The sequence below is a fragment of the Bradyrhizobium sp. CCBAU 11430 genome, assembly GCF_028128855.1.
In the GTDB taxonomy this organism is placed as follows: domain Bacteria; phylum Pseudomonadota; class Alphaproteobacteria; order Rhizobiales; family Xanthobacteraceae; genus Bradyrhizobium; species Bradyrhizobium ottawaense.
This window is the reverse complement of record NZ_LBJV01000068.1, coordinates 173,015-230,685: the sequence shown is the minus strand read 5'-3', so window position 1 is coordinate 230,685 and position 57,671 is coordinate 173,015. Positions and strand designations below refer to the sequence as shown.

The 57,671-nt window shown below is 60.7% G+C and carries 46 protein-coding genes and 2 pseudogenes (2 of these 48 running past the window's edge); 10 read left to right on the top strand and 38 right to left on the bottom strand.

The annotated features are described in order from the left end of the window. Window positions 1–5,584: the 3' portion of a non-ribosomal peptide synthetase gene (locus tag XI04_RS28175; RefSeq protein ID WP_271595981.1), read on the top strand. 854 nt of this gene lie to the left of the window's left edge; 5,584 of the gene's 6,438 nt are visible here — the last part of the coding sequence; its start codon lies off the left edge, out of view; its stop codon occupies window positions 5,582–5,584. 1,020 nt (window positions 5,585–6,604) lie between these two features. On the opposite strand, the pseudogene XI04_RS28165 reads toward XI04_RS28175, so the two are convergent. From XI04_RS28165 to XI04_RS28120, 10 genes and pseudogenes are all read right to left on the bottom strand, one after another. After that, window positions 6,605–6,838 (bottom strand): annotated as a pseudogene (locus tag XI04_RS28165) (4-hydroxybenzoyl-CoA thioesterase); the annotation flags it as partial. Window positions 6,839–7,280: 442 nt separating this feature from the next. Then, window positions 7,281–8,168, bottom strand: coding sequence for a terpene synthase family protein (locus XI04_RS28160; RefSeq protein ID WP_271595675.1), 888 nt, complete (start codon window positions 8,166–8,168; stop codon window positions 7,281–7,283). After that, complete coding sequence (locus tag XI04_RS28155) at window positions 8,165–9,712, bottom strand: hypothetical protein (RefSeq protein ID WP_271595676.1); 1,548 nt, start codon at window positions 9,710–9,712, stop codon at window positions 8,165–8,167. The genes XI04_RS28160 and XI04_RS28155 overlap by 4 nt, the downstream gene beginning before the upstream one ends. Window positions 9,713–9,904: 192 nt before the next feature. Beyond that, window positions 9,905–10,903 (bottom strand): polyprenyl synthetase family protein, encoded by a 999-nt coding sequence (locus XI04_RS28150; RefSeq protein ID WP_271595982.1) that lies wholly within the window; start codon window positions 10,901–10,903, stop codon window positions 9,905–9,907. Window positions 10,904–11,057: 154 nt separating this feature from the next. Then, window positions 11,058–12,401, bottom strand: a complete 1,344-nt coding sequence (locus XI04_RS28145; protein ID WP_271595677.1) for a cytochrome P450 — start codon at window positions 12,399–12,401, stop codon at window positions 11,058–11,060. Further along, entirely contained in the window at window positions 12,401–13,246 is an 846-nt protein-coding gene (locus XI04_RS28140; RefSeq protein ID WP_271595983.1) for an SDR family oxidoreductase, read from the bottom strand. Before XI04_RS28140 ends, XI04_RS28145 begins: the two co-directional genes overlap by 1 nt. A gap of 4 nt (window positions 13,247–13,250) precedes the next feature. Further along, on the bottom strand, window positions 13,251–13,541 hold the full coding sequence (locus tag XI04_RS28135; protein ID WP_271595678.1) for a ferredoxin: 291 nt from the start codon (window positions 13,539–13,541) through the stop codon (window positions 13,251–13,253). 10 nt (window positions 13,542–13,551) lie between these two features. Next, on the bottom strand, window positions 13,552–14,832 hold the full coding sequence (locus tag XI04_RS28130) for a cytochrome P450 (protein WP_271595984.1): 1,281 nt from the start codon (window positions 14,830–14,832) through the stop codon (window positions 13,552–13,554). Between the two features lie 81 nt (window positions 14,833–14,913). Continuing rightward, entirely contained in the window at window positions 14,914–16,116 is a 1,203-nt protein-coding gene (locus XI04_RS28125) for a cytochrome P450 (protein WP_271595679.1), read from the bottom strand. Between the two features lie 1,091 nt (window positions 16,117–17,207). Further along, a pseudogene (locus tag XI04_RS28120) lies at window positions 17,208–17,569 on the bottom strand (transposase); the annotation flags it as partial. Window positions 17,570–18,392: 823 nt separating this feature from the next. Here XI04_RS28120 and XI04_RS28115 point away from each other — a divergent pair. From XI04_RS28115 to XI04_RS28100, 4 genes are all read left to right on the top strand, one after another. Next, on the top strand, window positions 18,393–19,280 hold the full coding sequence (locus tag XI04_RS28115; protein ID WP_271595680.1) for an NAD-dependent epimerase/dehydratase family protein: 888 nt from the start codon (window positions 18,393–18,395) through the stop codon (window positions 19,278–19,280). A gap of 299 nt (window positions 19,281–19,579) precedes the next feature. Beyond that, entirely contained in the window at window positions 19,580–20,800 is a 1,221-nt protein-coding gene (locus tag XI04_RS28110; protein WP_271595681.1) for an MFS transporter, read from the top strand. A 39-nt stretch (window positions 20,801–20,839) separates the two neighbouring features. After that, window positions 20,840–21,694, top strand: a complete 855-nt coding sequence (locus XI04_RS28105) for an SDR family NAD(P)-dependent oxidoreductase (protein ID WP_271595682.1) — start codon at window positions 20,840–20,842, stop codon at window positions 21,692–21,694. Beyond that, window positions 21,691–22,407, top strand: coding sequence for a dihydrofolate reductase family protein (locus tag XI04_RS28100; protein ID WP_271595683.1), 717 nt, complete (start codon window positions 21,691–21,693; stop codon window positions 22,405–22,407). The genes XI04_RS28105 and XI04_RS28100 overlap by 4 nt, the downstream gene beginning before the upstream one ends. A gap of 11 nt (window positions 22,408–22,418) precedes the next feature. Here the strand turns inward: XI04_RS28100 and XI04_RS28095 are convergent, their stop codons facing one another. The 10 genes from XI04_RS28095 to XI04_RS28050 all read right to left on the bottom strand — a co-directional run bounded on the left by XI04_RS28095 (window position 22,419) and on the right by XI04_RS28050 (window position 34,320). Next, window positions 22,419–23,363: a LysR family transcriptional regulator gene (locus XI04_RS28095; protein WP_271595684.1), complete on the bottom strand. Its 945-nt coding sequence runs from the start codon at window positions 23,361–23,363 to the stop codon at window positions 22,419–22,421. A gap of 506 nt (window positions 23,364–23,869) precedes the next feature. Beyond that, complete coding sequence (locus tag XI04_RS28090; protein WP_271595685.1) at window positions 23,870–24,373, bottom strand: hypothetical protein; 504 nt, start codon at window positions 24,371–24,373, stop codon at window positions 23,870–23,872. 82 nt (window positions 24,374–24,455) lie between these two features. Continuing rightward, entirely contained in the window at window positions 24,456–25,151 is a 696-nt protein-coding gene (otnC, locus tag XI04_RS28085) for a 3-oxo-tetronate 4-phosphate decarboxylase (protein WP_271595686.1), read from the bottom strand. Between the two features lie 103 nt (window positions 25,152–25,254). Further along, window positions 25,255–26,667, bottom strand: coding sequence for a pyruvate kinase (gene pyk / locus XI04_RS28080; protein ID WP_271595687.1), 1,413 nt, complete (start codon window positions 26,665–26,667; stop codon window positions 25,255–25,257). Between the two features lie 45 nt (window positions 26,668–26,712). Next, window positions 26,713–27,498: an SDR family NAD(P)-dependent oxidoreductase gene (locus XI04_RS28075; RefSeq protein WP_271595688.1), complete on the bottom strand. Its 786-nt coding sequence runs from the start codon at window positions 27,496–27,498 to the stop codon at window positions 26,713–26,715. 28 nt (window positions 27,499–27,526) lie between these two features. Beyond that, window positions 27,527–28,549 carry a TRAP transporter substrate-binding protein gene (locus XI04_RS28070; protein ID WP_271595689.1) on the bottom strand — a complete coding sequence of 341 codons (1,023 nt, stop codon included), beginning with the start codon at window positions 28,547–28,549 and terminating at the stop codon, window positions 27,527–27,529. 57 nt (window positions 28,550–28,606) lie between these two features. Continuing rightward, window positions 28,607–30,544, bottom strand: a complete 1,938-nt coding sequence (locus XI04_RS28065) for a TRAP transporter large permease (RefSeq protein WP_271595690.1) — start codon at window positions 30,542–30,544, stop codon at window positions 28,607–28,609. Between the two features lie 25 nt (window positions 30,545–30,569). After that, the gene (locus tag XI04_RS28060; protein ID WP_271595691.1) at window positions 30,570–31,955 is read right to left on the bottom strand and encodes a four-carbon acid sugar kinase family protein; all 1,386 of its coding nucleotides are present in this window, start codon (window positions 31,953–31,955) and stop codon (window positions 30,570–30,572) included. Then, window positions 31,952–33,229 carry a ribulose-bisphosphate carboxylase large subunit family protein gene (locus tag XI04_RS28055; protein WP_271595692.1) on the bottom strand — a complete coding sequence of 426 codons (1,278 nt, stop codon included), beginning with the start codon at window positions 33,227–33,229 and terminating at the stop codon, window positions 31,952–31,954. The genes XI04_RS28060 and XI04_RS28055 overlap by 4 nt, the downstream gene beginning before the upstream one ends. Before the next feature lie 182 nt (window positions 33,230–33,411). Beyond that, a complete protein-coding gene (locus tag XI04_RS28050; RefSeq protein ID WP_271595693.1) occupies window positions 33,412–34,320 on the bottom strand; it encodes a LysR substrate-binding domain-containing protein in 909 nt (302 codons plus the stop codon). A 187-nt stretch (window positions 34,321–34,507) separates the two neighbouring features. On the opposite strand from XI04_RS28050, the gene XI04_RS28045 reads away from it, so the two are divergent. Then, complete coding sequence (locus XI04_RS28045) at window positions 34,508–35,389, top strand: 3-keto-5-aminohexanoate cleavage protein (RefSeq protein ID WP_271595694.1); 882 nt, start codon at window positions 34,508–34,510, stop codon at window positions 35,387–35,389. A gap of 190 nt (window positions 35,390–35,579) precedes the next feature. On the opposite strand, the gene XI04_RS28040 is transcribed toward XI04_RS28045, so the two are convergent. The 8 genes from XI04_RS28040 to XI04_RS28005 form a co-directional block, all read right to left on the bottom strand. Beyond that, window positions 35,580–36,560: an aldo/keto reductase gene (locus XI04_RS28040; RefSeq protein ID WP_271595695.1), complete on the bottom strand. Its 981-nt coding sequence runs from the start codon at window positions 36,558–36,560 to the stop codon at window positions 35,580–35,582. Window positions 36,561–36,599: 39 nt separating this feature from the next. Further along, window positions 36,600–37,448, bottom strand: a complete 849-nt coding sequence (locus tag XI04_RS28035; protein ID WP_271595696.1) for an N-acyl homoserine lactonase family protein — start codon at window positions 37,446–37,448, stop codon at window positions 36,600–36,602. Beyond that, a complete protein-coding gene (locus XI04_RS28030; RefSeq protein WP_271595697.1) occupies window positions 37,445–37,927 on the bottom strand; it encodes a hypothetical protein in 483 nt (160 codons plus the stop codon). The genes XI04_RS28035 and XI04_RS28030 overlap by 4 nt, the downstream gene beginning before the upstream one ends. Continuing rightward, window positions 37,924–38,973 (bottom strand): aldo/keto reductase, encoded by a 1,050-nt coding sequence (locus XI04_RS28025; RefSeq protein WP_271595698.1) that lies wholly within the window; start codon window positions 38,971–38,973, stop codon window positions 37,924–37,926. Before XI04_RS28025 ends, XI04_RS28030 begins: the two co-directional genes overlap by 4 nt. Before the next feature lie 28 nt (window positions 38,974–39,001). Further along, entirely contained in the window at window positions 39,002–40,066 is a 1,065-nt protein-coding gene (locus tag XI04_RS28020; RefSeq protein WP_271595699.1) for an aldo/keto reductase, read from the bottom strand. 65 nt (window positions 40,067–40,131) lie between these two features. Next, window positions 40,132–41,118: a substrate-binding domain-containing protein gene (locus XI04_RS28015; protein ID WP_271595700.1), complete on the bottom strand. Its 987-nt coding sequence runs from the start codon at window positions 41,116–41,118 to the stop codon at window positions 40,132–40,134. Between the two features lie 90 nt (window positions 41,119–41,208). Further along, window positions 41,209–42,141, bottom strand: coding sequence for an ABC transporter permease (locus XI04_RS28010; protein ID WP_271595985.1), 933 nt, complete (start codon window positions 42,139–42,141; stop codon window positions 41,209–41,211). A 109-nt stretch (window positions 42,142–42,250) separates the two neighbouring features. Further along, window positions 42,251–43,789 (bottom strand): sugar ABC transporter ATP-binding protein, encoded by a 1,539-nt coding sequence (locus XI04_RS28005; protein ID WP_271595701.1) that lies wholly within the window; start codon window positions 43,787–43,789, stop codon window positions 42,251–42,253. 191 nt (window positions 43,790–43,980) lie between these two features. Here XI04_RS28005 and XI04_RS28000 point away from each other — a divergent pair, with 191 nt between their 5' ends. From XI04_RS28000 to XI04_RS27990, 3 genes are all read left to right on the top strand, one after another. After that, window positions 43,981–44,682, top strand: coding sequence for a FadR/GntR family transcriptional regulator (locus XI04_RS28000; RefSeq protein WP_265575518.1), 702 nt, complete (start codon window positions 43,981–43,983; stop codon window positions 44,680–44,682). A 157-nt stretch (window positions 44,683–44,839) separates the two neighbouring features. Continuing rightward, window positions 44,840–45,226: a CidA/LrgA family protein gene (locus XI04_RS27995; protein ID WP_271595702.1), complete on the top strand. Its 387-nt coding sequence runs from the start codon at window positions 44,840–44,842 to the stop codon at window positions 45,224–45,226. Continuing rightward, window positions 45,223–45,945, top strand: coding sequence for an LrgB family protein (locus XI04_RS27990; RefSeq protein ID WP_271595703.1), 723 nt, complete (start codon window positions 45,223–45,225; stop codon window positions 45,943–45,945). The genes XI04_RS27995 and XI04_RS27990 overlap by 4 nt, the downstream gene beginning before the upstream one ends. Before the next feature lie 145 nt (window positions 45,946–46,090). On the opposite strand, the gene XI04_RS27985 is transcribed toward XI04_RS27990, so the two are convergent. The 3 genes from XI04_RS27985 to XI04_RS27975 are packed head-to-tail and all read right to left on the bottom strand — an operon-like array spanning window position 46,091 to window position 49,408. Further along, a complete protein-coding gene (locus tag XI04_RS27985) occupies window positions 46,091–46,531 on the bottom strand; it encodes an SRPBCC family protein (protein WP_271595704.1) in 441 nt (146 codons plus the stop codon). Window positions 46,532–46,573: 42 nt separating this feature from the next. Continuing rightward, on the bottom strand, window positions 46,574–48,124 hold the full coding sequence (locus XI04_RS27980) for a 4-hydroxyphenylacetate 3-hydroxylase family protein (RefSeq protein WP_271595705.1): 1,551 nt from the start codon (window positions 48,122–48,124) through the stop codon (window positions 46,574–46,576). Between the two features lie 60 nt (window positions 48,125–48,184). Next, a complete protein-coding gene (locus XI04_RS27975) occupies window positions 48,185–49,408 on the bottom strand; it encodes an ABC transporter substrate-binding protein (protein ID WP_271595706.1) in 1,224 nt (407 codons plus the stop codon). A 291-nt stretch (window positions 49,409–49,699) separates the two neighbouring features. On the opposite strand from XI04_RS27975, the gene XI04_RS27970 reads away from it, so the two are divergent. Next, window positions 49,700–50,623: a winged helix-turn-helix transcriptional regulator gene (locus XI04_RS27970; RefSeq protein ID WP_271595707.1), complete on the top strand. Its 924-nt coding sequence runs from the start codon at window positions 49,700–49,702 to the stop codon at window positions 50,621–50,623. Window positions 50,624–50,636: 13 nt separating this feature from the next. Here XI04_RS27970 and XI04_RS27965 read toward each other — a convergent pair whose 3' ends face one another. The 7 genes in view from XI04_RS27965 to XI04_RS27935 are tightly spaced (at most 36 nt apart) and all read right to left on the bottom strand, a layout consistent with a single transcriptional unit that may run on beyond the window. Next, entirely contained in the window at window positions 50,637–52,181 is a 1,545-nt protein-coding gene (locus tag XI04_RS27965) for a class I adenylate-forming enzyme family protein (protein WP_271595708.1), read from the bottom strand. Window positions 52,182–52,192: 11 nt separating this feature from the next. Beyond that, window positions 52,193–52,942 carry an SDR family NAD(P)-dependent oxidoreductase gene (locus tag XI04_RS27960; RefSeq protein WP_271595709.1) on the bottom strand — a complete coding sequence of 250 codons (750 nt, stop codon included), beginning with the start codon at window positions 52,940–52,942 and terminating at the stop codon, window positions 52,193–52,195. Next, on the bottom strand, window positions 52,939–55,374 hold the full coding sequence (locus tag XI04_RS27955) for a xanthine dehydrogenase family protein molybdopterin-binding subunit (protein WP_271595710.1): 2,436 nt from the start codon (window positions 55,372–55,374) through the stop codon (window positions 52,939–52,941). The genes XI04_RS27960 and XI04_RS27955 overlap by 4 nt, the downstream gene beginning before the upstream one ends. Beyond that, on the bottom strand, window positions 55,328–56,089 hold the full coding sequence (locus XI04_RS27950) for an N-acyl homoserine lactonase family protein (protein ID WP_271595711.1): 762 nt from the start codon (window positions 56,087–56,089) through the stop codon (window positions 55,328–55,330). Before XI04_RS27950 ends, XI04_RS27955 begins: the two co-directional genes overlap by 47 nt. Beyond that, entirely contained in the window at window positions 56,086–56,565 is a 480-nt protein-coding gene (locus tag XI04_RS27945) for a (2Fe-2S)-binding protein (RefSeq protein ID WP_271595712.1), read from the bottom strand. Before XI04_RS27945 ends, XI04_RS27950 begins: the two co-directional genes overlap by 4 nt. Further along, window positions 56,562–57,431 (bottom strand): FAD binding domain-containing protein, encoded by an 870-nt coding sequence (locus tag XI04_RS27940; protein WP_271595713.1) that lies wholly within the window; start codon window positions 57,429–57,431, stop codon window positions 56,562–56,564. Before XI04_RS27940 ends, XI04_RS27945 begins: the two co-directional genes overlap by 4 nt. Before the next feature lie 36 nt (window positions 57,432–57,467). Beyond that, window positions 57,468–57,671, bottom strand: the end of a protein-coding gene (locus XI04_RS27935) for an enoyl-CoA hydratase-related protein (RefSeq protein ID WP_271595714.1). 570 nt of this gene lie beyond the right edge of the window; only the last 204 of its 774 coding nucleotides appear in the window; the start codon falls outside the window, past its right edge; its stop codon occupies window positions 57,468–57,470.

The window sequence follows — 57,671 nt, the reverse complement described above, 5'->3', positions numbered from 1 at the left end:
TCTGGCGGAGGCGACGCCGGAATGGGCAAATCTGCCAGCCTCGGATCCGGACCCGCGCGCGCTTGGGCTGACCTCGCGCCATCTCGCCTATGTCATTTACACCTCGGGGTCGTCAGGCATGCCTAAGGGCGTGGAAATGCCCCACAGGTCGCTTATGAATTTGCTCTGGTCCTCGCCGGAGTGTGACGCGCCAAAACGACGTACCCTTCAGTTCACGACTTTGAATTTCGACGTCTCGTTCCAGGAATTGTTCAGTTGCTGGAGGGACGGCGGGCTGCTCGTGCTGGTGCGGGAAGAGATCCGTGCCGATTTCTCCGAGTTGTTGGACTTTGTCTGGAGAGAAGAGATCGAAAGGCTTTTCCTTCCATTCGTGGCCTTGAATCATTTTGCCGAAGTTTGGTGCGCTCGGGGGACCCTGCTGCCTTCTTTGAGGGAAGTCTATACAGCGGGTGAGGCATTACGAGCCACCCCCGAGATCAGATCGTTCTTCGAAACGCACCCGAGAGCAAGGTTGATAAATCAGTATGGGCCCACGGAAACCCACGTTGTTACTGAGCACCATCTCGCGGCTGATCCATCATGCTGGCCGCAATTGCCTCCGATTGGCCGTCCGATTGCGAACACGCGGGTGTACCTGCTGGACGGACACGGTGCGCCGGTTCCGTTTGGGGCCGCGGGTGAGCTTTACATTGGCGGAGCGGGGGTGGCGCGCGGCTATCTGAACCGGCCGGAGCTGACTGCGGAGCGGTTCATCGCCAGCCCGTTTGTCGATGGCGACCGGCTGTACCGCACTGGCGACCTGGCGCGCTATTTGCCGGACGGCAATCTTGAGTTTTTGGGCCGCAACGACGATCAGGTGAAGATCCGCGGCTTCCGGATTGAGCCGGGCGAGATTGCGGCGCGGCTCATCGAGCATGCCTGGGTGCGCGATGCGGTGGTGGTGGCGCAGCAGGATGGCACCGGCGAGAAGCGGCTGGTGGCCTATGTGGTGTGTGCGCCTGAAGCTCGATCGGATGAGCGGGATGTAACTGGAGCTGAGCTGGCCGCCACGTTGCGGGCGCATGTGGGCGCGCATCTGCCAGACTACATGATGCCGGCGGCGTTTGTACGGCTGGCGGCCCTCCCGCTGACCGTGAATGGCAAGCTCGATCGCAAGGCGCTGCCGGCGCCGGACGATGAGGCGTATGCGCATAGCGCCTATGAGCCGCCCCAAGGCGAGATCGAGGGGGCGCTGGCACAGATCTGGGCCGAGCTTCTCGGTGTGGAGCGGGTCGGACGCCACGACCACTTCTTCGAACTGGGCGGCCACTCGCTCTTGGCGGTGCAGCTGCTGGAGCGGCTGCGGCGGCGGTCGCTGGGGGTCGAGGTGCGGACCTTGTTTGCAAAGCCCGTGCTGGCGGATCTTGCCGCGAGCCTCGGCAGTCATCACGAGGTGGCGGTCCCGGCCAACCTGATCAGCGAACAGAGTCCGGCGATCACGCCAGAGATGCTGCCGCTGATTGAGCTGACGCAGGGCGAGATCGAGCGGATCGTCGCCACAGTGCCCGGTGGCGTCGGCAACATCCAGGACATTTATGGCTTGTCGCCGCTGCAGGACGGCATCCTGTTCCATTATCTGTTGGCGACAAAGGGCGATCCGTACCTGCTGGTATCGCAGATGGGGTTTGCCGATCGTGACCTGTTGGAGCGCTATCTTGTCGCGGTTCAGCGGGTGGTGGATCGGCACGATATCCTGAGGACGTCATTTGTCTGGGAAGGGCTGTCGCGCCCGGCCCAGGTGGTGTGGCGGAAGGCGCGACTGGAGGTGATCGAGGTCCAGCTGGATGCCGCTCATGGCGGTGGAGCCGAGCAGCTTAAGGATCGGTTTGATCCGCGCCAGCACCGCATCGATCTTGGCCGAGCGCCCTTGTTGCGGTTTGTGATCGCGCGCGAGCCCGGCAGCGCGCGCTGGCTGCTGTTGCAGCTGCAGCATCACCTGATCGGGGATCACACCACGCTGGAGGTGATGCACGCCGAGGTCCGGGCCGTGCTGGCGGGATGCGAGCATGAGCTGGCAGCCCCGCAGCCGTTCCGTAACCTGGTGGCGGCGGCACGGCTGGGCGTTGGAGCAAAGGCGCATGAAGAGTTCTTCCGGACGATGGTGGGGGACATCGCTGAGCCGACCACGCCGTTTGGGCTGAGCGAGGTCCACGGCGACGGCCGCGGGGCTCATGAGGCGCAGCGGATGCTGCCGCAGGCGCTCAACGCGCGATTGCGCAGCCTGGCGCGGCGGCTTGGGGTGAGCCTGGCGAGCCTGTGCCATCTGGCGTGGGGGCAGGTGGTGGCGCGCAGCAGCGGTCGCGAGCAGGTGGTGTTCGGCACGGTGCTGTTCGGCCGCCTGCAGGGCAACGCCGGAGCCGACCGCGCCATGGGGCTGTTCATCAATACCCTGCCGCTGCGGCTTGATCTTGATGGGACCGCGGTCGAGGCGAGCGTGCGAACCACGCATGCCCGGTTGGCCGAGCTGCTGGCACATGAGCATGCTTCGCTGGCGCTGGCGCAGCGCTGCAGCGGCGTTGCGGCGCCGGCACCGCTGTTCAGCGCGCTGTTGAACTACCGCCACAACACGCCGGCGGCGATCTCCGCCTCCGCAGCCGATGAGGTGCTGTCCGGCGTGGAATGGCTGGGCGAGGAGGAGCGCACCAACTATCCGCTGACCTTGTCGGTGGAGGATTTTGGCGAGGCGCTCGGGCTGACGGCGCAGGTGACGGAGGGCGTCTCGGCGGATCGGATCTGCGGCTACATGCAGCGGGCGCTCGAGCAGCTGGCAGAGGCGCTGGAGCGGGCGCCGAACACGCCGGTGCGGGAGCTGGACATCCTGCCACCTGACGAGCGGGCGTATCTGTTGGAGGAGCTGAACCGGACGGCTGCGACCTATCCGTCGGACCGGTGCATCCATGAGCTGTTCGAGACCCAGGTGCGCCAGGTGCCGGATGCGGTGGCGCTGGTCTATCGGGACCAGCGCGTAAGCTATGGCGAACTCAATGCGCAGGCCAACCGCCTGGCGCATCATCTGATCGGGCTCGGAGTGAAGCCGGACCAGCCGGTGGCGATCTGCCTTGAGCGCAGCATCGCGATGGTGGTCGGGCTGCTGGCGATCCTCAAGGCGGGTGGGGCCTATCTGCCGCTGGACCCGGCCTATCCGAGTGCGCGGCTGCACCAGGTGATCGAGGATGCCGCTCCGCAGTTGCTGCTGGCCGATGCGGCCGGCCGCGCCGCGCTCGGCGCTGAGGCGCTGGCCGATGTGACGGTGGTCGATCTGGCGACGGCAACGCCGGAATGGACAAATCTGCCGGCGTCGGATCCGGACCCGCGCGCGCTTGGGCTGACCTCGCGCCATCTCGCCTATGTGATCTACACCTCGGGATCCACAGGTACGCCCAAAGGCGTCATGCTTGAGCATCGCGGCCTGGTGAATCATACGATCTGGCAGGTCGATCAATTCCAGTTCACGGCCCACGACATCTTCTTGCAGCGAACCTCCTTCGCTTTTGATGCTGCCGTATGGGAGCTATGGACAGCTTTGTCGATTGGAGCACGTTTGATCCTTCTTCCTCTCGACCGGCAATCAGACATTCGAACAATTTTAGATCTATTGCACAACTACCGAGTCACAGTTCTGCAAGTGGTTCCGTCGCTTCTTTCAGCATTGCTTACAGTCGCTGAGGTTGAGCAGCAGCAAATCGCTTCTTTGCGCTACCTATTCTGTGGTGGAGAGCTCCTCCGAAAAGAGTTAGTCAACAGATGGTTGCAACTGGGATCGCAGGTACTTGTCAATCTCTATGGGCCTACCGAGGCGACAATTGACGCGGCGGCTTGGCTTTGTCGCGCTAGGTTTGACGGGGCAGTTGTCCCAATTGGGTGCCCGATCGCGAACACGCGGATCTATCTGCTGGACGGTGATGGCGCGCCCGTTCCGTTTGGCGCGGTGGGGGAGCTCTACATTGGCGGGGCGGGGGTGGCACGCGGCTATTTGAACCGGCCCGAGCTGACGGCGGAGCGGTTCATCGCCAGTCCCTTTGTGGACGGCGACCGGCTGTACCGCACCGGCGACCTGGCGCGCTATCTGCCGGACGGCAATCTGGAGTTTTTGGGCCGCAACGACGACCAGGTGAAGATCCGCGGCTTCCGGATCGAGCCCGGTGAGATCGCGGCGCGGCTTGCCGAGCACCCGTTCGTACGCGAGGCGGTGGTGGTGGCCCACGAGGGCCCCGCCGGCGACAAGCACCTTGTCGCCTATGTGGTTGTGGCTGCTGAGCATGCGCTCGAAGCTGAGGGGCCTGACCTGGCCGGGGCCTTGCGCGCACACATAGGTGCGCACCTGCCGGACTACATGGTGCCATCGGCGTTCGTCCGGCTGGCGGCGCTGCCGCTGACGGTGAACGGCAAGCTCGACCGCAAGGGCCTGCCGGCGCCGGAGGATGAGGCGTATGCGCATCGCGCCTACGAGGCGCCGCAAGGCGAGATCGAGACCGCGCTGGCAAAGATCTGGGCCGAGCTTCTCGGGGTAGCGCGGGTCGGACGCCACGACCACTTCTTTGCGCTCGGCGGCCACTCGCTGTTGGCGGTGCAACTGCTCAGTCGAGCACTAGAAGCTGGGCTGACGTTTAGCGCTGCCGACCTCTTCCAAGCCCCTGTTCTGAGTGAGCTTGCATCGAAGATTCGTTTGAAGCGACAGCCCAGCAGTCCGCAAGTGATTTCCGTTCTGGAAACGGGATCACAGCCACCGCTCTTCTTTGTTCCCACAGGGTTGGGCGATTGTTCCTATGTCCTCCCCCTTGTGAAGGAAATGGACCTAGAGTGTCCGGTCTATGCTTTGCCATGGCCGCATTTCGACGACGTACATCCACCAACTCTTGAGGCAATAGCTGCGGAAGTAATGCTAGCAGTTAGAGAAATCCAGCCACATGGACCGTATCGCTTTGCTGGATACTCATCAGGGGCAATCTTGGCTTACGCAATTGCGCAGCAGTTGCTGAATCTGAATGAACCTGTGTCATTCATGGCCTTTATGGATGCTGCGTTACCTGCAAATCGACGAAGGTTATCGCTGACCCAAATGGCACAGGAAGTGCTACTGGATTCTATGGAATTCTTGGAAGATGAGAGCTTCCGATTCTTAGAACGTTTTGCTGCAAACAGCTCGATTGGCCAACTGATTCAAAAGGCACAGCAAATTGGGGCGATACCCCTGGATCGTGATCTAGAAAGCCTTGTTCTGACGTATGAAAAGGCCGCGCAGTTCCAAAGGGCACTGGAATTGTATGAAGTTCCACCTCTTGGAATCGAGATCAACCAGTTTTATGTCAACGCACCTGTCCGCAGCCGTCGTGCACGACGTTCAATAGGTCAGGAAGCAAGTTCGCCGTCGCGGGGGTGGGACAGGGTTTTGCGTCCCGAGGCCATTCACGCCGTGTCCGTTCCGGGTGACCACACGACGATGATGAACATCCCAGAAAACCGCCGAGTTCTGGCTCGATGCCTTTTGATGGCCTTGACCAACTCACCAGACCGTCGGCGGCAATCGCAGGTGCCGCAGCGCTAGTCTAGAAAAGGATACGGGCAACATTTCTCTGCACAGCAAGCATGACGAGTAGACCAACGACCAGAAATGGTCCGAACGGGTTCGACGTTCGTGCGGTGACGCCTTGCCCGACGACATGGCGGCAGAGTACTGTGGATCGGCGCGGCTTTTTGACCCCCGACCGGGGCCAACATTGCAAAAATGCGTAAGCGCCTGGATGCATTTTTTTGGCGCGAGAAGCCCGCCGATTCAAGATGCCTTTTGTGCAGCTGATTTGAGTAGGATCATGACGCTTCGTAGACTGCGACAATTCTGGTTGGATCTGCAGGAATTGTCTGAGCGAAAAGCCGAGTAGCAGGCAGACATGGCGCAGAATATTTAAGACGATCCCGATTTCTTCGCTGGCTACAGCCAGTTGCCCTGACAGGTGCATGGGCTGGACGGCGCCCCTGAATGGCCCGCGATCCGGGCTATGCTGCCCGATCTGGGTGGGAAACGTGTCGTCGATCTGGAATGTGCCTTCCGCTGGGCCTCGCGCTGGATGCGCGAGCAGGGTGCGGCTCGGTTCCGGGTCTGGATCTGTGGCAAAACATGATCGAGCGTTGCGGGAGAGACACGGCGGATAGGATATCGAGTATCGCATCGCCGATCTCGACACGCTGGACCTACCTTAGACGGCTTTCGACCTCGCCTACTGCGCGCTGACCCTTTCACTATGTTCAGGATTTTTGGCCGCCGCGTGCATGTCATCCGCAAAGCACTGGTTCCTGACGGGCATTTTTCCTTACGATAGAGCATCAAAACAGCGAGCGTGAACAGCAACCAGCAGCAAAAGCCGATGCCGACGAGGACAAGCATTGGTCCAAAGATGATCATGGTGCTGGTCTCGGTGAGATAAAAGTCTGACGGTCGCGCCTTCCATACGTGATCGGCTAGAATGGATAGTCAGTCGATGTGCGGTTGGGAGGCCGATCTGGCGGAAAGGGCGCACCAACCGCTCGCTGATCACCATGCTCGAGATTGCCGGATATGGTGCTGCTGCACGACGGAGGAACGGGCAACGAAGGCGAAGCCTGGCGCATCGTTCCGCGTTGCCTTGAGCAGCGCCTTCCGTTTGTTGCCGAGCAGGCGCAAGTAATTCGTTCTGCCACGTTCCACGAAACGCAAAAAATTTGCGTGATAAACAATCTGGCCGGCGTCGGTATCTTCAAAGTAGACACGGACCTGCATGTCGTGCCGTCCGTCTCGAACTTTGCCGTCAAGAGAGACTGTCACAGCGCGGTTCCTCTTATTGCGCGTACAGGGACCCTTGTCTCACACAGACGGGGGTTTTCTGAGCAAGCGCCAAAATCTTGAGCTTGGCTCGAGCCACCGGAAGCTGAGTCAGGGGCCTGAATGCGGCAGGCGTTACGCTGCTGACGTCGACTTCGGACGAATATATGCAAGATCTATAGTGAACGCGTATTGCGGGTATCCAACCACAGCGCGCACAAGAACGTAAGCGGAGTTCTGCTGCTGAAGCCGCATCTCTGGATTTCGCGATGAGCGATGGCAGCCCCTTTCATCGGCAATCCTTAGACCAACTATCCGCTTCCCAAGGACTCTATACCACTGCGTTTTACACGGTGAACAACGCATCGGGCGACGGTGTTGCGTCGGATCGGACCGCGGCATCGCGCGCACGCCGCCGCCTCCCGCGCGTTCAGGCCAGCGCACGTTAGCCTCCTCCCGCAGCGTCGCTGCGGTAGCGGCTGGTCGAGGTCTGGTAGTACTGCGCGCGGATGGCCGCCATGGTCTCGATCAACGGTGCCCAGGGCGCAGGAAAGCGTTCTTTCGCTATCACCCGCTCCAGCATGCGAGTATGCCCGGCCAGCTCGTCATTGAGGAACTCCACCACAGGCATAGCCGGATAGCGCTGCAGCAGCAGGATCGCCGCGTTGTCGGCCTCGCCGGCCGAGCTGTCCATGTCGCGTCCATGCAGATCGTTCTGCAGGCGCCCTATCGCGGAGATGAGCCGCAGGACCTGGCGAAACGCCGGACGCGCGCGCAAGGTCGCCATGTCCAGTCCCCACAGCAACGACAGGCAACAGAACACGTTCGCGTAGGCGATCGAATCGATGCCGTTGTGCAGGTACTCGGCGTAGGACCAGCGTCCCGCCCCTGCCGCCCGCGCGTGTCCTGCGCGCAGCGCCGCGCAGTAGCACCGGGTATCGTCGAGAAGCTGAGCATAGTCGCGAGGATCGTAGGCGAGCGCGGCCAGCGAAGCGCGCAGCACAGCGCAACCCTCGAATCCGGGGAACGCGCACGGCACGCCCTGCCCCAGTGCTTGCTCCACCGCGGCGAGCTGCTCCGGTGCGATCAGGCCAAGGTCGTTGCAATCGTCGAGCCAGAACAGCAGCGCCAGTTCGCGATAGAACGCCACGGTCAGCGTTTCGTCCTGCGGATCGCGGCCGGTGCGGGCGCTGATGTCGTGCAGGCTCGGGTGGATGCGCTGCAGGATGTACTGGCCGCCCCTGACCGCTTCCGCGGCGTGCTCATCGGCGAACCCGGTCAGGGAACGCCCCCACTCCAGCACCTGCTGCAGCGCTCGTTCGGTCTGAATCATGGCGCCGCTCCTGTTCCCTCGGCGAGGACGCGGCGCCCCCAACCAAGCGCCAGCCACAACCCGGCGAGTTCGGCCACGCGCACGACCCGGGTGGGGCAATAGAGTTCCTTGCCGATCCACAGCGGAGTCTGCGGCAATGTGTGCGCCGCATGGCGGGCGAGCATCCACTCCAGCGCACGCGCCACCGCCTGCGCAATGCACTGCCGCCCTGTCGGCTCTTCACTCCCGTCCATCACGTGCAACGCGAACAGCGCATAGGCAGTTTCCTCGAATGTGGACGCGCGACCGGCGCCCCAGCCGCCGTCGTCGCGCTGCGCCTGCAGCAGCGCCGCCAGCGCGCGCTCGTCGCGCCACCGGGGCTTGCCTTGCGCCAGCGCTGCGACCGCATGCGCGGTGGGATACAGCCATGAAACGTGCCATTTTTCGTTGTCCCAGAGACCGTGCGGGTTGCGATTGGCCTCGACGTAAGCGCTGGTGCCGACGGCGGGCTTTCCCAACAGTCGCAACGCATGCAGGGCATGGATGTTGGTCGACACCGAGGCATTGCGCTCGCCGGAGAAGGTGACGAACAGCTCGCCGATTTCGAAATGGCGCAACGCATCGACCGCCCGGTCGCGGCCTGCAAGGCGCAGGACGCACAACGCAACGGCGGTGTCGTCCGCATCTGCCGCGAAGTGCACGGCCGGACCCAGACCGCGCACGCCAAGGCGGGCGTCGAGCTGCGCGACGATCACGCGCACCGCTCCGGCGAGCGCGGGATGCGCAAACAGACCGGCCAGATGCAATGTGTACAGCGACCAGCATGGCTCGAACACATTGATCGGCCAGACGTTGGGAACGACACCTTCGATGCCGCTGCGCGTCGCTCGCGATGCCGCCTGCAGATACGCGTCGGCGCGCCCGACCTGCTGCGTGCTCCCCTGTGTCACGGCGTGCGCACGCCACGCGGCGGTGGCTGCCGGACTGATGCCGATGCTGCCGTCATCATCAGGCCATGCGGTGGTCGGCGACGTCCCCCAGGCTTCCCAGGAGTGCAGCAACGGATGGCCGCTCGGCAACGTCGCCACGGCTCCCAGCTTGACCCGCGCTTGCCGCAACGGCAGCAGCGCCTGGTGGCGCGGAAACGCCTCGCCGCCCGGCAGGGATGCGGCCTCATCGCAAAACCGCGGCAGGATCAGCTCCGCGCCGATCGGCGCGTCGTCCGGCACCGCATGCGCATAGGGATCGGGCTGGCGCTGGAGGAACCGCGTTGCAGCCTGGACAGCGTCGGCAGCGCCGGGAAGAGCGTCGACACGCTGCAATGCCAGCAACGCCGCCCACGTCGGCGCATGACGGAACAGCGGGAAGTCCGCGCTTCCCCATCCGCCATCGGCCTGTTGCTGCGCGATGAGCCACGCGTATGCGTCCTGGCGACCGGTGACGTTGCCGTGGAACTGCAGAGCTCGCGCCGTGTCGTAGACGGATGGACCGACGCTGCCGCCATCGCGCATCTCGCTCAGCAGGTGGCGCAATTCGGAAAGGATCTGTTCAGCCAGCGCGTTCACGCGGGATGTTCCTTCTGCAGACGGTTGACGGGAACCAGATCGGGCAGACGCCGCGCACGTCGCCGCAGGCCCGTCGCGGGCGTGCTGGGCACCGCTGCGATCGGCGCCGCGGACTCGGACACAGTGCAGCATGCACCGCTGCCGCCGGCCGATCGCAGCGGCACAGGGGCGACTCCATGCGGACGGGCGCGCTCATGCGCATGGCGCGTGCTTGAACAGATACGCGTTGGCCCGCTGCAGGATCTGCGCCAACCGCTCCGCACGCGGCCCCAACGGGGCGACGGCCTCCCCGGCGTCGCGCAACAGATCCGGCACGAACTGGCGCGCTGCCTGCAGCCCCATGATCGACGCGCAGGTCGGCTTCCGCGCCGCCGCGTCCTTGCCGGGGGTCTTGCCCAGCGTCGCGGTATCCGCTGTCGCGTCGAGAATGTCGTCGATCACCTGCAACGCCAGGCCGAAACAGGCGCTGTAGCGATCGAGCGCACAGTACAGCGCAGCGTGCGCGGCATCCTCCGAGATGGCGCATAGCGCGCCCATGCGAACGGATGCGCGCACTAGCGCTCCGCACTTCATCCGGTGCATCACCAGGATCCTGTCCAGCTCGACGTGCTTTCCAACCAGCGACAGATCCATGGCCTGCCCGCCCGCGGCACCCTCGGCGGACACCGCCTGCGCCAGTTCGCGCACGAGCGCGATGCGGTTGTCGCCCGGTGCATCCAGGCTCGCCAGGGTCAGGAAGGCGTGCGTCTGCAGCGCATCGCCGACCAGGATCGCGGTGGCTTCGCCGAACTTGACGTGCACGGTCGGAAGGCCGCGGCGAAGCACGTCGTCGTCCATCGCGGGCAGATCGTCGTGGACCAACGTACAGGCGTGCATCATCTCGATGGCGGCACCGACGTCGTCGAGCATGTGCGCCGGCGCGTCGGCCAGTGCGCCGGCAGCCAAACAGAGCAAGGCGCGGGTGCGCTTGCCGCCATGCAAGGTGGCGTAGCGCATCGCCGCCATCAGCTCGGTCTCACCGTCGTCTTCGGCGCAGAGAAGACGCGCCAACGCCTGTTCGACCCGCTTTGCGCCGTCCTGCATCCAGATCTCGGGCAGCAGCCTGCCGGATGCGCCGCGCGCCTGGGCGCCCAATCCGCCGTTGGCGGAAACGCCAGCTCGGTCGTCGTGTGGCGTGTAACCGGTCTGCATGTTGTTCATGTCCTTGTACCTGCCAGGAGATGCCCACGGCGAGCGGCGAGCCGCCGCGGTGTTGCGGGCCTCGCACCGAGCGCGCGCGCCGAGTGCAGCAATGCCGCGCGTCGCCGGCACCGCTGCCTCACCACAGGGGGCATGCGATGCCAGCTCATGAGAATCCGATGCGGATAGTCATGGACGGATGTGCGGTCGGGTAATAGCGCCGGCCTTTTTCGACGCCGCTCAGCAACCGCGGTCGCACCCCGGCCTCGTGCATGGTCAGCGCCAAGGCGATACAGAACTGCACCAGTTCCAGCCATGCCAGGTGGTAGCCCATGCAGACGTGTGGGCCGGTACCGAACTGCAGCATGTCCACCGGCCGGATGGGCTCGGTGCGTTGCAGCCACCGCGCCAGCCGAAACCGATCAGGCGCCTCGTGCAGCAGTGCCGAGGTTGAGAAATGTAGCAGCGGGATGCACAGATCGGTACCCGCAGGAATGCGCCGTTGGCCGAGTCGCAATTCACGCACTGCGCGACGCACTAGGAGCGGCGTCGGCGGATGCACGCGCAGCGTCTCGCGGAACAGCGCCTCGGCGACCGGACACTGCACCAGGTCCGCGTGCCGGGTCGGCACCGCGCCTACGCGTTGCGCCTCCTCGACCAGGGCGTCCCACAACCCAGGCTGCCGCGCTAGCTCGATCACCATCCAGGCCATCGTCGAGGCGGTGGTGTCGTGACCACCAAGCAGCAGCAACCGGATATTGGCGACCAGAACGTCATCGGAAAGCGCATCGTCGCTGCGATCGAAGGCGCTCACCATGTCGTTGATCAACCCGGTGCGCGAGGCATGTTCGCGCGCGGCGCGGACGAACTCGCGCAACCGCGCATCGATCCAGTCGCGGGCGGCACGGCCGCGCCGCAAGGGCAGTCCGGGCAGGTCGACCGGGGGCGCGACGATCAACTGCAGCAGTTGCCGGTACTTGCGATGCCATCCCGGCAGGTCCTGCGCGGGGATTCCCATGAGACTGAAGATAAGCTTGAGCATCAGATCGCCGGTTTCGCGCAGGATGGTGACGTCGCCCTGGTCGCGCCACCTCTGCACGCGCGCCCGGATGACAGGCGCGAACAGCGCGCCGATGCCGGCCTGTGTCAGCCCCTTGGGCAGAAGCGCCGCCTGGATCGCATCGCGCGCCTGCCGGTGCGCGATGCCATCCTGGGCGACCAACGTTCCGCCAAACAATTCGGGCGCGATGTCTTCGATCAGCGCCGAGGACACGTCCTTATGCCGGAGCAGTGCGAGAGCATCCGGATCCATGCAGGTCATCAGGTGGCCGATAGGGCCAAAATCCAGCCAGAACTGGCTACCCAGCGTCCGTTCCGCGCGCCGCAGCAGGCGCGGCAGGTCTCTGGCGATGGCGGGAAGATGCCCGACCAGCGGGAAAGCGCCGGGCACGACCGGGATGTCGTGCCGCAGCCGATGCCGACGGTTCAGCGGGTTGAGCAGCATGTCCATCAGCAGCGCGGCGCCGCGTCTGCTTCGGCGGTCTCGCCGGCAGGCCGCGCCGCGCGGCTGTTGCCACCGTCGGCGTATGTCGGCACATGCGCCAGCATGCCGCCATCGATGCACACGACCTGGCCGGTGATGAACGCAGCATCGTCGGAGAGCAGGAACGCCACCAGCGCGGCCACGTCCTCGGGGCGGCCGACGCGCGGCAGGAGCTGGTGGCGCCGCAGATGCCGTTGCATGCACGCGTCCAGCTTGGCGAGGAGTCGCTCGGTCATGATGAGACCCGGCGCAACCGCATTGCAGCGGATCTGCGCATGACCGTACTGGGTGGCGAGTGAGGCCGACAGCATGTTCATCGCCGCCTTCGACGCGGCGTAGGATGTCAGCGCGGTGTCACCGCTGAGCCCCTGGCACGACGACATGTTGACGATCGCGCCACCGCCGCGGGCGATCATCCGGGGGATGGCCTGCCGGCAGCAGAGCAGCGTGCCACGCAGATTGGTCGCCATGGTCTGATCCCAGACCGCTAGGTCCAGCTCAAGGATCGCGCGGTCACGCGGGGTCAGATGCATCGCGCTCGCGTTGTTCACCAGCAGGTCGACCCCACCGAAGTGCCGCTCCGCCGTCCCGAACAGCGCTGCCACCGCCTGCGCATCGGCGATGTCGATCGCCAGGGCGCGCGCGTGGCCCGCTTCGGCCGCGATCTGCGCGGTGCAGGCGATAGCCGCCGAGCCATCAATGTCGGCCACCACCACTTTGCCGCCCTCGCGCGCGATGGCGAGGGCGCATGCCTTGCCGATGCCGGCGCCGGCGCCGGTCACCACGGCCACTTTGCCTTCAAACCGTCCCATCATGTCATCCTAGATTGTGCTGGTCTTTCGCGGTATGTCGCTCGGCCTCCGCTGGAGAAGGCGCAGGGTCGGCGCTGGCGCGCTCGCCATGGCCAGCGTCGCTTTCGATGACCCGAATGGCGGCGACCGGGCACTGGCTGGCCGCGAGCCGCACGGCGGCGTGCAGCGCCTGCGGGACGGTCGCCACGCACACTTCGGCCACGCCGTCCGGTTCGCGCTGGCGAAAGGTGCCCGGCAGCGTCAGCACGCACTGCCCGCTGGTTCCGCACAGATCCTGGTCGACCGTGACGCGCATCTCAGCTCCCCTACGCATGCAGCCGCACCGGCAGCGCACGGAACGTCCGAAGGAACGCCGAGGGCTCCCGGGTCGGCTGCTCGGCCAATGCCAGCGTGGGGAAGCGGGCCTGGATCCGCGGCAGGCTCTCGGCCAACTGCACCCGGGCCAGTTGCGCACCGAGGCAGAAGTGAATGCCGTGGCCGAAGCTCAGCATGATCTTCCCGTCGGTCGACATGCCTGGACTGGTGCCGTAGAACCGCGCGGGATCGAAGCGATCGGGATCGGCGAAGGCGTCCGGGTCGCGATTGCCGGACGCGATCAGCACGCGCACGTCCGCGTTCTTCGGGATCACCACGCCGCCCAGTTCGATGTCGCGCTGGGCGATACGCGGAATGGAGCTGAACATCGCGGGCGCGTCGCATCGCAGGACTTCTTCGACGAATGCCTTCACCCCCGCGGCGTCTGCCTGCAGCCAGTGCCGCTGTTCGGAATACGCCAGCATCGCCAGGACCGCATGGTCGATGGTCGCAGCAGTGGTGGCGAAGCCGCCCAGCAGCATGCCCCACAACATGCTAATCAACTCGGCATCCGACAGCGTGTCGGCATCATCATCATGTGCGCCGACCAGCATCGACACGATGTCGTGGCGGGGATCGGTGCGCTTGCGCTGTATGAGGCAGCTGAAGTAGGCCTGCACTCTGGCACTGGCCGCGTCCGCCGCGGCGAGTTGGGGATCGCTGGCGTGCGGGCTCAGGCCTTCCAGAATGCCGCCGATGCCGGCGGCGAGCCCGAAAATGTCGTCCTGGGGCATGCCAAACAGTTCGGCGAAGACCAACATGGGCAAGGTCAGCGCGAATTCCCGATGCAGGTCCACCGCCTCCCCGCGCTCCAGCGCGGGCGCCATGCCCTCCAGTCGCGCAGCGACGATGCGCGCAATGCTCGGCCGCAGGTTGTCGATCTGGCGCATGGTGAAATCGCGCGAGATCAGCCGGCGCAGACGCGTATGCGTCGGTGGGTCCTTCATCGCAAGCGTGGACGCCAGCAGATTGAGCGACAGGCTTCTCGCCGCACGCGGGAAATAGCGCGCCAGTTCGCCAGGCGCCGGTCCCCGAAACGCATCGCCCGTGGCCTTGAACGCCCAGGAGATATCGGCGTGGCGGCTCAACAGAAAGAGGCCCGACGCCGCGCGATGCACCGGATCGTGCTCGCGCAACCACCGCATGAACGGATATGGGTCGTGGATGCAGGTTGGCGACGCCAGTTCGGCGAAGGCGTCCCGGCATGCCGCCGTGGTTTCTTGCACGTTGATGGTTACCTGTTGGCTGGCTGATCTGACCGGCGCGCGCGAGGCGCGCCGGCAGTTGCGGAGAAGATCGCGATCCGCGGCGTATCACCAGAGCACCGGGAACTCCTCGAACCCACCAGTGATGATCTCCTTGCGCAACTTCAGTTCTTCGGGCGCTACGGCTAAGCGCAGCTCGGGAAAGCGCTGGAAGATCGAACCGAACACCACCTTGAGTTCCAGCCTGGCCAGCGCCGCGCCGATGCAGGAGTGCGACCCGGAAGAGAACGCCAGGTGCGGCTCTCCCTCGCGTCCGATGTCGAAGATTTCCGGGTCGACGAAATGGCGCGTATCGAACGATGTCGCCGGCAGGCCGACCAGCACCTTGCTTTCCGGGGGAATATGCACGCCCGCGATGGTCACGTCGGTCCTCGGATAGCGCATGATGCCGTCCCAGCCCGCGCCCGGCGGGTACATACGCAGGATCTCCTCCACCGCCTTGTCGACCAGGGATGGATCGCGGACCAGGCGTTCGCGCTGTAGCGGATGGCGGAACATGGCCAGCAGGCCGAATTCGATCTGCGCGACGGTGCTCTCGTGGCCCGCCACCAGCATCCCCGCCGCCAGGCCGATCGCCTCTTCCTCGGTCGCCTTGCCCTGGTCAACCGCCGCGAGCAGATCCGTCAGCAGATTGTCGCCCGGATCCTGGCGCTTGTCCTGCATCTTACCGCGAATGTAGGCGCGTAGTTTTTCCCAAGCCAGGCGCGAAGCGCTGCGCGGGCCGCTTTCATGCTGGTGCGTCATCACCTCGTCGGACAGCCCGGCGAAAAAGGCGTGGTCCTCGTAGAGCACGCCCATCAGCGCGCTGATGACCATGGCCGGAAGGGGAAATGAGAGGTGGTGCCGCAGGTCGGCGGGCTGGGGCTGGGCCGCCAACGTCTCGAACAACCGCGCGGCGATAGCCTCGACCTGCTGGGCGAGCAGCTTCACCCTGTGGCTGCTGAAGGACGGCGCCACGATCGCGTGTAACCGGGCATGTTCGTCCCCCTCGTGCGAGACCAGCCAGCCCGGCGAACCGAGAATCACCGAATCTGGGGTGAATCCCGCCGGCGGCATTCCCGCGGGCCGGAACGCCGCGTCACACAGCACCGCCTTGGCCTCGTCGTAGCCTGTCACCCACCAGCCTTCGTGCCCGGACGGGAAGCGCACGCGGTGGATCGGACCCTTAGCGCATAGCACCAACATCTCGGGCGAGGGCTCGATGTGATCGACGCGCCACATCGGCAGCGTCGGCAAGGGTTGCTCGGACATGGTGGCACTTCACTCTCTGAGCGATGGAAGGGCGGAAGGTGACCGGCGGGCGCTGCGGGCAGCGAATGACGTAAAACGGCATGTAGACGACGTCCTCCGCGGCGATGATCAGCGCTAGATCCTGCAGTCGCACGAACAGTGCGGGGAAGGCGCATCAATTGCAGGCGGGCCAGCGCAGCGCCCAAGCAGAAACGCGGCCCGTGGCCAATCGACAGGTGCGGGTTGTGCCGGGTGACATCGAACCTGTCGGCATCGCCATGAATCGACTGACCGCAGGGATTGGTGAAGGAGGTTCGACCGTAACCTGTCCGCCTATATAGCCCCCGGACCAATCCCGCACCGCCGGTGGCAGTTTCACTCCTGGCTCAAGGTTCGCCGTTTTGGTTGCGCCGCTCGCGACGGGCGCAATTGTTGCGGCTCCCAAAAGAAGCATTCTAGACCGCATCCAACACTTGCCTGCATTTTCTCAGTCAACAACCGAGCGCCAAGTCACTGCCACAGCAAACCGTCGGAGGGGACCAGACGCGAACGCGGCGGTCGGTCCCCGAAGACCATCGCAGTGCGATTGGCGACGATGCCGTGAACAGAGCAAATCGCGTGCCGAAGTGAATTCGCAGGCTCAGCAGACACTTCGTAGCGGCGCGTAGTGTCAGGTTTCTGGCATTGAGTCTTAATGTCGACAACCGGCCCAGCAAGTGCCCGACAAAGGCCTGCTCTCGCGCTGAGATGCGGGGCAGCCCTTGCGCGAATTTCAAGCATGCGGATTGGCTGCAGCAGGTGTGGTTCGTCGGAAGCCACTCCGATGTCGGCGCTAGCTACTACGGAAAACAAAGCCCACCTCTCCTAGCGGTAACGGTTGCGCTGCGCCGGCCCTCGGGATCCTTCTGGCCGTAGGCCGCTCCGGTCTGGCCTTGCACTTCCAGCTCCATCAGTAACTGGGCGGCAAGCCGATCATCTCCCGCCGCAGATCCGCATCAGGGTCTTCTCCACGAGCGTCCGAGGTTCATCATCTCGTCGGTCATCGGTAGTTCCTCGAATCAGGTTGGTGTCAACAACCCGACCCTAACGGCGAATCGCCGGACCACTGGCCAGCGCGGACCTTTGGTCCCTTCGCCGGACGCCGAGCGGTGCCAGGCCTTCTTGGGAAGGCTCTGCGCGATCGCGGAGGTGGTGCCGGCGACAGGCTGCTGCTTGCCCCGGGAACGGAACACGTGATTGTAAGAACCCCCAGAACATAGCCTTTTCCCGCCTTGCGCAGCAGGTTTCGATCTCACCTGAGCCATACACGCTGTCCGCCGCCGCGAACGAGAACGGCGCCTTTGCGGCGACGGCGCGAGCGACCATTCGACGCGCGATCTTCGGCTTCGTCGCAAAGCCCATATCGCTCGGGAACATGCGCCGCTTTCAGGCGAGCGGGGTCGTCCGTCCATTCCTTTGGCGGATAGAGCGCCCGGACTCGTTGTTGCCGGTCGTCTTGAAGGTGCCGATGGTCGCCATGGTAGTCCTCCTTGGTCTCTGTTTTCCGAGCCCGCACTTTGCGGCCTCGATGGTGATCGACAGGCCGGAGGCGATCGACGGCGCACCCCGCAGGGGCTCGACAGCAAAGGAGTAACTTTCTTGTTTCTCGAGGAATGACGGCGCAGGCGGCAGGGGATGAACGTTGTGACGCCTCTGTTGCGCCATACGCGATTGAGGCTTCTAAGCCGGCCTTCGGTCAGATCCACCGATCGAAGAAGCCACTTCGTGCGTCCGAAACAGAGTTGACATCAACGAGATCGTGGATTCTCGCGTCCCGCAAAGACCGGCGCGAAACCGGATCTCGGCCGGATGGCTACGACGAATCAAAACCTCCGCGACCGCACTCGAGCAATACGCCCGCCAAGTCGAGTCGGCCGTACTTGTGATCCGCCGCTATTCGGTCGATCGCTCACGACATTCACCACGTATCTGCCTCACTGCGGTCGAGCCGCGGCGCTGCACTGCCCTGAATGCCACCTCAAAAGACGATGACGGCGTGCGCTCCGGCTGCGTGATCACGTCAACCTCACGCGACGGAACGTTATTAGCTTATCGGCCAAGCCTTGCCCGCCTGGTCCGGGCGCGGTCAGTCGCCGCCTCTGCATGGGGCAAATCCGTCCAGAGCGCCCCTCCCTCCGCGCGAGGATGTTGAGCCCAGTTGCACGCATCATTGAATTTCGTAGCGCAGCCTTTCCGGCAGACGCTCGTTATAAGACCGCCGATCGCGGCGATCGGCGATCAATTCGGAGACCCGGAGAGTGGCAAAGAGCAACAAGCGAGTCGCCGTCACCGGCGGCCACGGCAAGATTGGCAAGACTTTGGTCCCGTATCTACGCGAGCGGGGCTACGACGTGTTCGTTATCGATCGCGACGGACCACAGAGTCCTGATGAGCCGGTGATGGTGGCTGACCTTACGGACTTCGGTCAGGCACTTGACGCACTGTCGTCTGTCGGCAAGGACGTTTACGCACGCCCTGAACGCCGGGCCTTCGACGTGGTCGTTCATCTTGCAAGCATGCCTCACCCCCGCATGATCCCGGACGGCGATGAATTCCGGCTGAACATGATGGCCACCTTCAACGTGTTCGAGGCTTGCCGACAACAAGGTATCAAAGACATCGTGTGGACGGCCAGCGAAGTCGGGACCGGCGTGCCTTACGACAAAACCGACGCGCCATACGTTCCTGTTGACGAAGACTACCCGATGCGAGGCTACAACATCTATTCACTGACCAAGGTGCTGGGGGAGGAGATGGCGCGGCAGTTCTGCCTGAACGATCCGGAACTGCGCATCACATGCCTGCGCCTGAGCAACGTGATGGAACCTGAAGAGTACCCGGGGTTTGAACGTTGGCAGGACGATCCAACCCAGCGCCTCTGGAATTTCTGGACCTACGTCGACAATCGGGACGTTGCGCAGGCGATCGCCCAATCCATTGAATACGATGTCCGCGGGAAGGACGCGTTCTTCATCACGAATGACGAGACGGTGATGCGGACCCCGACGGAAGAACTACTCGACAGGTACTTCCCAAATATCGAGCGCCGGAGGAGATTTCGGGGCAACGAGGTGGTGCTGTCGAACGAGAAAGCGAAGCGCATCTTAGGTTACAAGCCGGAGTATCGCTGGACGAACAAGGAGTGACCACGAGAGATGCGGCCGAAGCCGCTCACATCGAGCCCTGCATCAAACCAGTATGCTTCGTGGAGCGGCACTCCAACTACGCCTTAGCGTGCTTGAGCTGGGCGGCAGGCGCCTGAGATTAGAGGAAACATCGTCCACTTCACGGTTCGCGTGAGGCGGGATGGCCGAATTGACGGCGTGACCAAAGTGAGCGGCGAGATCTCCGTTCGGATATCTCGGCTAGTTCCCCAGAGCGGGGATGTCTTAGCCATCATCGGCAGTCTGACTGCCATCGCAGAGAGAAGAGAGTTGCGACTGCAATGAGCCATAAAGTAATCACTTCGCCTCGCGGGCTGGCTGCTGCACAAGTCGTGCTCGCGCTGGGCGGCTTGTTCATTGGTACCGGGGAATTCGCCGCCATGGGGTTGTTGCCCGGCATGGCCGAATCCGTCGGCGTTTCAATACCTCACGCGGGCAATCTCATCAGCGCCTATGCGTTGGGCGTGGTCGTCGGCTCTCCCTTGCTTGCTGTGCTCACGGCTCAAATGGAGCGGCGGACGCTGCTCTTGGTGCTTGGCTCAATCGTCCTGCTCGGCAACGCGGCGTCCTCGCTGGCGCCAGGGTTCTTCAGCCTCGCAGCCGCGAGATTCATCGCCGGTCTTCCCCATGGCGCCTACTATGGCACGGCCTCGATCGTGGCGGCGGCCATGGTCCCTCCGTCTAACCGAGCCCAGGCGATCAGCCGCGTCATGCTCGGCCTCGCTGCCGCCAACGTCCTCGGCGTACCCATCGCAACGTGGCTGGGCCAGATTTTCGGCTGGCGTTCGGCCTTCGCCTTGGTAGCTCTCGGGGGCCTATCACTAGTTGGACTGCTACGCGTATTCATCCCAGTTGTCGCAGCGGACAAGCAGGCCAGTCCGCGGCGCGAACTCTCGGCTTTCGCCAGCGCACAGATCTGGCTGACGCTTGGGGTCGCCACAATCGGCTTCGGTGGAATGTTCGCAGTCTACAGCTACATCACTCCGACGCTAACCGAGGTCGCCGGTGTCGCCGCGGCGCACGTTCCGGCTTTCCTGGCGCTCTGGGGACTAGGCATGATCGCCGGCAACGTCGCCGGAGGATGGCTTGCTGATCGTGCGCTGATTCCATCAATCCTTGGCATCATCCTATGGAACGTGGTCTTCCTTGCCGGCTTCGCGTTGGCGGTCAATGCGGGCCCCGTAGCGGCTGGTCTGGCGCTCTTCATGATCGGCATCGGATTCGCCCTGGTGCCCGCATTGCAAGCGCGCCTGATGGCGGTGGCAGGGCATGCACAATCGCTGGCGGCGACCGTGAATCACTCTGCCTTCAACCTCTCCAACGCCATCGGCGCCTGGATGGGCGGAATGGCTATCAGCGCCGGCTACGGCTGGCCATCGACTGGTTTTGTCGGGTCGGCGCTCGCAGCCGCAGGATTGATGGTGATGGTCTTATCCACACTGCTTCCATGGCTTTGCGCGGGCGCGAAAAGCAGCGAAGCGGCCGGGAGCCGGGCCGCCTAGGGTCGGCTTTCCTCATACCCAAAGCAAGGAACCGTTGACATGGACGACAGAGTTGGAAGACCGACATTGTTTGGTAAAGGCAATGTCGCTGTCATCACTGGCGCGGCCAGCGGAATCGGCCGTGCAGCGGCGGAGCACTTCGCCGCGCTTGGCATGCGCCTGGTGCTGTTCGATAAGAACGAACATGCGCTGGCTGGGGTCGCGAGCGGCCTGCAAGCCGACGTCCGGCACCTCGCCGGCGATGTCACCCGATTCGAAGATCTAGAGCGCTTGCGCGACCTCGCCGTCAGTGCCTTCGGCAACGTCGCTGTGTTGATGAACAATGCGGCGATCGGCGGCCGAGAGGACGACAATTGGACCGGGCTGAGCGATTGGCGCCAGATCATTGAGGTCAACTTCTGGGGCGTCGTGAATGGCGTCCACGCATTCACTGGAGCGATGTTGCTCCAGCCTGCGCGCGGCGCGATCATTAACACCGGCTCCAAGCAGGGCATCACCAATCCGCCGGGCTTTCCCGCCTATAACGTCGCCAAATCGGGCGTGAAGACTTTGACCGAGCAGCTGGCTCACGGTCTGCGCCAAAAGGGTGCTGCCGTGACGGCGCATCTGCTGGTTCCCGGATGGACTTACACCGGCATGACTCATGCCCCGGACGGAAAGCAGCCGCCAGGCACGTGGACAGCCGAGCAGGTGATCGACTTCATGGTGCCTCGGGTCGAGGCGGGTGATTTCTATGTCATCTGTCCCGACGGCGCCGTGACACCGGAGCTCGACGCCGCGCGTATTCTATGGGGCGCCACAGACATGACCGAGAACCGCCCCGCCCTATCGCGCTGGCATCCCGACTGGAAGAAACGCTTCGACGATTTTGTAGCAAAGGAGACGCGCGAATGAAGCCTTATGTAGTCTGCCACATGATGGGCCCGCTTGACGGTCAACTTCTTGTCGAGCAGTGGACCCCGTCCACCGGACAACCCTACGACGCGCTGATCGCTGAGTATGACCGCGTGCACGAACAGTTCGGCGCAGACGCCTGGATTTCCGGTCGGGCCGTCGGTGCTGAATTCGCCGACGGCAAACCACATTCGCCGATACCGATACCCTCCGTGGAGCGGCCTGTTCACGTGGCGCGCAGTGGCGCCGACGAATATGCGGTGCTAATTGACCCACACGGCAAGCTGCACTGGAGTGGACCGAAGACCTATGGCGCGGCCACAATTGTGCTGCTGGGACGAGACGTTCCAGACGCCCATCTGGCCGAACTGTCTTCCGATGGCATATCCTATGTTACCGCAGCGAGCGATAAGATCGATCTCGTCCATGCGCTCGAGACACTGAACACGAAGTTCGGGATCAAGCGGCTGATCCTCGAGGGTGGCGCGCACACCAATGCAGAATTCCTCGAAGCAGGCCTCGTCGACGAGATCAGCTTGCTCCTTTTCCCGGCGATCTGCGGACGGACCAGCAGTCGGACGATATTCGGGGCGCGGCCGGACGGACTCGCTGACCGACTTCGACTATCCATGATCTCGTCCGAGGTGCGACAGGCCGGCGTCATGCATCTCCGTTACAAGGTGGACTACGCGTCGAAAAACAAGGGAGGGTGACTCACGTGGAGTCACTGGACTTCGTTCTTCAAGAAGGAGATCAGGGCGCGTAGCGCGCTCGGCACCTGCCTCCGGCTACTGTAGTAAACATGAAAGGCTGGTCCGAACGAGCTCCACTTCGGCAGCACCTCCTTCAGCGCCCCGGATTTGAGCTGATCATGGACGCGCGGTTCGACGCAATAAGCTATGCCGCCACCGGTCCCTGCGATTTCGATCGCGAGCGCGGTCTCGTTGACGACGATCGCCCAATCGAGGGAAATCTGTGCACGTTCAGGGCCTTTCTCAAGCTCCCAGTGATAAATCGCTCCCGTACCCGTCCGCAGGCCAATGCATCGGTGAGAAGACAGGTCGGACGGATGCTTCAGTCGAGGGCCTCGCGCGAGATATTCCGGGGAGGCGATCATGATCCAGCGAAGATCGGCTCCAATTGGTACGGCAATCATGTCCTCGGGAACAGACCCGCCGAAACGAATCCCCGCATCGAAACTGCCGCTGACAATATCGACGAACTCGTCCTGGACGACGACTTCAAGTTTTACCTTAGGATAACTCGCCATGAATCCTGCGAGGTTTGGGCCCAAGGCAAGCCGAGCCGCGTCGGTGAGCACATTGATCCGCAGGCGACCCGACGGCGTATCCCTGTGAACGTTTAGATTCTCGATCCCGCTCTCGATTGCCTCGAACCCGCTCTCAAGGCTCGCAAGGAGCTTCTCGCCGGCTTCGGTTAACGTGACGCTCCGATTTGTGCGATTGGCCAGACGAACCCCGAGCCTCGTCTCAAGTCCGCGCAACGCATGGCTGAGTGCAGATGCTGAGACATCGAGCTCGAGGGCGGCGCGTCGGAAGCCGCCCGCTCGCGCGATCGTTCTGAACAGGTTCAAATCCCCAAGGTCGGAGCGTGTGAGTGTAGGACGCGCCATGCACAAACTATGAACGTCGCTCTGTTCAATGTCCATAATGTGCTAATCGACGTCATTTTATCTTACGGAGGCAGGCGACCGTAAGATACGAACCTGGCCGCGACTATGTGATCAGTCGAACGCTTCCGCCAAGAGATCGTCTGCGTCGCTATCGCCTGGGCCACCGTGAAAAGAGCCACCCTCACATCTCAATGCTGCATCTTCAGCGGAACGCTTCTCTTACAACTGGCCGAGCGTCGTTCCATCATCTGCCGGTCGCTTGATATAGATGGGGATTCGCTGTCAATCCCGAACGAGAAGTCGTGAAGAGTTTCTGATCGTGGCGAACTAAAGAAAAAATGCGTCCTGTCCGCGCGGCAGGGACTCACGTCGCCGGCGCCGCGCGCGCGGAGAAGCTGCACAATCCGGGGGCGTGTACTCGAAACCAAGACGGGGTGCCGATGCCGTCTGCTTTTTGCTTAGCAGCGAACGGAAGCGTATCTTGCCGGAGGTCTGAGCAGGATCAAAAGGCGACGTTGCTTGGCGACATCAGGGGGATCAGCTCAAGGATCAAGAGCATCATCGGCTAGGGTCCTATGCGTGCGCGCACGAAGTTGAAGGACGATCTCGCCCGCTCGCTTACCGTCGTTAGCGATGGCATCGAGCACTCGCCGGACTTCCTCCAGATCTGGCGGTTGAGCGCTCAGCCAGTTTAACCCCGCCTGTGCATTAATGATGGTCGCTGTGAGCGCGTTGATGGCGGCACCATGGGTGTGCACAGATTCCACTGAGGTCTGCAACGGCGCTCCGCTTTTCGGATCGCCCAGATTTTCTTCTGGTTCGGCGATACGGGTGCGGTGCACCCGACGCGGCCTTAGACACTGAACAGCGTTTGCAACTTTCCGGATCACATCGAGTACGAGGTCAGGCTGGCACAGCTTGGGAAATCGGCCCCTATCGGCCTCGAAGGCAGAAGCGCCGATGCCTTTTACGACAAGACGTTGAAACTCCGGTTGAACCGTGCGGCCCTTGTTGGCCACGATGCACCAACTCGACTTCCAAGACATAGCGCGCTCCTTCCGCAAGCGGTGAAAACGATTCGGCGCTGTCGGCCCGAGAAGCCGCTCCAACGTGGATGCAACGAGCCAACTACTTCCCTTCGGTTCTTTGTAGGTTCTGAATACACGCCCTCTGGCAAATAATCGGAAATGAGAGCTTGAAGGTCTTCGCCAGATCCTGTTCCTGCTCCGGCGATAGGTAGCGGGGGTTGAGTCCACGTAACAGCAAGTAGAGCCTCGCGGTCTCTTCCAATTCTTCGGTAGCGAAGAAGGCAGCTTCTAACGTATCGCCCGCAACCACAGGGCCATGGTTGGCGAGCAAGACGGAGGAATATTTTCCCCCAAGACCTTTGATCGCATTCGCAACGGCAGGATCGCCCGGCCTATAGTACGGCACCAGAGCGGTCCGACCACATCTCATGAGGTAATAGGGGGTCATCGGCGGCAGGACGGCTCGCCGATCGACCTCGGGCAACATCGATACCGCGACCGAATGAACCGAATGAATATGTACTACGGCCCGGGCCGTACCTCGCGTTTGGTACAGCGCGGCGTGTAACGGGACTTCCTTCGTCGGCGCATCGCCAGATAAGACGCTTCCCTGCGCGTCCGGATGGGTGACGCGATTGGGATCGAGGAATCCGACCGATGCGTTAGTGGACGTCACGAGCCAACCGCCGTCATCGAGCATAACACTAATATTGCCAGACGATCCCGGCGTGAAACCGCGCTCGAACAGCGAGCGGCCGAAGCGGCAGAGTTCATCCCTCAACTTGCTGTCGCTCACTGTCGCACCGCCATTCGTCGACTTCAGGTGGCTACTTCTGACATTCGAATGAATCGAAACCTCGCCGGGTTTGGCCGGCCCACAGACCGATAGCCTCAACAGTTCAAGGTACCGCGATGACGCGGATATTATTCGTGGTCCCGGCCTGCGCGAACGGAATTCCGGCAACGATCACCACGTGGTCCAAGCTATCTGCGAAACGTTCTCCGACCGCGGTAGAAACAGCGCGCGACACCATCTCCTCATAGTCGCTCACGTCGGACGAGAACACGCTGTGCGTCCCCCAGAGAAGACACAGACGACGGGCGGTGTCCGAGCTCGGAGTAACGGCAAGCACTGGCACATCTGGACGGCGGCGAGCGATGCGTGCGGCGGTCGTGCCTCCGGACGTGTACACGACGATAGCCGCCGCATGGATCGCCGACGCCAAGCCCGCCGCAGCTGTGGCCACCGCGTGGGGCGGCGTTTGCTCCTCGTCGGGGCGCAAGGCATCAACGATCGATCGATACATCTTGTGACGTTCGGTGCTGCGGACGATGCGATCCATCATCTCCACCGCCTCGCGCGGATATCGGCCGACGGCAGACTCCGCCGATAACATCACGGCGTCGGCCCCATCGTAAATGGCCGTGGCGACATCGGACGCTTCCGCGCGTGTCGGCGTCGGCGAAGACACCATGGAATCCAGCATTTGGGTGGCTACGATCACAGGCTTGACCGCCAGTCGACAGGCTCGCACCAGTTCCTTCTGCCGCCCGGGAACGTCTTCGTGGGGTATTTCCACGCCGAGATCGCCCCGCGCCACCATGACCGCGTCGGACAAGCTAATGATGTCATCGATCCGATCAAGAGCAGCCGGCTTCTCAAACTTCGCAACGAGCCCTGCCCGATCGCCAATCAGGCCCCTCGCTTCAATGAGGTCTCCCGGTCGCTGCACAAAGGACAGCGCGACCCAATCGACGCCGAGTCGAAGGCCAAATTCTAAGTCTGATCGGTCTTTTGGGGTAAGCGGAGACAGATTCAAGATCGTCCCAGGTAGATTGACGCCCTTGTGGTTGGAGATTTTGCCGCCAACGATTACCTCAGCATCGAGACTGTCGCGGAGCAGCGTCTTAACGCGAACGCACAGGCGACCATCGTCGATCAGCAGATCGTGGCCAGGAGCCGCTGCCACGAAAACCTCCGGGTGCGGCAGCGGGATAGCATCCCGATCCCCGGCGCCTTCTTGGACAAAGCGAACGGTTTCGCCCGGTGCTACGGTCAAGCTCCCGTCGCGCAATGTCCCGATCCGGATTTTCGGTCCCTGGAGATCCAGCAAGATGCCAATCGGTCGGCCCATTTCAGCCTCGAGCGCGCGTATTGCTGCGTGGACCCTGGCGTGATCCTCCCTCGCCCCGTGACTAAAGTTAAGGCGAAAGGTATCAACGCCTGCCTCGAACAATGTCCGAAGCATCTCTGGTTCGCAGCAGGCGGGTCCAACTGTTGCTACGATCTTCGCTCGGCGGCTTCGTCGCACCTAATTAGCCTTTCCATCGAAAAAGCAAGCCTGCACAACGGACGCCTATCGAGGCGGCGTTTTGTCCGGTCCGAACATCAGACCAGCTTCACGGAAACCGCCGTCAACGTTCAATGTATGGCCGTGGACATACCTGCTCTCGTCCGAAGACAAAAAGACTGCTGCGTCAGCGATCTCTTCCGGGGTCCCGTAGCGGCCCATCGGAATGAGGTATTCATAGGCCCGGCGTGTCGCGGGATCGTGTGCCGTCTTGGCCATCTCGGTTTCAATCGCTCCCGGAGCGATGTTGTTGACATTGATGCGGTGTTGAGCAAGTTCGACCGCCATGACCTTGGTCAGCAACTCGAGGCCGGCTTTAGCCGCGCCATATGCGCCGCGTCCGTTTCCGCCGCGCTGGCCCGAGAGCGATGCGATGTTTATGATCTTGCCACCACGTCCTTGCTTAACCATCTGGCGCGACACGGATTGTGCCACGATGAATGCTCCCGTCAAATTGATTGAGATCATTCGCTGCCAGTCCTCGAGCTTGATGTCGAGGAACGGCGTGTTGCCCCCGATCCCGGCGTTGTTGATCAGGATATCCATTCCCCCGCAGCGACGGACCACTTCGTCCATCAACTCGCCCACCGACGGTTGATCCGCCACGTCCACGCGCAGGCCTAAGTGATCTCGGTCGGCATTTTCGAGAGCAGCTGCCGCTGTCTTCGCACCGTCAAGGTTGACATCCGCGATCACGATGCGCGCGCCCTCCCGCGCCAGTGCCTTCGAGATTGCAAATCCGATTCCGCGTGCGCCTCCGGTGACGAGTGCCACTCTCTTGTCCAATCTCATGTCTATCTGACTCCCGATTTTGTCGTCTTCACGTTAGCTTTCCGGCGGTGCTCTCAAGCATCGTCCAGAGTTCCTCCCCGTATTTGGTTCGCCATTCCTTGTAGAAGCCGGCGCTGCGAAGAGCATCTCGGAAGGCGTTGACGTCGGGCTCGTTGAAGATCAGACCCTTCTTGGCCAGGTCACCGCGCAATGTCGTGGCAAGCGTCGCCATGTCCTTCCTCTCAGCCATTGCGGCGTCATTGATTGCCGTGGCCACGATTGCGCGCAGATCCTGAGGAATGGCTTCCCAGTTTCGCTTGTTCGCCACGCAGAAGAAGGCATCCCACATGTGACCGGTCAGAGCGCAGTACTTCTGCACCTCGAAAAGGTTCGCCGTAAAAATGTTGGCGAGGGAGTTTTCCTGGCCGTCGACGATCTTGGTCTGCAGCGCGGAGTACAACTCGCTATAGTTGATCGCGGTCGGTGCGGCGCCAAAGGCCTGGAACATAGACGTCCATAGTGCACCTACCGGCACGCGAATCTTGACGCCCTTCAAGTCGGCCGGCGTATTGATCTGCTTCGAGCTCGTCGTAATGTTGCGGAAGCCATTGTCCCACATCTTGGCCATCGGCACGAGGTTCGCCTTGCCGATCGCGGTTCGCAATGCGTCGCCGAGTTGTCCGTCCATCGCCTTCCAGACGGCGTCATAATCCGGAAAGATGAATCCCAAACCGTAGATCGACGCGGATGGAACGATCGTCGAGAGCACGTTGATCCCCGAGTTAAGAAACAAATCCAGACCACCGGCGCGCAGCTGCGACAGCATGTCCGTGTCGCCCCCGAGTTGGTTGTTGGGAAAGACATTGATTTCCACCCGGCCTTTCGTTTCAGACAACACGCGTTCAGCAGCTTCCCGCGCACGCGCGGTAATTGGATGTGACTCGGCGAGGTTGAACCCCCATCGGAGCTGAAATTCTGCGGCCCGAGCCGGCCTCACAGACAATCCGGCTCCAGCAGCCACCGCGACCGACGTTGTTGTCTGCAAGAACGTCCTGCGACTGATCTTCCTCATTGCTTCCTCCATCGTTCAAGTTGCCAGGCTCGATGCCACCTACGGCGGAGCGTCAGTTCACAAGAACCCTGTTGAGATCCACGGAACTGACGCGACAATCACCAGCCCAACCAAGAGGGCCAACATGTAGCCAAGAATGGGCCGCATTCCGGCGTCCGGGCTCACCCTGCTGATCGCGCATGCGGCGTAGTAACCAACGCCGAAAGGCGGTGCGAAGAGGCCGACACCCATCGCCAATATGACGACCATCGAATAGTGAACGAGATCGATCCCCAGAGCTTGAGCTATCGGGAAAAGCAACGGACCGAAGAGAACAATGGCCGGAATACCTTCGAGAACGCTGCCAAGAATGACGAAGGCCACAATGGACACCGCCATGAAGCTTGCCGATCCACCAGGCAACTGCTTCATCGCCACAGCGAGTGAGCGAGAGAAGCCTGATTGGGTCAGACTCCAAGCCATCGACGTCGCGGTGCCGATGATAAAGAGGATGGCCCCAGACAGACTCGCGGTCTCGACCAGCATCGGCTTGATCCTCCGCCAATCGAATTGCCTGTAGAAGAGAGCGCCAACTACAATCGAATAGAAGATCCCAATGGTAGAGACTTCGGTCGCCGTTGCCACGCCTTCGATCACTGCGGATCGAATAACGAAAGGAAGAGCGATTGCCGGTACCGCGAGCAGAAACGCCTTTCCAATTTCCTTGGCTGAGGCGCGACGAGCAAGGCTAAGATCCTCATTGCGGTATCTCCATGCAATGACCCAGCAAAGGGTGATCGCCAGAATCACGCCGGGAAGAAGTCCGCCGGTGAACAGAGCCGCAATGGAGACTCCGGTAACCGAGCCGATGGTGATGAGAACTATGCTCGGTGGAATCGTCTCGGTTTGAGCACCTGTCGCGGCCAGCAGCGCGACGAGATCTCCTTCCTTCGCACCCCGACGCTTCATTTCCGGAAACAGAACCGGCGCCACCGCGGCCATGTCCGCGGCCTTTGAGCCGGAGATCCCCGAGACGAGGTACATCGCTCCGACGAGGACGTACAATAGACCACCGCGCACATGGCCTAACAGGCTCGCGAGGAACGTAACCATGGCCCGCGCCATGCCCGTCATTTCGATCAGTTGACCGAGAAACACGAACAAGGGAACTGAAAGCAGGATGAGATGGCTGACACCTTCGTCGATACGACCCACGATGATCAGCGGCGGAGTCCTGGTCGTAAGCATGAGATAACCGAATGTTGCCAAACCGAACGAAAAGGCGATCGGAACGCCCGTAAAGACGGTGCAGGCAACGACAACGACGAAGAAGATGATGAGATTTACGTTGCCGAGCGGCGCAAAGACCGGCTTGAGAAGCCAAAGTATCCCCACCAACAGTGCGACAATGGCGAGGGCGGTCAGAGCCTGTCTTGCATCACCGAGACGCACGAGGCGAAGGAGTGTGAATATTCCCATCAAGCCAAAGCCGACGGGAGCGGCGGACGCTCGCCACGCGTTTGAGAGATCCATCGCGGGGGTTCTAACGATAGCTTCCTCGATTGCATACTCGAGCGTAGCCGGAAACAGGAGGACGACCAGCCCCAGTGATGCTGCCAGCGCGATCGCGTCGAGGTGAGCTCGCATCCTAGGAGACACGAATGCGAATAGCGCCGTCATTCTCATGTGCTCGCCGCGTCGCAACGCAATCGCGGAGCCCAGCATCACAAGCCAGAGAAACAGCATAGAAGCCAGCTCGTCCGACCAAATGATGGGCTTGAGGAAGACGTAACGCGCCAGGACTCCTGCAAACAGCAGCAGAATCTCGGCCGTCAGCAGTATGCTGACGCAGATTTCAAGAATAAGGCCGAACAATTTATCGGCGCCATCTGCAATCGCCTGCAGAACGCTCTGGCGCGAACTCTCCACGGACCGTCCAAACGGCGCGTGCGAGGTCGCGCTGCCGCGACTATCGTGCGCGGCCATGCCGCCTGAAGCCATCGTTGGGACACGCATTGGCATCCTCCCTATTTCGTTCTTATTAGACTCGACCCAGCCATCCGCGCTTGAAGAATTCTTCGTCGCCGAGTTGACCGCCCTTGAATGCTATCTGAAGTCCATCGAGACGGCCGCGGATCGATCTGGCTCGGCAAAGTGGCACGCCAGGGCTTACGCGCGATTCAATTTCAAGCGCATCAATATCCAAGAGTTGTGCGACCTGACTCGACGTGTCGCCACCGGACAACAACAATCTCTTGAGGGGTACCTCCTGCAGAATATCACTAACGAGTTGGCCAAGCTTCCGACCAAGGTTTCGGCCACCTTCATGCTTGGCGAACTCGCGCGACATCCCGCCCGTTACGAGCATATCAATCATCTTCCCGATCCGTGGATCATCGGGACCACGGGCTGTATGCAAAATGACGCTGCGTCCTTCCTTGAGCAGCGAGAGGGTACGTGCGACGGCTTGCCTCGCGGCTGCCATGTTTTGGCCATCACCGAGCAGCGCAGCAGCGTCGAGAGGCACCTCCGCAAATCCCGCCCGCACAGCGGCATCGATCTGCAATGCGGTCACAGGTGAGGCACTGCCCGACACGGCCAGTACCTGATCGATCGCAGCTGGGCCGCCGTAGGAGCTGGTAGGTGGAGGGATCACACCAGCCTCCCGCCACCACTGCGTCAGGGCATACTCCACCCCTGACGGACCCACCACGAATGCGCTTCCACTCACTCCAGCCCAATCGACGAGGAGTCGCCCAACCTGTGTAAGCTGTGAAGCATTGGTCGAGTCGAGCAGGATTGCGTCGGCCCCACCCTCTGCTAAATCCTTGAACTGCCCGGATGCCAATTCATAGCCCTGGTCCAAGAACGGGCACGTCAGCTTTTCGATCCTGAGCGCTGCCTGCCGTCCGATGTGCAGCGCCAGATCGCTTTCTTGCATAGGCGTCACGGGGTGAACGCTCATAACCGGATGCCTATCGATACGATAGACGTTCCCATCAGTTCCGGATCGGGCAAACAGGTTTCCGAACGCGCAATATCTTTGAAGCGATGGCGTACCCCCAACGATGGGAACTGGATCGCCAAAGATTGACCTTGCGATTTCAATCACTCGACCGATGCTGCCGATCTCCGGCGAACTGTCAAAGGTCGAGCACACCTTATAATGAACGATCGGCGCGCGAAGCGATGCAAGGTACCGTAAATGCTTCTCCAGATGTTCGGTCATCTCCGATGGAGACATGCCGCGACTCACACCGGCAAGGCCGACGACATCAATGTCTCGAAAGTGATTCAAGACATCGGGGCTCGGCGGACGGAGAAAGAGAGCAGCACGGAGCCCGGCGAAGGCTACGACCTCAAGCGCATCCGTCGATCCAGTGAAATCATCACCGTAGAATGCCAACCGGTAGCGAGGCTGTGTCACGCCGCCCCCCCGAACTTGGACAGCGCGAGCTGAAGCGGCGCATGGGATTTTGCGTACTCAACCGCTGGTATACCTTGGACTGCCGCCTGCCAGGCTTCTCGCAAACTCATGACGCCGCCAGCGATGCCGCCAGGATGCCCCATGATCCCGCCGCCGGCGAGGTGCATGAGGTCTATGCTTCCGAGGCGCTCGAATGTGTCTCCGGCTTGTCCGGCCCATTGTCCTGAAGAGAAGACCGGCATCATTGGTTTGACACCTGAAAACGCAGCTAGGCATGAGCTCGCAGACAGGATGACGGAATCATCCGGCTCCCAGAATTTACTCCTCAGACCATTCACGTGCAGATGATCGACACCAGTCAGTCGCCACAGCTTTTGAAATGCCAAGAAATCGAAGCCGAGCCAGGGATGACGGGTAAATAAGCCCCACCCATTGCGGTGACCATGGATCGGCAGATTCGTGTAGGTCCGCAGATGTTCGATCGCAGAGAAGCCGCACCAATTGACGCTCACCATGACGCAGGTTCCACCGGCCTCTAGCACCAGGTCATGGCGACGCCGCATGTCGTCGATCGAACCACTGATATTGATCGCGTACATGGGCTTTCGGCCCAATCGGTCGGCATGCCTGTCGATCACCGGAAAGACCGCCTTCAAACGCTCCTCGAAAGGCGCGTAAGGCGGATCGGCGATTAACTCGTCATCCTTGAGAAAGTCGATCCCGGCTTCGCAGATCTTATCGACCAGCGAGGCGGTCTCGGATGGAGACATACCGATACTTGGCTTCAATATCGTACCGATGAGCGGGCGATCGAAAACACCGGCTAAGCGGCGGGTCCCGTCGACGCCGAACTTCGGACCTGGAAAGCTTGCGGCGTACTCGATGGGAAGGTCGATGTCGAGCAGCCGAAGGCCCGTGATTTCGCCGAGCTCGAATAGATTGCCGGCAACCGTCGCCAAGAGCGTTGGAATATTGCGGCCCACGTTATCGACCGGAAACGCGATCTCGATCTCGCCGCGCCGAAACGTCGTTGTTCTCTGCCTCCGCTCTGAGAGCGCACTGCGCAATGTCGGGGCGTCGGCGGATGGCAGCTCGGTCACCCGAAGCACCCGTGCGCGCGACCGCTTCTTCAACTCATCCGTTTCGCCGGGCAATGAGAGAAACGTCCCGCTTGACTGCTCTCCTGCCACGACTTCTGCCGCCCTCTCGAGACTATCGACAGTCTCGATCAAATATCGGGCTGTGAACTCGGCTCGCGGATTGTCGCTGCGCATTGTGACGCCTTGCTGCATTTCTTCCCGGAATTCGTCTCATCCATCCGTACGATCGAAGAACGTTTGGATGCGGACGGTGATATCTTCACCCGGGCTATGGCATGACGGCAAACGATATTCGTGAAGCAACCCGTGAGGAAAACTCACAGGGGCTCGGCCTTCGCTGGTGTCGGGAGAGGTTGCTAAGCTTCGACCTTACCCAACATGGCACAGCTCTTCACAGTGGCAGACATTTCGCGCGTGAGCCATTGCGAAACCGCTCTACTCTCAGGGCGAGTTGCGACGTGGGGCGCCGTCCATAGCATTAAGGTGCGTTTACCGGGGATGCTGCCAAAGGGCGCAATCAGTCTGCCGCTATTGATCTCCTCCAAGACGAACATCGTCGGGACCAGCGCCAAGCCCAGCCCGCATAGCGCCGCCTGGATGAGAAGATAGAAGTGATCATACGACTCTTGAATGCGGATATCCCACTTCAACCGCATCTCATCCAGCCAATCTGACCAAGCCTCCGGGCGTGTTCGCGTGCCGAGCAAACGGCACCCCGCGATATCATCCGGATCATTCAGGCTGTTGGCCTTGGCGTAAGAAGCTGCGCAAACCGGGGAAATCCACTCCCGCGCTAGCTCCTTGATGACTACGTCTCGCGGCGGTGCGATGGTACTTGAACGGATAGCAATACTGACCTTGTCACGAATGAAATCTACTTGATCGTAGTTCAGGTTGAACTGGAGATCGATGCCTCTGTGAGCGTCATGAAAGGCTGCGAGGCGGGGAATCAGCCAATACATCATGATGGTCGCAGAACATGAAACCGTCAGCGGCCCCGGCAGGATTTGCTCTACACTCGCGTCGATAAGGCTGAATGCGCCAGATAGTCCTTCCGCCAGACGAATCCCCTCCGGCGTCGGGTCTGTGGAGGACGACCCTCGCACCAATAGCGGGACACCGAGCAATTCCTCCAGCGATCGGATGTGCCGGCTAACCGCCCCATGTGTGACGGACAATTCCAACGACGCAGCGGTCATGCTGCGCAATCTCGCCGTGGCCTCGAAGGCACGCAGCGCATTGAGCGAAGGCCGGGGACGCACCATCGATACCTCGAAAGCCTAAAGTTTAGCCGTTGTGAGCTTTAGTCACAAGTGCCGCGATAAAAGTCGTTTGGGCATTTGGCGGCGGAGCCATAATCTCTCGACCTCAAAATCGTTCATGGCTGATGCACTGCGAAGGAGGCCGCCATGAACCAAAGCTCGAGCACCGCCGGCAGCGAGAGAACGGACTATGTTGAGAAAGATGATCGTTGAAGCCCGCGTAAACGAATACGCGATGCGGGACGCTAACCCGAATGTGCCATGGACAGCCGATGAAATAGCCGAAACCGCGGCCCGCTGTCGCGAGGCGGGAGCGTCGATCCTTCATTTTCACGCCCGCGCAGACGATGGGGCGCCGCTCCACACAGCTGAGAAGAACGCTGAGATCATCCGCAAGGTCAGGCAGAAATGCGACATCCTGATATTGCCGACGCTCGGCTTTTTCGCCAACGACACTGATCCGAGCGCACGGATCGACTGCATTCTCGAGCTTGCCAGGGATCCGCAGACCAAACCGGATATCGTTCCCATAGACACCGGAAGCACCAATCTTGACGTGTTCGATCGCGACAAGCTCATGTTCGAACATTCCCAGCGCATCTATGAAAACCGTACGGCCGCTGTAGAGCACTATTTCCGCTCTCTCAAATCCGCAGGCATCAAACCGAAGATGACGTGCTGGTCGATCGGGTTTGTTCGACGCGCGATAGCATTCATGGAAATGGGCCTTGTGGCGGCGCCGGGCTATTTCCTTCTCAACATGACGGACGGTCCGTATCTCACCGGCCATCCGGGGACACTCGAAGGTCTAGACGCATTCTTGCCGTTCTTGCCGAAGCACATCCGCCACACGTGGACTGCCAACATCGTCGGCGGCAACCTGCTGGCTCTGTGCGAGGGCGTGGCCAGGCGCGGCGGCAACATCGCTCCGGGGATTGGAGACTATCCCTACGTTGAGTATGGCTGCCCGACTAACGAGGAGCTCGTTCGCCGGACATGTGACATTGCAAGAAATTGCGGTCGCGAGATCGCTTCTCCTGACGACGTTCGAGAGATGCTTGAAATTTGTTAAGGCACTCGTCCCGGCGTACGTGCTTCGCCGCTAACCAACGGGCGCCGAGCGAACGACCAGCACCCTTCCGCTCTCTCGAGGCTCTCTCCCTGACTGTGCCGGGATTTCAGTGATCCCGGCACTTTTTTTTACAAACTTAATTGTCTCTGATCTGCAAAGCCCAGCACCAAAATCGGCTTCCGGCGTCTACTCACTTCAATCCGACAACGCTGTGAGGCACATAACGCTTTTCCAGTCGCACGATTTCTTCTGAGGTTAGCTTCAGACTTAAAGCGGCGATCGCATCGTCCAAGTGCTGAGGCTTCGTAGCACCTATGATCGGTGCCGTTACGCCGTCTTTTCCGGCCACCCAGGCCAGGGCTACATGCGCTGGTGCTACTCCGCGCTCCCTTGCAATATCGGAAACCACATCCACAACACTCCGATCGGCCGCTTCAGCGTGCCCGTAGAACTCCGAAGTTACATTGTCAGTCTCGGAACGGGCACTTTTTGCGGTCCACGGGCGGGTCAGGCGCCCGCGAGCCAGCGGACTAAAGGCGATCACACCGATCCCTTCGTCGCGACAAAGCGGCAACATCTCTCGTTCCTCCTCACGATAGAGGAGATTTAGGTGACATTGCATGGACACAAAACGCGCCCAAGAATTAGTGTCGGCGCGATGGAGAGCCTTGGCAAATTGCCAAGCGTAGGTATTGCTGGCGCCGATGTATCGGACTTTCCCGCTCCGCACGAGATCGTTGAAGGCCTCAAGAGTTTCATCGATTGGCGTGTCATTGTCCCAGAAATGGATCTGGTACAGATCGATATGGTCGGTGCCGAGCCTCCGAAGACTTGCTTCCGCTTCGGCAAGAATTGCCTTTCGTGAAAGGCCGATCCCGTTTGGTCCCGGGCGCATGCGGCCGTAGACCTTCGTAGCGATCACGATTTCGTCTCGCGGTACCATCTCCTTGAGAATCTTGCCGACGATTTCCTCGCTCGTACCGTCCGAGTACACGTTGGCCGTATCGAAGCAATTGATCCCGAAATCGAGAGCCTTGCGTATGAATGGCCGACTATCGCTCTCGCCTAGGGTCCAAGGATGATTCCCTCGCTCCCCGACCCCGTAACTCATGCAGCCAAGTACAATCCGCGAAATCTTGAGGCCTGAACGGCCCAAACGTATGTAATCCATGAGCGATACCCTCGCTGTCTCGCCAGCCCCTGGGCTGTTTCAAAGTGTCGCGATGTCAATGATCCTCAGTCCCCGATCGCTCACCCGCGATGGGAAGTGATCCTTGAGCTTTTCCTCGTGGACGGGGACGAGCCTCAACATGTCGCCGCCGACGCTGTCGAGCATCTCTTCCGCCGCAAGAATCAGATTGGTCTGACTTCCCGTAGCCAGTCCTGGTGGCACGAAGCATGGATCATCCCGATCACCTCCATGCAGGTTTTCGTAGGTGTAGACAACGTCGCCGGTAAGGACCCATCGGTCCTCCAAGCTTCCGCCGTTGCGGACCACCACGTACTGCGAACCCGCCGTGTGGGTGTCAAAGGCGGGAAGAAGATCGATATTCGGCAGAACGTCATGCGACGCACCGTCCAGCACGGCCAGCCGATTGTTCATTCCGAGATCCACGAGCTTCAGGACATCCGCAGGGTTGATGCCGCCGAGGAGGGATCGAAAACGACGTCCCTTGGACAGCGCCCAAATCCAGCTCTCGATCTCACGCTTCTGGATGTAGAACTTGGCGTTCGGGAAGTAGGCCAGCCCACCCATGTGGTCAAAATGAGCGTGAGTAAGGAACACATGCTGCACATCCTCGGGACGAATGCCGACGGCTCCCAACACTTCAGAGGGCGGAGACCAGCCGGTGACGCCGATGCTATTGGCGATCTCGCCTCCGAAATCCGATTGATCGTAACCGGTGTCAACCAAGGCGACAGTGTCACTGCTACGCAGGAGCAGATAAGCAAACGGCAAGTTCATGCTTCCGCTGTTATGTCGACCGTATACGACACCACTTCTCGGATGTTTGGGGCTCGCTGCGTATTCGAGCACGGTGATGGCATATCTCGTCATTTGGAGGCTCCAATCAGGAGGTCAGCACCAAGCTTAAGTTGGCCGCAGCACTGCCGCAGGTCGATCAAGCCGCCGCAGGCGATCGGACTCGCCCGACGCAGATGGTCCCACGCTCCTGACAGCAAGCTCACTTCGGACGAGCGTTGATGTGGCGCCAGGGGTGCCGCCCGCGGCGGCATCAGCAGATGCGCCGCCTGTTTCACATGATGATGCTCGTGCTGCCGCTGCACCGGTACCCGAACCGCCGCAAGAATCTCGTACACATGATCCGAATCGCCGGAGTCAGGCTTGCTTTCATCCTCCAGACGCGACGTCCCAATGAAGTTCGCGAGAAGACGAACAGAGCGGTCAGTCACAACATCGCGCAGATAGTGGACGACCGGCCCGATGACGACATCGTATTCGGCGACTGCTGAACCCGGTGCAATCCCCTCGAAGGGATCGTCGGCACGGAACTGTGCGCTTAGAAATCCGCTCACGAGGATCGCCCGTCTTCCGGAACCGGAGCATTCGATGGGATTAGGTCGAAATTTTTCAAGTCCTGCCAGAGAGCAGCGGGTATTCGTGCCGAGACAGCGTGGACGTTCTGGGTAACCTCGCTTGTGGACTTCGCGCCCTGAACAACGGTGGCGACGGCGGGATGCGCTTGCACGAACTGGGTCGCGACGGTGGGCAAATCGACACCGTGTCGTTCGCACACTTTCTCGATTGATCGGACGCGCTCCAGGATGGCGCTCGGGACCTGCTGGTAGTCATAGGTCGAGGCCGCCGCCTTCGATCCAGCGGCTAAGATGCCTGAATTGTAGATGCCGCCGGCGATGACCGAGACATTTCGAGACCGCAACTCGTCGAAATGCCCATCGAGTGGTGCATGATTGAGCAACGTGTATCGACCTGCGATCAGCGCACAGTCAATCGCAAATTCGCGAGCCACCCCGAGAACCGAGTCGGTCTCGTTCACTCCTAACCCGACGGCAGCAATGACTCCCGAACTCTTCAGTTCCTCGAGCGCTCGGTACCCGCTCTCCCGGAGCTGGTTCCAGTAGAATTCTGCTTGATCGCCGTGCCATGCGCGTCCCACGTCGTGAATCAGAAGCACATCGATATAGTCGAGGCCCAAACGCTGCTGACTGTCCTCGAACGAGCGCATCACGCCGCTATACGTATAGTCGTACGTGTCTCGAAACGGATACGGATCAACCCATTCGATCCCGTAAACGGTCTCGAGCTTCGGTGTCCGACTGGCTGGCTTGAGCACCCGGCCGCACTTTGTGCTTACTACAATCTGGTCTCGGATACGGAGGTCACGGATAGCGCGGCCGAGGAAGTGCTCGGCCTTTCCGAGACCATACATCGGCGCGCAATCAAAGTAGCGCACGCCGAGATCGAATGCAGCTTTCACGACAGCTTCGAATTCGGCATATGGCACTGCGACATTGAACCCGGAAAGAGGCACTGTCCCGAGCCCCAGCGACGTGACGGAAACTTTGGTGCGGCCTAGAGTTCGTGTCTCGAGCGGCATCATCGCTCTTCTCCTTGCTTGACGTGGAAGTTCAGCCCGACCGGGCCAGTGAGCCCGGATCCGGAAGCGGGGCATGTGTGGGAATCAGGCCTTCGCTCTTCAGGTCCATCCAGAATGCCTGAGGAATTGGCGTCGATATCGAGGCGACGTTCTGCGCGACATGTGCGGTCGTGAGTGCGCCCTGAACGACCGATGTCACGGCCGGATGCGCATAGACGAACTGGGAAGCCGCATTGGCAAGCACGACTTTGTGACATTCGCAGACAGCTTCCAGCGCCTTCACGCGCTCTACGATGTATTCTGGAGCCGTCTGATAGTCATAGGTCCGCGTTAATGCGTTACCCCGACTGCCCTCGGCCAAGATCCCCGAATTGTAGACACCGCCGGCGATGATGCCGATGCCGCGGCGTTGAGCCTCGGGAAAGAACTCCGTCAACGGCGCATGATTAAGGAGCGTGTACCGTCCTGCTACGAGTGAGCAGTCGAGATCGAATTCCGCAGCCACTTCAAGCACTGAAGCCGTCTCGTTGACGCCGAGACCGATCGCCTTGACGGCTCCCGACCGACGGAGCTCATCGCAAGCCCGGTATCCGCTCTCGCGGAGTTGCCCCAGATACAGGGGATACTTCTCCCGGTGCCAAACTCCGCTCACGTCATGCAGGAAAAGAATGTCGATGTGGTCGAGACCGAGGCGCTGCTGGCTATCTTCGAAAGACCTCATGATGCCGTCGTAGCTGTAATCGTATTCGTCGACGAAGGGCAGCGGATCAACCCAATTGATCCCATAGAGACTTTCCGCGCGCTTCGACCGGCTTGCCGGCTTCAACAGCCGGCCCGCCTTGGTGCTCACCACGACGTCCTGACGAAGGCCGTGCACACGAAGAACATGACCGAGGAAATGCTCGGACTTTCCGAGACCGTAAAGCGGAGCAACATCGAAATAGCGTACGCCCTGCTCGTAGGCTTTCAGGATCACTGCCTCGAAGGTCTCAAAGCCGACCGGAACACCGCACCCGCCCAAAGGTGACGTCCCAAGCCCAAGCGAAGTCAAACTCAGACGCCCGTTCGGAAGCGCCCTTTTCTGCAGAGCCACCATTTCCAAATATCCCTGTTTAAGCATCAGTGCGCACGCAGCTGTCCACCGCGTGCGCACGATAGGGTTCACATGTATTTTGCGACGTTCGAGGAATCCAAGATGAGCCACGGGACGGTGTAATCCTTCTGGGTTCCGCCTTTCCACTCCATCAAAGAATCCCAGACCTCGGACCGCGGCTTGTAACTGTCCCCCTTGATGGCACGCAGGGCGAGATCGACTGCGCCCTGCCCCTCAGCACGGGCGTACTTGTAGAGCGTTACAGTCATTTCGCCTTTCTGAACTGCGCGCTTGCCGTCCGGGATGCCATCGATTGCGAGCACCGGAACGGACTTGAAGTCGACCTTTGCACTCTTCATGGCCTCAATCGCGCCCAGCGCCATCTCGTCATTTTCGGCGAGTACGGCATTGATCTGCCCCGGATGCGCGAGCAACCAATTCTCCATGAGCGACTGCCCCTCGGCACGGCTCCAGTTGCCCGACTTGCTGGCAATCAACTTGAGCTTCGGGAACTTGGCCAAGCCGGCGTCGATGCCAGCCTTGCGCTCGATCTGCGCCGACTGACCAATGGGGCCTTCCATCAACACCACGTTCCCACCATTCGGAAGCAGCTTGCCTAACTGATCCCCGATAATACGCCCTCCCTCCGTGTCGTTGACGATGATCGACGCGGTGTAATTCTTCGATGCGGTTTTCAGCGCCGATACGATCACCGGAATGCCAGCCGCGACGGCTTTATCGATTGCGGGCGCCGACGCCTGGAGATCGAACGGTGACATGATGATGGCATCGAACTTTTGGGTAATGGCGGTATCGATCTGGTTCGCTTGGACGAGAGGATCGTACTTGCCGTCAAAGATCGTGACTGCGACAGAACCGTCCTTGACTGCCGGGTGGCTCTGAATCTCGCTGGACCAGGCCTTCATGTACTCGCCGGATTCCCCGAACGATAGGGCGGCGATCCGCGTCTTGCTTTGAGCAAAGGCCGTACCGGTCGATAGAATGATTGCAGCAGCGGCGAAACTCGCCATCGTCGATCTACGCGTAACCTTCATCGTCTCCTCCGATTGATGTGGTCAGTCACCTAGTCCGCCCATGCTGGGCGTTACAGCCGTTGTCATCGTCTGTAATGGTCTTCGCAGGTGTCACTTGCGAAATTGGTCGAGCATCACGGCGACGACAATGATCGCGCCCTTGAGAAGCTGCTGGTAGTAGGAAGACACGCCCATCAGATCCATGCCGTTGTTGATCGTCCCGATGATGAGTGCGCCGAACAACGTCCCGACTAGCGAGCCGCGCCCTCCTGCGAGGCTAGTCCCGCCGATCACCACGGCCGCGATTGCATCGAGTTCGTAGCCGATGCCCGCCTGTGGAAGTGCGGCAGTCGTACGGGAAGTAAGCACCAGGCCGGCGAGTCCGGCGAGGAGGCCTGAGATAATGTAGGTGGATGCAATGACGCTCCGCGTGGAGATGCCGCTCGTCCTGGCGGCCTTGTCGTTTCCTCCCACGGCGTAGACGTAACGCCCGAACGTCGTGTAAGAGAGAACGACCCATCCGATGGCGAACACAAGAAACAGAATTAAGACCGGCACAGGAACGCCAGCAACGCTGCCGCCGCCGATCCATCGGAACGACTCGGAGAGATTGGGAACGGGACGCCCCTCGGAAAAGATCAGGGTCAAGCCGCGCGCCATGCTCAGCATTCCGAGCGTGGCGACGAAAGGTGGAACATTGAATGTGGTCACAATGACGCCATTGACCAGGCCCAACGCGGCGCCCGTTCCGAGCCCTGCCAGAACAGCCCACAGCACGAAGTGCTGGTTGGTCGAAGTCACGAGGCTCGCTGCGATCATGCCTGCGAGAGCCATAACGGAGCCAACGGAAAGGTCGATGCCTTTTGTCAGGATCACGAACGTCACCCCGATCGCCAGAACGCCGTTGATCGAGGATTGTCGCAGCAGGTTCACCCAGTTCAGCCAGGTCATGAAGTATTCGTTGGCCACGGCGAAGAATGCCGAAATGACCACGAACACGATGACGATGCTGAACGACTTCAGGTACAGTCCTAGAGCAGCAATACTTTTGGATCGCGCACCCGTAGGGACGCTGCTAACTACGTTGGTCACCACCTCAACTCCTCGCTTCGACCGCATGCGCAAAGCCAGTTTGGAAAGCTCTTCGATCCGCTCAACTTGCGAGATCTGTCAGCATTTGCTGGGTTGTCTCGTGTCCATCCACGACATGATCCAGTCGTCCTTGCCGAAACACGGCGATCCTATCGCTGATCTGGAGGATTTCCGGCGCTTCGGATGAGACCACGAGCACGCCATTGCCCTTCGCCGCGAACTCGCGGAGAAAGGCGTAGATCTCCTGCTTTGAACCCTCGTCGATCCCGCGGGTTGGCTCGTCGCAGATCAGCAGACGCGGATTGGTCAGGAGACAGCGTGCGAAAACCACCTTCTGCTGGTTTCCGCCGCTGAGCGTCTCCACGGCGACATTTGGGGATGCCGCCTTGATCCGATGCAAGCGCATCATGCGATCTGTTGCGGCCGCCTCCGCCTTGCGGCGGACGAATCCGCTGACGGCGCGCAGCGCAAGGGACGACAATGCAATGTTATGTGCGATGGAGGCACACAGAACGAGGCCGGTGTCCTTCCGATCCTCGGGTACCATGGCCATGCCTCGTTGGATGCACTTTTTGGGATTGCCGGGATCGACCCTCTTTCCATCAAGAAAGACGTCGCCGGCGGTCGGCGCGTGGATGCCATAGATCGTCTCCAGGAATTCGGTCCGACCAGAGCCAAGCAAACCGTAGATTCCCAGAACTTCTCCTGCAGCGACGGTCACAGAGATGTTCTTGAAATGAGATCCACGCGACAAAGAGCGTACTTCGAGCAGGATTGGCGCGCCCTCGTTCGGCCTTCCCTTCTCCACCGACTTGATCTCGTGGCCGACGATCTGAGTCACGAGGTGATTTCGGTCAATCGAGGAAATTGGTCCGCTTTCGATGAAGCGGCCATCGCGGAAGACCGTGTATTCGTCCGCAATCTCGAAAATCTCGGTCAGCTTGTGCGAGACGTAGATGATCGCGGCTCCACGCGCCTTTAGCCGCTTCAGCGCATTGAAGAGGATGTGCACCTCGTGTTCGCCGATGGCCGAGGTCGGCTCATCCATAATGACGATGTCCGCACGGTGACTCAGCGCCTTCGCAATCTCGACGAGCTGGACCTGGGCCAAGCTCAAGTCTCTCATGCGGGCACTGACCGGAACGTCGAATTCAAGGTCATCCAGAAGCCGTTTTGCGGCCTGCCGCATCTTGGGGAAGTCCACCACAAGCCCGCCGATCTTCGGCTCTCTTCCCAAGTAGATGTTCTCGGCCACTGTCATTTCCGGAACCGGAGACAGCTCCTGAGTGATGATCGTCACACCGTGTCGCAGTGCGTCTGCGGCGCTCCTGAAATCGACGGCCACCCCGTCGATCTGAATGCTGCCCTCGTCGCGGTGCAGCAAGCCCATCACGATGTTCAGGAAAGTCGATTTTCCGGCGCCGTTACCTCCACACAACGCGTGGACGGTTCCGCGTTTGAGAACCAGCCGACCATCGCGAAGGGCTGCAACGCCATTGAAAGACTTCGTGATTCCTTCCGCCACCAATAGCGGCTCGTCTCGCGCCTTAACGGCGACCTCGTCGCGGCCTTCCGGATTTGCCCCGGTCGACAAATGCATCGGTTTCCTCCAGCGGCGTCTTTGATCGCGCTCTTCTGTAGAGATATGAGGTCATACCTTATACCTGTTGTCAATGGAGATCATACCTCCTACCTTGTGGATGTTCGGTGGTTTGGGCTGGTTGCCTAGCGGCTTATGTGTTCGCTTGGCTTGCGGCAGAAAATTAGAGTTGCGAGCGACCGATGGAGCGAATGGAAACCAAAAAACTGCCCACGCGTGTCGAAGTCGCGCTGAATTACATTACGGGTGAGATCGCCAACGGAAATCTAAGTCCCGGAGACAAATTGCCCAATGAGAAGGAGCTCGCAGAGAAGCTTGGCATCAGTCGCACTCCTATCCGTGAGGCGATGAAGACGCTTGCGGTGTCGGGATTGATCGAAACCCGACATGGGCACGGCAACTACATCCGGAAGGATGAAGGCACCGCCGTGATGCCGCTGATGATGTTTCAGCTCTATCTCCAGGATTCAACTCCCGAGATGCTGATGGAGCTTCGATACATTTTCGACCGCAATTGCGCAGAGCTGGCCTCGATAAGACGCACCGAAAAGGATCTAGCCGTCATGAGAGAGAGCATCGACCGGCTGAAGGCTCTCTCCGAAGACCCCCATTCGCCGATCGACAAACTGCTGGAAGCCGATCTCGACTTCCACCGAGCAGTCTATGCGGCAGCGGGCAACAAACTGATCGTGGTGATCGCCGATTTCGTCCTGAACATGGTCGCTCCCTGGATCCGCAAATCGCTGGAGGTCAGCGGACGCTACCGCGCTGTGGGCCTACACGAGAAGATGTATGCAATGATCCGTGATCAGAAGACGGGCATGCTCAGTCGGGAAAGCGTGGAGGCGAACATGGAGCACTTCATGTCTTCCTTGAAGATTCCCGCGGCGTAGCGCCTGTGGCAACCTCGATTCAGGCACAGCTCGGGCCCGGTAGGTCTGTTTCTGCCACACGGCTGAGCTTTCTCACATCGACCTCGTATCCGTCTTGCCGGCAGAATACTCATGCAAGCCTGATTGAGCCCAGTTTGGCCACCGTCGAGCGCCTCGCATGATCGCAGGTCTCAGCCTGATTCTGCTCTGCCAGTTGGTGGGCGAAGCAATTGTGCGCGGTGTCGGGCTGCCGATGCCCGGACCGGTGCTCGGCATGGCGTTCTTGCTGCTGCTTCTCTTGACTCGCGATCACTTCACCGCCCTCAGGCGTGGCCCATTGCAGAACGATGCAGTTGAGACAACGGGCCGTAGCCTGCTCGGCCATCTATCTCTAATGTTCATTCCCGCTGGCGTAGGCGTCGTGAAGAAACTCGACTTGGTCATCGAGCACGGCGCCGCAATTTTATTGACCTTGTCGGCCTCGGTGGTCATCACACTGCTCGTGACCGTGACTACATTCCTCGCGGTCAACCGGCTTCTCTCAAGGAGCCAACCGGGGCCATGAGCGAAAACTCATTCTCGCTGTGGGTCTACCTCTCGCAGTCACCTCTGCTTTGGCTCACCGTAACGCTCTCGATTTACGCCATCGCGGAAGCTATCTCGCTTACGACGCACCGGCATCCGCTGGCAAATCCTGTATTGCACTCGATCTGGATCATCGGCGCGTTCTTGATCGTCACGGACACTACGTACACCACATACTTCGCGGGCGCCCAGTTCGTGCACTTTCTTCTCGGGCCAGCGACGGTTGCGCTCGCGATCCCACTCTACGACAACCGGGCGCGGGTCACCGCTGCGCTTCTGCCAATGTTGGTTTCGCTGGTAGTTGGCTCGATTACCGCGATCGTTACGGCCGTACTGTTAGCCGAGGCCTTCGGTCTGCCTCGATCAGTTATCCTATCACTTTCGCCAAAATCAGTTACAGCCGGCGTGGCCATGGGAATCAGCGAATCCCTGCACGCCGATCCGTCCCTGACCGCTGTCTCGGTTGTACTCACCGGGATCCTGGGAGCCATCATCGTCACGCCCCTCATGAACCGGGCCGCCATTACCGATTTTCGCGCCCGGGGTTTCGCGGTCGGTATCGCCGCACACGGTATCGGCACAGCACGGGCGTTCCAAGTCGACGAGGTGGCCGGCGTTTTCTCCGGGATTGCCATGGGCCTGAACGCGCTTGTGACATCGTTCTTGGTCCCGATCGCGGTGACCCTACTTCTACGCTGATGGCACCTTGCATATCCGCGCGCCCTAAGAGCTCGCTCGTTCAGCGGGGATCGGGAGGCGACCGATGAGCGTCGCGGCTCCATTACGGCGCGGCATGGGGAACGTCGGGCAGAATTAGCTGCTCTCGCGATGTCGGGTTCTTCAACTAAAGTGCTCGGGCAAAACTGGCGAAGAACTCGTCGGCCAGCTTCTTAGCCGCTCCGTTGACCAGCCGCTGTCCCAACTGCGCGAGCTTTCCACCAATCTGCGCGTCGACGTGATAGGTCAAGAGCGTGCCACCATCCCGCTCTAGCAGATTTACTTTCGCGCCACCTTTCGCGAAGCCTGCGACGCCGCCTTCGCCCTCGCCAACGATATTATAGCTTCTCGGCGGATCGAGATCTTTCAGAGTCACCCTGCCTCTAAATCGCGCCGAAACAGGTCCCACCTTCATTTTTGCAACGGCCCGCAATTCGTCCCCATCGATCCTCTCCAACTCCTCGCATCCGGGAATACAAATTTTCAAAACGACGGGGTCGTTCAATTTGGTCCAAACGACTTCCCGCGAGGCGGCGAGCAGGATCTCCCCGTTCATTGTCATTGCCATTGATGTCTCCGAAATAGCCGAGATCGGCCCGCTTCTGTGGGCTCAGTTGGGAACAGGCGCAAAGACTCTGGCCATGTAAGTCGATAGATCGCTCTCGATCTCTGCCCGCGTCCTGGAAGAAATACCGGCGAGCGCTTTGGCCAATTCCTTCTTGAGCTCGATCTGCATCGATCGGGCGATCTGGATACGCTGTGCTTGCGGCGAGCCGGCGCCATGCATGGACTCAGTGAGATAGCCCACAGCGTTCCTTCCGAGGGTCATGTTTTCCACCAGGCGAAGGATGCGAATCCGGTCTTCCGTTGCGATCTCAGGCCGCCCCTTCAGATATTTCTTGATCATCGGACCGATCTTCTCATGCTTGAGCTCACGCTCGGAGGGCAACGTCACCATCAGCCCACCTGCGAGATCCTGAGCCAGTCGGCCGATCTCATAAGGTAACCGCGTGACGTGATGCTTGCAGACGTTCGCGAGCATCTCATCCGGCAAGAAAGCACCGGATTTCATCTTGATTCCTTGATGGCTCGCCGCAATGCCTGTGCCGTAGATCGTCTCGTTGAGATGGGTCATCTCGACGAGCTTGTCGCGGATATGCGATGCGCGATCGACACCGTTGTAGTCAGCAATGGTTGCTGCAGCACCAATCAGGACGTCACCAACACCGGTTTTGCAGACGTAGCTGCGGCGGTGGTAGCAGGTGAAGCGCTCGACGAGCGTCGAAGCAAATTCGACCTGCCCATCCAGGAAAACATGTTCGTTCGGAATGAAGACATCCTCAAAGATGATCATCGCTTCCTGGCCGGCGAATTGAGCGTTGCCTGCGTCGATATCTCCGCCTTCGGTGCTTCGGGTATCACAGGACTGCCGGCCGTAAATGTAGGTGATGCCCGCAGCATCGACCGGGATCGCGCCGACAATTGCGTAATCCTTGTCGGCCGCCTCCAATCTCATCGTCGGCATGACGATCAGCCAATGCGAGTTTAAGCATCCGGTTTGATGTGCTTTCGCTCCTCGGACGAAAACGCCTTCAGCCGTTCGACGGACGACGTGCAGGAACAGGTCTGGATCCGACTGTTGCGAAGGCGAGCGACCGCGATCTCCTTTGACGTCGGTCATTGCCCCTCCGATGACCAGGTTCATGGCCTGCATGCGTGTGAGGAAATGTTTGAATCGCGCGTGGTAGTGCGTGCCGTACTTTCCGTCCAAATCGTAGGTTACGGAGTGCAGTGAGTTAAGTGCATCCATGCCCACGCAACGCTGGAAACAGGTACCCGTCAGCTGTCCAAGACGACGTTGCATCTTGTTCTGCATCACGAGGTCCGCAGAGCTGGTGGAAATGTGCAGGAACCTGTTGACCTTGCCGCCGGTGAGAGGCGATACCGCGGACGCGAGGGCGGGGTCCTCGTTTGCAAGATCGTAGGTTCTTGCCACCGCATCAATCGATGGCCGGATCATGGGATGCTCGACCGGTTCATCGACCAGCTCACCCATCAAATAGACTGTCAATCTACGTCCGCGGAGGCTCTCGATATATTCGGCTCCACTGCGGATCGGATTCATAACTCCAGATCTCGCCGCGACAACTTCCTGATCCATCGAGATGCCTCCTTGAGTTTGAGCCATGACGCACACGGGTTCGAACCCGACTCTCCTCGCTCAACCTTTCTTCACGATCGGGCAGGCGCTATCCTTGAGCGGACGGAACGCCTGATCGCCCGGGATCACTTCGCGGAGCCTGTAGAAATCCCAATCACCCTTCGATTCCGACGGCTTCTTGACTTCGTATACGTACATGTCGTGCACCATGCGGCCGTCCTCTCGAATACGTCCGTTTTTGGCGAAGAAGTCATTCACGGGCATTTCGCGCATTTTTTTCATGACTGCCTGAGCTTCGTCCGTGCCGGCCGCTTCGACCGCGCGCAGATAGTGCATAGTCGACGAATAGTCGCCGGCATCGCCCATGTGCGGCATCACCTTCATCTTTTCGAAGAACCGCTTCGACCATGCGCGCGTCTCATCGTCACGGTCCCAGTAAAATGCGTTCGTCAATACCAGTCCCTGAGCGGCCGAAAGGCCAAGGGCCTTAATGTCAGTTTCCCAGACGAGCAGGCCAGCCAGCGTTTGGCGTTGTTGAATTCCAAATTCCTGCGCGGACTTGATTGAGTTGACCAGTACGTTGCCCGATCCGGCCAGTGCAACAACCTGGGCTTTCGACGATTGCGCCTGGAGCAGGTACGAGGACTGATCGAACGACTCAGGCGGGTATCGTGTCGATCCGACGACCGCACCACCCATTGCCCTCACGACAGCGGAAGTGTCGGCTTCGAGGGCGTGCCCGAACGCATAGTCCGCGGTCAGGAAGTACCAGGACTTCTTTCCTTCCTTCGCCAGCGCAGCGCCGGTTCCGCGCGCCAGCGCGTACGTATCATAAGAGTAGTGTATGCTGTTCGGCGTGCACGCATCGCCAGTCAGACGAGAAGATCCGGAGCCGTTGATGATGGCAATCCGATTCTTGTCCTTGGCAAGCCCGGAAACGGTAAGTGCGATTGAGGAATTGATCAGGTTCCCGATCATGTCAACCTTCTCAACATCGAACCATTTGCGCGCCAGCGCGGAGGCCGTGTCGGGCTTGTTCTGATGATCGGCGACAACAACCTGAATCGGCTTTCCGAGGATTTTGCCACCGAAATCCTCGACAGCCATCTTGATCGCAGTCACCGCGCCTTCGCCCGACTCGTGCGAGAATTGACCCGACATGTCAGTTAGCACGCCGATCTTCACGACATCGTCCGAGATTGTAACGGTCTGAGCACCGGCGCCGACGCTCACCGTCAGAATCGTTGCCGCCGCGATCAGGCCCCTATTCACTCTTCCCTTCATGACACGCCTCCCGCCTTTTCTGGTTTCCAATCCCGCCATTACTATCATAACTAGACTGTTGTTACATGCATAACTAGACTTATTTTTTCAACGAGTCAATCGCGCGATGTGTTACAGGTGCGCAACTTTCAGGGCTGTCCGGTCGTGGCGGCTGTGCGAAAACGGACCGTCGGAATGCCTGTCGCCGCTAAACTCCAAACGTCCAGAACATCGGCCAAATCGAAGACGGCAGCCGCTGCTGCCCGTACTGCCGGTGGACGAACGGAGCGCAACTGCTCTGTCGCTCGCACGTTGGACATCGTCTCGGACGCATGGGCTTTCCTGATCATCCGCGAGGCATTTTTTGGAACTCAGACCTTTGAAGCCTTTCGATCAGCGCTTGGCATTCCGCGGGCCACTCTGACCGATCGGCTGAAAAAACTGACGCAGCTCGGGATCTTCCGCCAAGTTGCGCCTGGCTCTTCACAGAGGAAGGAGTACCGACTGACGAGAATGGGCTTCGATCTCTATCCGAGCTTTATTGCGCTCATGCAGTTCGGAGACCGTTGGCTGTCCAAAGGCAAGCCGCCTCCACTGACGCTTGTCCACGCGACCTGCGGCTGCGAAAGTCACCCGATCGTCACGTGCTCCCATTGCGGCGAAAGCATCTCGGCGCGCGACGCGAAATACCGCGATGGACCTGGCGCCGGCCGCAGTCCGGCGAAAGCTGGTCGTAATACACGGCGCCCTTCGGATGGAAGCCGGTTCATGCTCGGTCGCCCCAGCTCCGTATCTCGCGCCCTTGAGATCATCGGCGACAAATGGAGCTTTATGGTCGTCCGGGAAGGATTCTTCGGCAACCGGCGCTACGATAAGATTCTCAATGAGCTCTCAATCGCACCCAATATCCTGACTGATCGGTTGAATCGCTTGGTCGCCAGGGGAGTGCTCCGACGGAGACGCTATCAAACTTCTCCCGACCGCTACGAATACCTGCTAACGGACATGGGTTTAGAGCTTTACGGTCCCTTCATCGCCATGCTGAGATGGGGTGATCGCTGGCTTTCGAAGGGAAAGCCGCCCCTTATCCTCACGCACATCAAGTGCGGCCACGACTTCGATCCTGTCGTCGATTGCGATCGGTGCAAGACGCCGATCGTAGCCGCAGACATGCGGTATCGTCTCGCCTACGATCCGAAATCCTTTGGCGCGCTTGGTCCGCGCTCCGTCGACTGAATGCGCGCGCGGATCAAGCCTGGGCACTCAAGGCCTCGACGAGCTTGAAGCGCATGATTTTGCCAGACCCCGTGCGTGGAATTTCTCCGACGAGATGTGTAGATTCCGGGATCTTGTATGAGGAGAGATGCGCCCTGCAATGCTCCAGCAGCGCGGGGACGTCGAGAGCCTCATCCTTCGGGACAACGAAGAGGCACGGCACTTCGCCTAACGTCGCGTGCCGCATCCCGACGACGGCGCAATCCCTGACCTGGGGGTGCTTCACGACCACTTCCTCGATCTCGGCCGGCGCAATGTTCTGACCGCCGCGAATGATCAGTTCTTTGATCCGGCCGGTGATCGTCAGATAGCCCGACCGGTCCGATTTCGCGAGATCGCCGGTATGATACCAACCCTTGCGCAGCGCCGAAGCAGTTTCCGCAGGCTTGTTGTGATAGCCGTGCATGAGGTTCGGCCCGCGGACGATCAGTTCGCCTTCCTCGCCGATCGGGACGTCCTCAAGCGAGGACGGATCGACGATGCGGACCGCGAGGCCGGGCACCGGAAGGCCGCACGATCCCATCGGCCTGCCGCCGTGCAGCCAGTTCATGGTCACCATCGTAGATGTCTCGGTGATACCGTATCCGTCGAGAAGCCGCGTCTTGAAGCGTTCCTCGAACGCCTTGTTCAAAGTCGCGGGCATGATCGCGCCTGCCGAGATGCACAGGCGCACGGCTCCCAAACGCTCGATGCCGGCCTCCTGCGCGCGGAGCAAAAGGTAGTGAAACATCGTTGGCACGCCCGGCATGACCGAATATTTGCCGGTCTGGAGCAGTTCGAGCGCCTGCTGCGGCGAGAAGCGCTCCATGATGTGCTGACTGGCGCCGACTGCAAGCACACCAAGAACCGAGAGGTTCAGACCATAGGAATGGAAGAGTGGAAGCGGCGATAGGATCACGTCCTCGCTCGTCAATTCGGCGATCGGCGCCCAGCACGCTGCCGAAATCCACAGCATACCGCGGATCGACAACAGCACGCCCTTTGCCCGTCCCGTCGTTCCTGACGTGTAGATGATAAACGAAGATCGATCGATGTCCGCCGGATCGAGCGACGCCGCGCCATGCGCCTTAGCGAGGTCCTCCATAGATACTCCGGCTCCACCGGCGTCCGGCCCAGCGAAGATCACTGTCGGCGAGATACTCGCGTCCCGACAGATCTTTTCCAGCAGGTCCTTTCGGGCACCCGCTGTGACGATAATACCGCAGTCGGCGTCGGTCAGGCGATAGCTGACCTCCCCCTCGGCTGCATCAAAGCTGATCGGCACCACAACGGCCCCGGCCCGCAACGCAGCGAAGCAGGCTTCGATCCAGTTCACCCCATTCGGCAAGTACACCGCGAGCCTGTCGCCCTCCTTCAACCCTGCCCTCGTCAGGTTCGCAGCGATTGAGGCGGTACGGTCGGCGAGTTGTGCGTAGGTGATTGACCGCGCCGAATCCCAATACGCCACCTGCTCCGGTCGGCTTTTCGCCTGACGCTCCATGAGCCTCGCAATAGGTGCGATCAGATCGACATTGAGCATCGCCGCCTCCCTCAGACCATCGAATATCCGCCGTTCACGCTGATGACCTGGCCGGTAATCCAGGCGCCGGCGTCCGAGGCGAGCAAGGTTACGAGGGGAGCCACATCCGATGGCAGGCCCAGGCGACGAATGGCGTAGGCCTTGACCAATTTGTCGCGATTAGCTTCGACCCAGGCCTTGTCGTGTGCGGTCTCGATCAGACCAAGCGAGATCGAGTTCGCGGTAACGCCCGAACGGCCCCACTCGCGAGCCAGCGATTTCATCAGCGCGATCGTTCCGGCGCGCGCGGCTGCGCCGATCGCGAGCCCGGATTCGCCGACGCGCGAGGAGTCGCCCATAATCGAGATGATGCGTCCATGGCCCGACGCCTCAAGTAGCGGTCCCGCGCTATGGGAGCAGTTCAATGCGCCGTAAAGACAGGTGTCGACCTGCTTCTTCCAATCCTCCGGCGTGCTCTCACTGAACTTTTTTCGAAATACCAGGCCCGCGTTGTTGACGAGAATATCGAGGCCACCGAAGTCGTTCTTGATGCCGGCGATCATCTTCTTGACGACATCCGCATCAGCGATGTCGGCCTGATAGGCTTTTGCTTTTCCGCCGGTCCTTTCGATCTCAGCGACGACTCCTTCTGCATCCACCTTCGAACTGTGGTAATTGACTGCGACGGACGCGCCACGTTCCGCCAGCATCTTGCAGATAGCAGCGCCGACGTCGCGGCCGCCTCCCGTGACCAGCGCGACACGTCCTTTGAGGTCCGTCATGTTTTTTCCTTTGCTCTAAGCTTTGCGTTCTGGATAAGCCTGAAGATGCGTTCCGGGGTCATTGGAAGGATCGAGACGTCAATCTCGAGGGGCGATAGCGCGTCGGCGATAGCGTTGGCGATCGCCGCCGGCGCACCGATTGTGCCGCCTTCGCCCATACCGCGGAACCCGCCCGCCACCGCGGACTCGCTTTCGACGTGGACGACATCCATCATCGGCACTTCCGGGGCCGACGGAATCACGTAGTCGACAAGGCTCGCGCTGAGAAGTTGGCCATCGTCATCGTAGATGAGTTCCTCGAACAGCGCGGCACCGATGCCCTGTGCGACGCCCCCGTGGACCTGACCATCCACGATCATCGGATTGATGATGCGGCCACAATCCTCGGCGACGACAAACTTGTGGATCTTTACGAAGCACGTCGCCGGATCGATCTCGACCGCCGCGATGTGGGTTGCCGCCGCGGTTGTGCCATTGACCGGATCGTAGGTGTAGCTCGCAGTCAGCTCTTCCCGCGCATCGACCGGCAAGGTCTTCATGTCGGAATAGACGGCCTTGGAAATCTGCTTGAAAGACACTGTGCGATCGGTGCCGAGTACAGTCACCATTCCCTCGGAGACTTCGAGGTCATCCGCGTTAGCTTCCAGGAGATGCGATGCCACCCTCTTAATCTTGGCCTTCAGGATCTCTGAGGCATGCTTCGCGGCACCACCGCCGAGCACCGCGCTGCGGCTGGCGTACGTCCCGGTCGACATCGGGACCTCGTCGCTATCACCTTGAATGACGCGAATGTCCTCGAAGCGCGCACCGAGGTCGTCGGCAACGATCTGCGCCAAAGTCGTCTCGAGGCCCTGGCCATGGGAGGCGACGCCAAACGCTGCGGTGATGCCTCCGGTCGAATCGATCGTGATCTTCGCCGTTTCCGAGCCCGTATTGATCGGCATGCCTGGCGCGACCGCTATACGTGAGCCGATGCCGGTCAGTTCCGCGTATGAAGCGATGCCGATCCCGAAAAGCCGCCCACGTTTGCGGGCCTCGGACTGTTGCGTTCGAAGCTTATCGTAGCCCGCTGCCTCGGCGGCAGCCTCCAAGCAGTCCACAAAGCCAGTCTTGTCCCAAATGATGCCGGACGCGATCCGGTATGGGAATTCTTCAGCCCGCACCATGTTGCGGCGCCTGATCTCGAGTGGATCGATCCCCAGTGCCTTGGCGCCCATGTCCATCAGACGCTCGCAAACGAAGGTCGAAACAGGCCGGCCAACACCTCGGTAGGGTCCGGTCGGCGGCTTGCAAGTCGCTACACCGCGAACCGCGCCGCGATATGATTGGATCTTGTAGGGGCCGGGCAGGAAACTGACGACCTGCACGGGTTCCAGGCCGCAAGTCCACGGATAGATGGAAAAGGCGCCGACGTCGCCGATCACGTCTGCTTGCAGAGAGGTAGCCATGCCGTTCTCGTCGAAGCCCATTTCGGCGTCAACGATCTCGGCAAAAGCCTGACTGCTACTGCTGATGTCTTCGAGCCGGTCCGCCGTCCATTTGATCGATCGGCGCAGCTTGCGTGCGGCGATGCAGATCAGAAGCTCCTCCGGATACAGCGAGCCTTTCGACCCGAAGCTGCCACCGACGTCGGGGGCGACCACCCTCAGGCGATGTCCTGGAAGCGAGAGCGATTCCGAGATGGCATCGCGGATGATGCCTGGGATGTTCGAGGACGTGTAGAGCGTGAGCGCATCTCTTCGCTTCTCGTATTCGGCAACGTAGCTGCGCGGCTCCATCGCAAGCGCCGCCTTTCGAGTCATCTCGAAACGCCCACCCACCCTCACCGCGGCGCCAGCCAGACCGGTTTCGACGTCCCCCTTCTTGAACTCGCGGGCGATCAGGACGTTCGTCCCAGCCTCTTCGTGGAGCAGAGCCGCACCTTCCGCGACCGCTGCTTCCGGGCGCGCGACCGGCTCCAGAGGTTCGTAGTCGACGTCGATCAATTCGATCGCATCTTCGGCCAGGTAGCGGGAGGTGGCGACAACGGCGGCGACGGCCTCTCCAACATAACGGACCTTTCCGGAGGCGAGCGGCAGAATCGGCGTCGCGTAGTAGTTCGCCATCCGAGAGAATGGGATGACCGGCTTGAAATCGCCGGCTATCTCCTCCGCGGTCAGCACCGCCACGACACCCGGCGCTTCCAGGGCGGCAGACGTGTCGATCCGCACAAGTCTGGCATGCGCCTGGGCGCTGCGTAGGAAGGCGATATGCAACGGCCGATCCAGCTTTCGATCGGCGGTGTATTCACCGCTTCCCGCGAGCAGGCGTGGATCCTCGGTGCGCCTTATCGGCGCGCCGACGTTTTTCGGGCGCTGCACGTCGGAGGGGTTGGCGCGATGATCTCTATTCATAGCTGTCGCCGCCTTTGCGCAAGCCTTGCCATTGCGCATCGTCGTGTCCGCAGATCACCGTTGCACCGGACTTCTCGATCCGGCGAACCTCCGCAAACGTCTTCAACTGCTGTTCGACGTTCCAAGTGTTGCGGGGGGCCGCGTCAGCATCGAGGTTCTGGCGCAGGCTGACGGCATCCGAGGCGAGCAGGAACTGCCCATCCTTATCCAAATTGACGAGCGCTCCCATCGTCCCCGGCGTGTGGCCCGGCAGCGGAAGCAGAACCAGACTAGAGTCGCCGAAGACATCTTTCTCTCCGTTTACTAGCTCGATCGGCTGTCCGTAATCCCAGTCGGCTTTGAGGTATCCTGCGGCGTCTGCGCCAGGCGCCTTCGCCGCTTCGATCTCCTTGGCATGTGCGAGAATTGTCGCCTTGCGGAAGAACTGATTGCAACCGCAATGATCCGGATGAAAGTGCGAGTTGACGACGATGTCGATGTCATCCGGCCCGAGGCCCGTGCATGCCAGGCTTGGCAGCAGTGTCTCATCCTCTCGCATCATCGGCTTCATGACCTTTGCGAGCGGGCCCCAACGACCCTCAGCGTCGGTGAGGACGGACGGATGACATCCGGTATCGAACAGCACATTGCCCTGCTTATGCCGAACCAACGCGCTGCTGACCGGAAGATCGATCGTCTCGCTCCGCTCTGCGCCGGCCACGTAGATACTCTTCTTCATCCGAAGGCGCCCGGCGGCGAGGAAGTTCAACTTCATGACTTTTTCCCTGCGCGCATAGTGGCGGCGCTGCGGATCGCGGCCACAATGTTCTGATAGCCCGTACAACGGCAAAGATTTCCGGAAAGCCCCTCCCGGATGTCCTCATCGGTAGCTAGAGGATACTTTCGAAGCAGGTCCTCACCGGTCATCAGCATACCGGGCGTGCAATAGCCGCACTGAAGCCCGTGATGCTCGCGGAACTGCGATTGAAGGACGTTTAGTTCTTCGGCCGACCCCAGTCCCTCGACTGTTACAATTTCGGCACCATCGGTCTGGACTGCCAACATCAAGCAGGCGCGCGCGCTGTCGCCGTTCAGAAGGATGGTACAGGCTCCGCAGACACCATGCTCGCACCCGACATGCGTTCCGGTGAGACCTAGTCGGTCGCGCAAGAAGTCAGACAACAGCATGCGCGGCTCGACGTCAGTGATGTCGTAGCGCTCTCCGTTCACTTTCACCGAGATCTCTGTCATGCCGCTTGCTCCGTCGGTATCAGAGCGGTGCGCAATGCGCGCCGGGACAGCTCTTTCAGGAGGTGCGTGCGGTACTCACCCGATGCATGAGCATCGTCGTTCGGAGACACCTCTGACGCGATGATCTCTGAAAAGAGCTCCGGAGCCTGTTCGTCGAGCGGCAATGCAACGAGTTCCCGCTCGGCTTGCTTCAAGCGCAGCGGAGTGTTGGCCACTCCCATCACCGCGATGCGCGCATCCTCAAGCCTGGCACCCGTGCGACGAACGGACAGAGCGATGCTCGCCAGCGCGAAATCGCCGAAGCGGCGGGCGACCTCTTCAAATGCCCACCCGTCGTGATCGAGGACCGGAAATTCGATTTCCACGACGATCTCGTCGGGCTCTAGGCAACTTGTCAGAGCATCGACAAAGAACTCCTCCGCGGCGACCGTCCTGAGCCCGCTCGGGCCCCGAATTGATATGGTTGCATCGTAAAATACCGTTAGCATCGGCAGTTCGGCGGCGGGATCCGCATGGGACAAGCTGCCGCCGATTGTGCCGCGATTGCGTATAGCCAGATGAGCCACGTGCCGCATTGCGGCCGACAAGACCGGAAGCTTTGAAGCAATGAGTGGCGAATGTTCGAGGTAACGATGGCGGGTCAGCGCGCCGATCGCGATGCTATCGCCCCGGTCCTTGATATAGGAAAGTCCTTCGATGCGGTTGAGGTCGATCAGAACCGAAGGGCGGGCCATCCGGAAGTTGAGGAGCGGTAATAGGCTTTGCCCTCCGGCGAGCAGCTTTCCCTCTCCGTTCGAGGCAACTAGTGCCTCGACGGCCGCCTCCACGGTCGTTGGAGCGACATAGTCAAACTTGGCAGGCTTCATCGGCCCTCTCCAAATCCTGATGCTTCTTCATCCGACCTATTCTCCGCAAAACCGTGGCGACCTCTTCTGCAAGAAAGCCTCACGCCCTTCCTTGAAGTCGCTGCTGTCGGATGCCTCGTCGACGAGCCGCTGTGCTGTCGCCAGATCCAGCGCTCCGTTGCCCATGGTGAGACCATTCAGCATGAATTTGGCGCCGGAGATCGAGAGCGGTGCATTGCCGGAGAGGTGTTGCAGGAACTT

Coding starts and splice junctions, on each gene's coding strand:
- XI04_RS28160 (WP_271595675.1), bottom strand. CDS start 8,168: ATGATTCAGACCGAACGAGCGCTGCAGCAGGTGCTGGAGTGGGGGCGT.
- XI04_RS28150 (WP_271595982.1), bottom strand. CDS start 10,903: ATGCAGACCGGTTACACGCCACACGACGACCGAGCTGGCGTTTCCGCC.
- XI04_RS28145 (WP_271595677.1), bottom strand. CDS start 12,401: ATGGACATGCTGCTCAACCCGCTGAACCGTCGGCATCGGCTGCGGCAC.
- XI04_RS28140 (WP_271595983.1), bottom strand. CDS start 13,246: ATGGGACGGTTTGAAGGCAAAGTGGCCGTGGTGACCGGCGCCGGCGCC.
- XI04_RS28135 (WP_271595678.1), bottom strand. CDS start 13,541: ATGCGCGTCACGGTCGACCAGGATCTGTGCGGAACCAGCGGGCAGTGC.
- XI04_RS28125 (WP_271595679.1), bottom strand. CDS start 16,116: ATGTCCGAGCAACCCTTGCCGACGCTGCCGATGTGGCGCGTCGATCAC.
- XI04_RS28110 (WP_271595681.1), top strand. CDS start 19,580: ATGAGCCATAAAGTAATCACTTCGCCTCGCGGGCTGGCTGCTGCACAA.
- XI04_RS28105 (WP_271595682.1), top strand. CDS start 20,840: ATGGACGACAGAGTTGGAAGACCGACATTGTTTGGTAAAGGCAATGTC.
- XI04_RS28100 (WP_271595683.1), top strand. CDS start 21,691: ATGAAGCCTTATGTAGTCTGCCACATGATGGGCCCGCTTGACGGTCAA.
- XI04_RS28095 (WP_271595684.1), bottom strand. CDS start 23,363: ATGGACATTGAACAGAGCGACGTTCATAGTTTGTGCATGGCGCGTCCT.
- XI04_RS28090 (WP_271595685.1), bottom strand. CDS start 24,373: ATGTCTTGGAAGTCGAGTTGGTGCATCGTGGCCAACAAGGGCCGCACG.
- XI04_RS28075 (WP_271595688.1), bottom strand. CDS start 27,498: ATGAGATTGGACAAGAGAGTGGCACTCGTCACCGGAGGCGCACGCGGA.
- XI04_RS28070 (WP_271595689.1), bottom strand. CDS start 28,549: ATGAGGAAGATCAGTCGCAGGACGTTCTTGCAGACAACAACGTCGGTC.
- XI04_RS28065 (WP_271595690.1), bottom strand. CDS start 30,544: ATGCGTGTCCCAACGATGGCTTCAGGCGGCATGGCCGCGCACGATAGT.
- XI04_RS28055 (WP_271595692.1), bottom strand. CDS start 33,229: ATGCGCAGCGACAATCCGCGAGCCGAGTTCACAGCCCGATATTTGATC.
- XI04_RS28050 (WP_271595693.1), bottom strand. CDS start 34,320: ATGGTGCGTCCCCGGCCTTCGCTCAATGCGCTGCGTGCCTTCGAGGCC.
- XI04_RS28045 (WP_271595694.1), top strand. CDS start 34,508: ATGTTGAGAAAGATGATCGTTGAAGCCCGCGTAAACGAATACGCGATG.
- XI04_RS28040 (WP_271595695.1), bottom strand. CDS start 36,560: ATGGATTACATACGTTTGGGCCGTTCAGGCCTCAAGATTTCGCGGATT.
- XI04_RS28035 (WP_271595696.1), bottom strand. CDS start 37,448: ATGACGAGATATGCCATCACCGTGCTCGAATACGCAGCGAGCCCCAAA.
- XI04_RS28025 (WP_271595698.1), bottom strand. CDS start 38,973: ATGATGCCGCTCGAGACACGAACTCTAGGCCGCACCAAAGTTTCCGTC.
- XI04_RS28020 (WP_271595699.1), bottom strand. CDS start 40,066: ATGGTGGCTCTGCAGAAAAGGGCGCTTCCGAACGGGCGTCTGAGTTTG.
- XI04_RS28015 (WP_271595700.1), bottom strand. CDS start 41,118: ATGAAGGTTACGCGTAGATCGACGATGGCGAGTTTCGCCGCTGCTGCA.
- XI04_RS28005 (WP_271595701.1), bottom strand. CDS start 43,789: ATGCATTTGTCGACCGGGGCAAATCCGGAAGGCCGCGACGAGGTCGCC.
- XI04_RS28000 (WP_265575518.1), top strand. CDS start 43,981: ATGGAAACCAAAAAACTGCCCACGCGTGTCGAAGTCGCGCTGAATTAC.
- XI04_RS27995 (WP_271595702.1), top strand. CDS start 44,840: ATGATCGCAGGTCTCAGCCTGATTCTGCTCTGCCAGTTGGTGGGCGAA.
- XI04_RS27990 (WP_271595703.1), top strand. CDS start 45,223: ATGAGCGAAAACTCATTCTCGCTGTGGGTCTACCTCTCGCAGTCACCT.
- XI04_RS27985 (WP_271595704.1), bottom strand. CDS start 46,531: ATGGCAATGACAATGAACGGGGAGATCCTGCTCGCCGCCTCGCGGGAA.
- XI04_RS27980 (WP_271595705.1), bottom strand. CDS start 48,124: ATGGATCAGGAAGTTGTCGCGGCGAGATCTGGAGTTATGAATCCGATC.
- XI04_RS27975 (WP_271595706.1), bottom strand. CDS start 49,408: ATGAAGGGAAGAGTGAATAGGGGCCTGATCGCGGCGGCAACGATTCTG.
- XI04_RS27965 (WP_271595708.1), bottom strand. CDS start 52,181: ATGCTCAATGTCGATCTGATCGCACCTATTGCGAGGCTCATGGAGCGT.
- XI04_RS27960 (WP_271595709.1), bottom strand. CDS start 52,942: ATGACGGACCTCAAAGGACGTGTCGCGCTGGTCACGGGAGGCGGCCGC.
- XI04_RS27955 (WP_271595710.1), bottom strand. CDS start 55,374: ATGCGCAATGGCAAGGCTTGCGCAAAGGCGGCGACAGCTATGAATAGA.
- XI04_RS27950 (WP_271595711.1), bottom strand. CDS start 56,089: ATGAAGTTGAACTTCCTCGCCGCCGGGCGCCTTCGGATGAAGAAGAGT.
- XI04_RS27945 (WP_271595712.1), bottom strand. CDS start 56,565: ATGACAGAGATCTCGGTGAAAGTGAACGGAGAGCGCTACGACATCACT.
- XI04_RS27940 (WP_271595713.1), bottom strand. CDS start 57,431: ATGAAGCCTGCCAAGTTTGACTATGTCGCTCCAACGACCGTGGAGGCG.